This window comes from Fontibacillus forbon (assembly GCF_046559655.1).
Classification (GTDB): domain Bacteria; phylum Bacillota; class Bacilli; order Paenibacillales; family Paenibacillaceae; genus Fontibacillus.
On record NZ_JBKGFV010000003.1, the window covers coordinates 229,327 to 286,997 of the forward strand.

Sequence of the window (57,671 nt, forward strand, 5' to 3'; positions counted from 1 at the left end):
CCATTTCCTCGTGACCCAGCCGTGCTTCGAACAAACCGCTCGCGGTTGTGCCGCTCAAGTATTTTCCGATGAGGGGATACATAGCTGTCATGGAAAACGCTTTTTGAGCCAGCACGATCTTGGCACCCGTACGCTGCATGACGCCGTTCAGGATGTTCAGGTTCTTTTCGATGAGTGCTTCATCGACTACAAAGCAGGGCGTCGGCAATTCCTGAAACCGCATCTTAGCGAACGAGCTCCGGCTTTTTAGCTTCCTCAGGCAAGGCGTCAACCAGAACAGGATTAAAGTCTTCTACCCAAGGAAGTCCCCATTTGTTCAGTTCTTCCATGAATGGATCCGGATCGAACTCTTCGATATTGAATACGCCCGGTTTATTCCATTTGCCGGTCATGACCATAGCGGCGCCGATCATGGCAGGAACGCCCGTCGTATAGGAGATAGCCTGGGAGCCTACTTCCTTATAGCATTCTTGGTGGTCGCAGACATTGTAAACATAGTAAGTCTTGTCTTGGCCGTCTTTTTTCCCTTTGAAGATACAGCCGATGTTTGTCTTACCCACCGTACGAGGTCCAAGGGATGCCGGATCCGGGAGTACGGCTTTCAGGAATTGCAGCGGAATGATTTGTTTTCCTTCGTATTCGATCGGTTCGATGGAAGTCATTCCTACGTTCTCCAGAGCCTTCAGGTGCATGAGGTAGCTTTGGCCGAAGGTCATGAAGAAACGGATGCGCTTCAGTCCAGGCATGTTTTGCGCAAGGGATTCGAGCTCTTCATGGTAAAGCAGGTACATATCCTTTTGGCCGACTTCGGCGAAGTTATATTCGCGTTTGATTTCCATCGGTTTCGTTTCGATCCATTCCCCGTTTTCCCAGTAGCGGCCGTTAGCGGACACTTCACGGATGTTGATTTCCGGGTTGAAGTTGGTTGCGAAAGGATAGCCGTGATCGCCGCCGTTGCAATCCAGAATGTCGATATATTCGATTTCGTCAAAATAGTGCTTCAGCGCATAAGCGGAGAATACGCCGGTTACGCCCGGGTCGAAGCCGCTGCCCAAAAGTGCCGTGATTCCAGCCTTTTCAAAGCGCTCGCGGTATTCCCATTGCCATTTGTATTCGAACTTAGCCGTATCTTCCGGCTCATAGTTTGCGGTATCCATATAATGCGTTTTTGTCGCAAGGCAAGCATCCATAATCGTCAAGTCTTGGTAAGGCAGAGCCAGGTTCATGACGATATCCGGTTTGACTTCGTTGATCAGAGCGATCAGCTCATCGACATTGTTGGCATCGACCTGTGCGGTCGTGATTTTGGTTTTGCCGCCGTCCAATTTGGTTTTGAGTTCGTCGCATTTCGATTTGGTACGGCTCGCGATGCAGATTTCTTCGAAAACTTCGCTGTTTTGAACGCATTTATGAATTGCTACTGCTGCTACGCCGCCGGCGCCGATGATAAGTGCTTTTCCCATTGTTGTTCAATCCCCTAACTCAATTAAATTTTTTTCACTGTAAAAACGGCAACAAAAAAAGCAAGCGAAACACGCATTCCATGCGCATCACACTTGCTTTGATATAGTCGGATATTAAGACAGTCCCAATAAGGCATGACTGGAGGACAAACTTCTTGCACGTCGTCAGTCAGCCATAAAACTTAAAGTTTCATGGAAAGGCCCTTAATATTCAGATATATCATGTTAGGATCAGAGTCTATATAGCAAATAATCACTTTTACCACTCTTATTGACCGTTTCACAAGTTGATGTGCATATGCACTGGTTGTAAAGTAACCAACTTATAAAATTTGAGCTTTTAACTCAATCAATAAGGCAACGAAAGTTGCCAATCGGCATTTGACCCGGCTGTCCGTATGGCCTTAACTTCTTTAGGGAAGTGGTCAAAAATTATCTGCTTGGAAAGATCCTAAATACATTGAATATTAGCTTTCCAAATTTAATGCTACTTCATAATAGCAGGATCGGGATTATTGAGCAAGAAGAATTTTTAAACTAACGCATATTTTTTTCGGCATTGAAAAGTCGTAAACCGAATGAGATAGCAACATTACAAATTTCACCTTGTGCTATAACTGTATTCAAATTCAGCATAAGGAGATGAAACGATGAGCAGATTGGCAGGTAAAATCGCTTTGGTTACCGGTGCGAGCCGGGGAATCGGCCGCAGCATCGCATTACGGTTGGCGAAAGAGGGCGCTTTTGTCGTCGTGCACTATGGAAAAAGAAAAAGTGAAGCCGAGGACGTTGTTCACCGGATCGAACATAACGGAGGGAAAGCGTGCGCGATCGGCGCCGATCTGGGGACGCTCGGGGGCGTTCAGGATCTATTTGCGGGACTGGACGATGTCTTACGGACCCATACGGGGAATCAACGATTCGACATTCTTGTCAATAATGCCGGAATCGGCCAAATCATCGGCCTGGAAGAGACGACGGAAGAATCCTTCGACGAGGTGATGAAGATTAACGTAAAGGGACCGGTTTTCGTTACGCAGCAAGCTTTGCCGCGCCTGAATGACGGGGGACGCATTATCAATATTTCCTCTTTCGTGACGCGGGCGGCTTCTCCGAGCGTCTTCGCCTACAGCATGACGAAAGGGGCCATCGATACGTTTACGCGCCTTTTGGCCAAACAGCTGGGAACCCGCAATATTACGGTAAACGCCATCCAGCCGGGGATCATTAACACGGAAATGAACGCAGGGACGTTGCAAGATCCGCAAGGACAACAATATGCTGCCGGTCTTTCCGTCTTTAACAGATGGGGAGAACCCGAAGACGTCGCGGACATTGCCGCTTTTCTCGCCTCGCCGGACAGCCGTTGGGTAACCGGCCAATGCGTGGATGCCAGCGGGGGCTCCCAGCTGTAAGCGAAATAATTGGTCCGGTCTATGTCAGGTTTAATTATGCTTACGGGCGCGAAGCGGCTATCTTCTATGAACAGGACGCCGATGCCGGACAAGCGTTTGCCGAACTTGGGCAATGGATGTTATCGAACGGCTGCAAGGTCGTTTAAAAATACTAGAATAGAGTTAAAGTTGAGAGAATCCGGTTTTGCTTGAAATAAGGCTGTTGAGAAGGGCTTTCAGGGCCGGACCGCGAATGTAGAATAGGAATCCGCAGAATAAAGGGGGAGTGGCCTTTGGACAATAAGCATCCTGAAATCGATGGGATCCTGGAAAGGATGCAGACGGTTTTGGCGGCGTTGCGCGAACGGGATCCGGAATTTTACGCCAAGTACCCCATGCATCTTGGAACGGAAGCCGAAGAACAAGCGATACGCTCCGTTTCCGACACATGGCGCCTGCCTGAACAATATTTGTACTTCTTACGGCACTACGTCCCCGAATCCGTCGGTTGGAGCACGGACGAATATATCAATCTGGATATTTACGGTGCGAAAGATTTGCCGAAGGGGCAATGGGGATATAACTATAATCCCGTTACGAAGGAACCTATTTCAGATTGGCCGGACCACTATCTTGTCATTGCTACGGATGAGGGCGACCCTTACTGTATCGATTTATCCAGAGGGGACACCGTCATTTACACGGCGGAGCATGGAACGGGCCGCTGGGATTTTGAAATTGCTTATGACAATCTGGCGGAGTTTCTTCGCAGCGTCTTGTTGCCGCGAGGCCACGAGGATATTGATCTTGGCGATGACGTTTCATACGATTACTGCAAGGTATTTATTACAGGGGAAGGCAGGGACAAGCTCAAAACTCTGCTGTTCATCAAAAAAGCGTTTTCCTGCGACGTTTCGCAGGCAAGATCCTACTTGGGAGCGGTGCCTTTGCTAGTGTACAAAGGGATTGAACCGGGTGCCGCTAATGTCGAAGCTCAATTGAAAAGCATCGGTGCGGATTATGAAAAGCGTGAAATCGGGTTGGCCGAGTTTTTGTCATAATCGAGTGAGGCAGTTGAAAATACTTAGGAAAAGTGGGGTTAACATGACCATTCGGCAGTGGAAGGAACAAAGTGACCGGTCTTTTCGAATCTGTGCATTCGGTTCAAGCAATACGGAATTGTCGTTGGAGAATCGGGGACGGCATAACTGGGTGGACTGGTTCTATATCAACGTGAGAAAAGAAATCGGGAATCATGTCAGCGTCACGAATCTGGGGATTGGCGGAGAGACCGCCATGGATCTGCTCGGCCGGATCGAGCGGGATGTTAAGCCCCTCCAACCTTCGCTTGTGATCGTGACGATCGGGGGTAACGATGCGGGAACTGAAGTACCTACCACGTTATATGCCGAGCGGTTAAAATCCATCTGTTCCACGATTCGCGAATATGGTGCCATTCCGGTGCTTCAAACTTATTATTGTCCGCTCTACCACCAGAGTCCGCCTGGTTTCCGGTCCCGCTTCGAGGCCAATATGCAAGTAAACAGGGATTTATCGCGCGAATGGGATATACCGCTAGTGGACCAGTATTGTTATTTCGAACCGCTATATCGGAATGATCCGGAAACTTATGAGAAGCTGATGCGGGATTGGCTACATGTCAATCCTTTGGGAAATCTGATGATGGGACAGTATATTTCAGCCAGTTTCGGGCTCCCCCCGATTCCCGTACCCGAGGACATGCAGCAAGAGTTCAACCCGCTATATGAAAAAATGAACGCGCTGGCAATCCGATAAGGCGATTGCCGGTCCAATGAATAGACGAGGAGGCTACAACATGATCAACGATAACGATTTGAAGCATCTGCGCCGCTGCATTGAGCTTGCGGAGGCTGCGCTGGAGAAGGGCGATGAGCCGTTCGGCTCGATTCTGGTCACTGCGAGCGGCGAGGTGCTTGCGGAAGACCACAACCATGTGGCCGGGGGCGATCATACCCAGCACCCGGAATTTGCGCTGGCGCGCTGGGCGGCCCAGAACATGACCCTCGAAGATCGGGCGAAGGCGACGGTATATACCTCGGGCGAACATTGCCCGATGTGCGCCGCGGCCCACGGCTGGGTCGGTTTAGGCCGGATCGTTTATGCGAGCTCCTCCGCGCAATTGGCGCAATGGCTGGGCGAAATGGGGGTCCCCGCATCGCGCGTCCGGAATCTGCCGATCCAGGACGTCATTCGGGACACCGCCATCGACGGTCCCGTGCCGGAACTCGCCGAACAAGTCCGGGAGCTGCATCGCCGGCTTCATGAGACAAAGCGGTAACCGACCGGTTTTGCGGCAACAAAAAATGGCCCGGCGTCAAGAAACGACGCCCGGGCCATTTGCGATTTTTACTCATTCCCCATCTTCACGCAAAGGCTTGTCCTGAACGATAAACGACACCGTGGTTCCTTCATCGGGCTTGATGATGGACAGGCCCTGACTCCTTCTTTTCAAGGCTCCCGTCGTACCAGTAGACAAAAAGGCCATCCGTCATGGATGGCCTTTCCAAGCTTGCCTTTCTCAAGGTATATAGGCGCCTACGACCTCAAATTTTTGCTCATTACCTATCGTCTTGTATCTTACCTCCACGACTTTGCCCTTTTGAAACGCGGGGATGTTCACGATCTGAATAACAGTCCTTACCACGGTATGGACGACTTCGCCATCCGGCTTCGTGACGGTCAGTTCGAGCAGTACCTCCGGCTGATCGTCTAATTGCGCATTCGTTTGTTGAATCGAATTAATCACAGCTTGCGCGGGCGTACCCTCCGCGAGAATTTCCTTGCGTTCGGAGAAACGTTTTTTTTGGGTACCGATGGTTTTGACGACCAGAATAATCGTTACCGACGTTGTGAGTAGAGAGAAAATGCCGATGATCCAAATCAATGTATTCAACGGTATACACCTCACTGTCCACCCCTTGCGGGAATGGTAAAATGTCCCTGAGTACTTATATCAAATTTTAAATTAGTGAATAAGAGAAGTCTATGCATTTCATAAAAAAATTGCGGATTGGCGGCTGCAACCGGCCTTTCGTTCTCATGGCGGGTGGCGGATAAGCAGGTGACATAACGGGAGCAGCCTCCCAAGTAGCCCACGGCCTTCGCGGCCCAAGAAAACTCTTGAAGTTGTCGCAGCGTCAACTGCTACAATAAACCTAGAGCTCGGAAAGGAGACCAAAATGAACGGATCTGTTGCCATAAACAAGCTATCGGAGCAATTGGGGCTGACGAGCCGCACCTTGCGCCACTGGGAATCCGAAGGATTATTCAAGAGTGAACGGGATGCTTCCTCCGGATGGAGAATATATGACGAGCATGCGCTATCATGCATCCGAATTACGGCGTTATTGCGGAAAATGGACATTCCGATCAGGGATATAAAATCCGTGATTGCTAGCCAATCGCTGACACAATTAGGCAGGGCCATTGAAAGTAAAATCGCCGAACTGCAGCGGCAAAATGACGAATCCTTGCTTTTTCAACAGCAACTAGGCCAGATCCTGAAATTTCTTCAACAGCAGCCAGCGGATTGTTTTTCAAATATGGACCTGATCCTAACCGAGACGGAGGACTTATTTATGAGCAGTTTACAAGAAAGCAGGTTGATCAAAATGATTACCCTTCCTCCTATGAGGGTAGTCTACAATATTGCCATCGGCGTCTCCCCGGAAGATGAGGCGATGGGCCCCGTGCTGGAATGGATAAAGTCGTCAAATTTGCTTAGTACGGCACGCTTTTTCGGAGGAAACGTAAAACCGATGCCAACCCGCTCCGGTACTCCATACGGATATGGAATGTGCGCAACGATCCCGGATGGAATTCCCGTTCCGAATCATCTGAAAGAAATGGTGCTGCCCGGAGGTGTTTTTGCACGGCTGGAGAGCAGTGAGGATGTAAGCTTCTCTTGGAAAACACTTATGAGAGAGTTGGCCAGGAACGGGAAGTACAAATCCGATCGGTCAAGACTCTGCCTGGAAGAACATCTTCGTAATGACAAACCGGATGGATGCGGTAACGAATATGATTTGATTTTGTTGGAACCGGTGAAGGCGGTATAAGCTTGTGGAACTAATGAAATAGGCAAAGTGAAAAGTTTGCTTGCGAGAAGGCCATCCTGTTAAGGACGGCCTTTTTTTGCCGCCTCAATTGAAAATTTTCATTGGAGAAACCTGCAATAAATGTGTCCAAATCATGAAAATTGATGTGATTACAGGGCCAAAAATGGTTGACTTTCAGAAATTTTTTTTGATAAAGTTACAAACAGACCGGTTGGTATGGAAGAGAGGCGCTACAGAAATGGATACAAAATCGATGATCATCGACAAGGCAACGGCGTTATTTCAGCAAAAAGGATATATAGGCGTTGGTTTAACCGAAATCTTGAAAGCATGCAATATTTCTAAGGGTGCGCTTTATCATCACTTTCCCAATGGCAAAGAAGAATTGCTGATCGCTTGCCTCCAAGCTTTGAACGAAGAGATTACGAGGGATATGGAGGACATTTTCGGACGGTATCCCACCACGCGGGAAGCAACGAACGCTATGGTTGAAAAGCTGACCCACCATTTTGAAACGGAAGGCACCCTTAAGGGTTATACCTTTAGCAGCATCGTTAGCGAAATGGCCGCATTAAGCGATCCGGTCCGAATCGCTTGCGCCCAGTTATATCAAAGAATGCAGGACATTTATTATAAAAAGCTGGTTGCGGACGGTTATCCCGAAGATAAGGCCCGTTCTTTCGCGCTGATGATGACGGCGTCGATCGAAGGCGGGATGATGCTTTGCTTAACCCAAAAAGCGACCGAACCCCTCAAGGTGATTTCTCAAGTATTAGCAGACAGCATAAAAGGAGTCTAACAACAAGTGTATAAATCAATCAAAACGGGCCCGATCATGGCCGCTCTTTTAGTAGCCGGCTTTGTCGGACTTTTTAGTGAAACGGCATTAAATATCGCATTAGGCGATTTAAGCCGGTTATTCAATGTGAATGCCACAACGATTCAATGGCTGGCAACAGGTTACTTTTTAACCCTGGGTATTTTAGTGCCGGTAACCGGGATTTTGATGCAAAAATTCACCACGCGTCAAATGTTCATTACTTCGATTGTGTTATCGATCATCGGCACGATTTTGGCGGCATCCGCACCCGTGTTCGGCCTTTTGTTGGCAGGACGCGTCATTCAGGCGGCAGGTCTTGCGATCAATTTGCCTTTGACGCAAAATGTTATCTTTACTATCTTTCCACCCCATAAACGCGGCGCTGCCATGGGGATTATGGGCTTGGTCATGTTAGCCGGGCCCGCATTCGGCCCGACTTTAGCGGGACTTATATTGGATACCTTATCCTGGCATTGGATTTTCTGGGTTACCGTACCGTTCTTGCTGTTTTCCTTCATTTTCGGGCTTGTTTATCTGCCGAATGTGAATGAAACGCGTAAGGTTTCAATCGATAGCCTGTCCGTTGTTCTCTCGACGATCGGATTCGGCGGCCTGGTATACGGAGTAAGCATCGGGGGCGAACAAGGCTGGGGAAGTACGACCGTCATCGGTTCCATCGTCGTCGGATTGCTGGCTATCCTTCTTTTTGTGATTCGGCAATTGAAAATGGAAACCCCTATGCTGAATCTAAAAGCATTTAAATATCCGCTTTTCGTTCTCGGCGTCTTCATGAGTTTTATTACCTTCTTCAATATGCTGTCCATGCTCGTTGTTCTGCCGATGTATATGCAAATGGCTATATTAATAGCTTCCTTTACGGCCGGGCTTATCCTTCTGCCGGGCAGTTTGCTGAACTGTATATTGGCTCCAACGATTGGCCGGTTATTCGATAAATATGGACCGAGAGCGGTGATTACGCCGGGTACGGTCTTGGTAGTCATCGGGTACTTCATTTACTCGCAAATGGGTACGAATACGGCTTTATGGATAGTTGTAGTTACCCATATTATCATGATGTTAGGCGTTGGGATGGTACTTGCTTCCGTCCAAACGAACACGCTGAATTCGCTTCCGAAACAGTACTATCCGGATGGCATCGCATTAACTCAGACGATCCAGCAAGTAGCCGGGGCGATTGGTATTGCGGTTATGATCTCCATATTTTCCGCAAAACAAAGCACCTATTTAGGAACGGTTGCGAATGATGCGACAGAAGCGGCGTCTTCAGGCTCGTCGCTAGTATTTATGGTCGGCTTAATCTTTGCGGTGATTAATCTCGTATTATCCTTATTCCTGAAAAAGCCGCATGACGTGAAGTTAAAAGCTTAAATAATAAAGCGCTCAGAATAATCGCATTCTGGGCGCTTTAACTTTAATGGCTAACAATAAGGTAATTATCCGAAATGGTATATACTGCATTCTCATGGATATCCGGGGGGAAGCCGCTATAAACTTCGATTAGCGTATCCAGCATGGCCGACTCATCAATGGGCTCATCAAAACGGACAAACAGTTTCGGGTTTCCTTGCCGAATGGATTCGGTGAGCTTGTCATGAAATTGTTCCATCGAGTCCATTTGCAGCCCGTGGCTTACGTAATAATCATGCGAATTGGTTTTCCCTGCGAATTGCTTCATATCATAGTCGATCCAATACTTGTCGTTGATTATGAACTGCATATCCTGGGCGGTCTCGTCATTACTGTCGTATAGCCTGTAAGGGATGCCTGAATTGGTTTCATTGTTGGTAGGATCCACATTGAGCCATTCATTGTTGATTTTCACTTTATTCCAGGTATGCGGCACATTGTCGAGCGTTCCCGTAATGACTATGCTTTCCAGCCCGGCCAAATCGCTCAACAATTTATAGGCTGAGGCATAACTGGCGCAAACCCCTATTTTTTTAACCAAAATGCCATACGTATTGAAGGAATCGTTAAAGCGGGCGTCAAACTTCTTAAACCCGTACTGCTCGACATTCTCCAGCGCTGCGTCATCATACCGGGTGTGATCGTTCAAATAATCATAAATGGCTTTTCGCTTATCGTCTTCGCTGGCTCCGTCTTTAATGATCGACTTCACCAATCGGGTCGCTTCCGCGATAATTTCATCTTGTTTCTTTTTGATATTGCTTTTGGAATCGGTGTAATCGATGTATAGCGTCAAAGAACGATAGTCATAGCCGTAACTTTTAACGTCCAGGATTAAGGGGTTTTGATAGATGACCTTATCCACGGTGTCGTATAAAACCTCGAAATTTTGAGCTTCGGGAAAAGCCCTTAATGAGATTCTGTCGCTGGCCGCCATGAGATGGAGGGCCAAGTATTCCTCGACGGCCGAGTCGGCATGAACAGGTACCGGATTGGCAGGATCGGGTTGCGGAACGGATTCCCGGTTTCCTTTTTCCACATATTGATTCGTATTTCTCCGCTGGGCATTTATGAGTTCATCTTCGTCAATCTTGGTGCGAAAGAATGAGTTGCGGATAATCGTAGGAACTTCAGGGCCCGGTCCGTGGGCGGAGTAATTTTCAATCTGGATAAACCCTTCTTTGCTGCTTTGCGGATTGCCATTCGCTTGGTTACCCTGCCGCAGTTCCTCTAAATCCTTCTTATCCAAAGACAACACCATCGCCTTTCCGGACAAAAGGGTCCCCTCAACCTTGAAGGGAATGAGTGCATAACCTTCTTTCTCCTCGATATGATCCGGGTCATAAAGGATAGAGCGGGTCAGAATCGTTTCGTCAATGGTATATACTTGTGTTGTTTTTGGTAGGTCCTTCACCGTTTTGTAGTCCATATAATAAATTTCGTTATTAACAAGGAAGGTAGGCAAAGATTTTGATAATTCCATCGCGCTGACCGGAGGACCGAAATTGGATTCGGCTCCGTCTTTTACGGCCGTAACATAATATTGGCCATTGACGATAAAATTTTGGGCCGTGACTGCTTCTTGACCGTCATATTGGAGACCGTCGTTTCCGTCCAAATAGAAGTCTTGAAATTCCGTATTCGTGACCGTTCCGACCAGTCCGGGAAAAGCATGCCTGTAACCTTGTTCGGCCCCGGGGAGAGGCTCCTTGTTTCCGGAAGAATAGACATTATATACGTTATATTTTTCTGCCCCTTTAACTTCATCCCATACCAATTTAAAACGGCCGTCCGCATCGATTTCATATCTGACGTGGGGAGCTTGGAGCTCGGATTTTATAGTAAACGGAATAATGATCGGCTTTTCTAGTTCGGTACGCTCGCTCGCATCCAAATCGTAATTGACGCGAAGGTAGTAAATGGGAGCATAACCCCAGGATGTCTCAAAATCCCTTCCCGTTTCCTCCGAAGTCAGGACGGCAAAACTCGGTTCTACGACCAGTACGCTTTTGTCCGCCTTGTAATCCTCCAAATAATTAAAGGTGCCGATCTTGCTTTCGGGCAACGCCCTTTGATCGGTATGGACCGTGACCACGTTATCGTAGAAAAACAAGTCCGCCATGTTGCAGTTAAAGCGGAATTTGAATTTTTTGTCGTGCTCGACATTGTACAGCGGCATGAGGGTGGTCCGCTTCGGGCTATCATATTTCTTCTTGATGTCCAACACCGTTAAAGGAGGGATCAAACTTTCATAATTACTGTCCGCGTTTAAAGAATCCGGCTTGCTCTCGGCGTTTTGTTGCGATAATTCACGGTTGAAGTTATTGCCGGAATTGCTGGCGGAGTAACTGCCCAAATCACACCCGGATAACATGAAAACCAGGATTAATATAGAAAACAGCATTTTTTTCAATAGGAACACCTCGAGGGTTGTGGGATTCTGTTAAAGTCCAATATTTACTAGTTTAATTCAGATTCCTGTTTTTGGGAACGTTTCCTAAATACTGATTTATCTCTTTCCCATATTGGTATATATTCAAAATAGAGATGGCACATCGGACCCGTCGCTTAAAGGCGACTACGCAGCGAAAGCAAGACCGTTATAAAAATATAAGGATGGAGGAACCGCCCATGCCCACCAAGCTGCGGTATTTTGGAATTTGCGCGCTGGCTCTCGCAGCAGTCACACTATCAGGATGCGCGCCGAAGCAAACGGAAGTCCTCGTCAAGCCTTTAACCGAGTACACCCCTAAGGATGAAGTTGCCCTCATCGAGAAGCTCCGCAAAAACAAAGATCCCAACAAGGAGTTGCACGAGGTTTATCGCGATCTCACAGTCATCGATATACATAACCACGACGCACCTAACCCGGTTGCCATTGAGAACTGGAGAAAGGTTGGAATCGACCGAATCGTTTTATTCGGAAGCATTTCGGAACCTAGTGCCAAGTATACGGACCAATTAGCCTGGGAGGAATATCAAAAATCACCCGGGAACGTGTATCCCTCCTTTGCGGGATTTCCGATTTATGAGGAGGAGGGTGTAGAAATCGTCAGGAACAATCTGGAGAAGGGCTATTTGAACATCGGAGAGGTGGCCGCCGCTTCGACGTTTTCGGAATCCGTGTCCAGATTGCCCTGGAAGGCCGAGCACCCCAATGACGGAAACTTTCCGAAAATCTATGATCTTGCGGCCAAGTATCAAGTGCCGATTCTTCTGCATATCGACCCGCCTAACGGTAAGCCTGTCGCGAAATTGGAGGAAGCCCTGGATGCGCATCCCGAGGCGATCCTCATTTTCGGGCACGCCAACGCCCATAACACTCCGGAAAATATCGAACCGCTCTTAAGCAAACATCCCAACTTATACATCGATTTCTTTGCCGGGTTTACGGCTTACAGTCCGAGCAGCATCAACAAATTGGAAGATTACGTGCCGTTGATGGAAAAGTACCCGGATCGTTTCATGCTGTCCACCGATTCGGGATTCGGCCTGTCAAGGGACCAAGCAGCGAATGGCATCTATGAAATGATCGACCTGCTCTCCCCGGAAACCGCGCTGAAGGTCGCCTATCAGAACTACGAGGGATTGATCGAGCGTCAGCCTCCGACCGAAACGCAGATCGAGACGATCAAGAAGCTGTCTGCCGAAGCCGGGAAATTTAAAACGTATGAGTTGAATAAGCGGATGGCGAATGAATTGATATTTGAGTTGGAGGGGGGGTCCTCATGAGGTTAGGCACTTGGCAAAGTAGCCTGGATTAAAATATCTGTAACCCACGGATGAAGAACACCGGGAATCCGTATGATGGAAAACCTCTAATAAGGTATGATGATGAGGGGCTGGTAACTCAGCCCTTTATACTAGAATCCTTGTTTTTTACGAACATAAGAGGATATTTTTGGTATACTTGGTGGTAGTAACTGAGATTAGAACATCATTTTGATTAATAGCATTGCATAAAACTCAGACAATCTATATTTACTTGAGGAGCACCTGTAGATAAGTCAATGATGTGTCTTGTTACGATAAGTCAATTGATAAATCCTTCCGGCGTATCAAGGATAGGATACTACATATACATTTTTATAAATAAGGTTTAATTCTCTGATACTATAGGGTGGAATTTATAAAAGTTCTGATAGTATTTATTTATCGCTAGTGCATTTTGATATTTAACAATAAATTTCTGTGAGGAGCATATGGAGGTTATGTTTTGGATAATATAGGAAAAGAAAAAAGTATTAGAACAATAACTAAGAACATGATTGAAGATTTTTCAAAAGTCTCAAAAGGATTGTTGGAAGTTACAAATAATGAAATGTATGTTGTAAATGCAGAAAAGGCGGTATATGGGAAGGTTTATGGGAAACCAAGTATTCGTCTATCGACTCTATTAAGTATTGATAGAGAGGTTTTGATACTGTTTTCTGGCTATTCCAGACAACAAATAAGAACCATTAATACTGTCGGTACTATTATTAAAAGTTCAAATGGAAGACTTGAACCAACTGTAGCAATTGTGGTCCATTGTGACATTCAAGGAAACTCTAAACTGAAGAAATGGGGAAGAGAACACGGCATTTCGGTTCTACCTATTTATTACCACAAAGATAAATTTCCGAAAACTCATGAAGAGTTCGAGAATACTCTCTGTAGAGAACTATTTTCGTTTGACTCATTCGATATTGTTGGTCCTGTATCAGATGACGAGCATTTTTATGGACGTCGGACGGAAGCACAAGATTTGGCAAGACAACTTCAAATGGGGCAAATTAAATGTTGCCTAGGAATAAGGAAAGTTGGAAAAACCTCAATTGTTAATAGAATCGTGGATGTGTGTAGAGAGCATCATGATTGTTACCTTGTAGTTGTAGATTGTTCCAATGATAGTGTATGGTCTATGAGATCACATCATTTAATGCTTTCGCTTGGAAAAACGCTAAAGGAAATCAAAGGAACCCAGGAAGGTTATTCTACATTAATTACCTGTTATGAAGATACAAGTATTGTAAACGCTGCCCGATTCCTTGCAACAGAAATAGCTGATTCAGATAAGCCAATTGTTTTTGTATTCGATGAGATTGACTATATTACTCCCAGCAGTCCAACCACTAAGCTATGGGTTAATGATTTTAACGAATTTTGGAGAAATTTTAGAGTTCTTTATCAGGAATCGGCCAGAATAAATAAGCGATTCTCAATATTAATTAGTGGTGTTTCTAGTAAATGGTTTCGTGTTGAGTCGATTGATGGAGTCGAAAATGCAGCCTTGGCTTTTGTACCAGAGGAATATCTCCTACCACTTCCTCGAGGGGCAAGTATTGCTATGATTCGTGACTTGGCTAGGGTATCTGGATTACAGTTTGATGAAATTAATGGTGAACCTATAGCTTCGTCTTGTTGTGATATACCCTATTGGATACGAAAAGCGTGCTCATTTATCCATCGCAGAATTGATATTCAAATGCGGCCAATAAAGCCGGATGTGCAAACAATAAACATACACTTGGAAGAGTTTATTGAGGCGGAGGGCTCAATTATTGCTCAGGCAGCATTAACACATCTATTCCGGGTATACCCAGATTTAAAGAATCATGCTATGGAATGTTATAATGGAAAGATTGATTTGGTCCCCAAGTCGTATTTAAATATTTTAACAAAATATGGTCTTCTAAAAAAGCAAGGGGACATATATAAACTTGCAGGTGAAATGTTTCAGGAAGGATTAGCATTAATTTATGATGAAGATAAAATGCTAGAAGAGAAGATGGAATCAAATCAAGTACTAGTTTCAGAAACATTTACTGAAGAATACTCACACAGCATGAATTTATTAGAAGAATGGTCTGACGAACTTGCGCTTATTGGAAAGCGGAGAAATATTATAGAGAAGAAATTAAGAGGGATAGTGTTAAATTTCTTAAGATATGATTCGTTAATTGATAAGCAAAAGCCTCCGGTTAATGAAAGAATATTAAAAAGGATTGAAGAAAAAAAGAGGAAAATATTTGCTTCAATTCCACCAGATGAGTTTATGGAAAAGCTACTCTGGACTGAATTAGTAACAATAATTGATAAAGAGTGGTCTGTTTTTGAACGGCTTTTTTCAGATAAAACGCAATTTAATCTGAACTCTTCTATAATAAATGATCGTTTTGATGCCCATGCGAAAGATGCTGATGCAGCAGACCTAGCTCTTTATCGACGTTCACTAACTTGGTACGAAGATAAAATTAGAGGTGCATAAAGAGAGACTTGGTGGCATATTGAGGTTTTAACAGGCACGGCTCGCCGCTTCAAACACCTGTTCAAACTATGAGGACGCCCAAATAGGTTGTCCTTCATTTTGATCTATACATCATACATCCATATTATAACCATAGAAATTTTAACCTTCATAATACCCAAACGCCCTGCAATCCTTCTCTCCCAGATTTGTCACCCAAACCATCAACCTTCTCTTTGAAGGGAGATGGTTTTCTTTTTTACCTGCAGCCATCTCCAGAAATCCACGAATAGCTCCAATGGTCATGAGATCAATATGTTTTACAAATAAATTGATATGAATTTGTTCTGCTGCCTGCTTCAATAGGAATTTCTGCATAGCCTCATTAGTGTTGCGATATAGTCTTTTGTAGTTATTAGTAAGAGGAGGGCTAATTAACGTATACTGCACGGTCAGAATCTCTCCATAAAAATAAACTTCGTGGGTATGATCCAAAGGCTCCAAGGAAACATTGAGATACTTCATATCTTTCCCTTCCTCAAATGAATTGTAACTCTTTTTAATTTTAGTGCATATAAGCACTATTTTCAAATAAAAAAAGAATATAATGATCTGTTTGTGGGCACAATGCTTCTCTAATCTGGTAGAGAGGTGGTAAATTGTGCTACTGCAATTAATCGGTGAACGGATCAAACAATTACGAAAAGAACAGGGGCTTACACAAGAAGAGCTTGCAGAAAAAGCTGGAGTAAATGCCTCCTACATAGGAACCGTAGAACGCGGGGAACGAAACATTTCATTGGAAACGCTTGAGAAAATCATTCAAGGTCTGGATGTGCCGATGGAAGTAATGTTTCAATTTCATGAGTTTGAGGATATGGATTCAAGAACGGATAAAGCCGAAGTGCTTACGGCTATCAGTTCTTTGATGCATTCTCGTTCATTAGAGGAAAGTAAGCTCATCTTCCGCGTGATTAAAGATATTTTGAATACGATGGACGCTTAGAGTGAACTGAACCAGAGGGGGAACCCCCTCTCTTTTTATTTACGGAGAAAAGGGATCAACTCAAACGGGAACGAACTTTTAAGAACATAAAAAAATTTATTGTCCGGCCCGTTGACTTTGACGCCGTGTCGCACCTTAAGCTGTTGTGAAAGGAGGATCCTATGGAACTTCAGACCATCAGTCAGGTAACGAAAAACTATAATATCACCACAAGAATGCTTCGGTACTATGAGCAAATCGGGTTACTTCCAAGCTTGAAAAAAGAGGGGTACGCCTATCGGACCTATGATGAGGATGCCCTGACGAGACTGGAACAGATTTTGATCTTAAGAAAGCTGAGGATTCCTCTCAAAGAAATTCAAAGAATTTTGCTTAGCGATGAGTCCAGGACGACCGTGGAAATTTTTCGGGCGAAGATTCGGGAGCTCTCAACCGAAATTACGGCGCTATATACGATCAAAGCTGTTTTGGATACTTTCGTAAGTCGTCTGACAGAAAGCGTAGATGTCAAAATGGACCCCGCATTACTGGCTGACGAGTCCATACTTCGTGCCATCCGATCTCTCCCGGGAATGAAACACAACCTTAAGGAGGAGCCAAGAATGAATGATTTGAATGCGGCCGACAAAAATTTATCCAAGCTGAGCGACGTACGCATTGTTTACTTGCCCCCTGCCACTGTAGCCACTATACAATCGGTGGGCGGAGCGCCCGAATCCGACACAGGGAAAGAGCTTCAAAAATTCATGACCGAAACGAATCTCGCGACCGTTAAGCCTGACCTTCGGTACTATGGCTTTAACCATCCTGTCGGCAGCGAGCACGGGTACGAGCGATGGGTAACCATCCCCGACGATCTGGAGGTACCGGAGCCTTTGACGAAAAAGAAATTTCCCGGGGGTCTATATGCCGCGCATATGATCCCTATGGGGGATTTTGAAGAGTGGGGCTGGCTCATTGAATGGGTCGAGAACAGCGGCGAGTATGAAGCGAACTGGGGCGACTCCGAATCCATGCATGGCTGCCTGGAAGAACATTTGAATTACATTAATTTGTATCCATTGACCAATGAAGATGTGGATAAAAGGATGCAACTAGACCTGCTGGTGCCGATTAAACCGGAGTCGGAGTAAGAGCGAGTCCGTGCCGAGCCGCGTCGCACCGCGCGCAACTCCCAGCACGGGGTACGGCTCGCTTGGCGACAGGCGTGGACCGCTGTCGTGGACTTATGTAGAGATCCTTGCGAGCGATCGCCCGGATTTCGAGAAACTCTGCTAGGGTTACCCCGTCTCCCGCAAGCGATTTAGCTGGATCGCCATCACCTTCATGTTCAGCACGGCTGCGGTCATCCGTGCTTGCCATGGACATTATGCAGTCCCCGTAACCGGCAAATTTGCTATGCCGGATTGCAAATAACGACCTTTTGGGACCTTATTCCCCCAAAAAGGCAAGACATTAGAGAATAGCGTCCTTTTAGGGCGCTATTTTAATACAAATCGGCTAAAAGATCTCCAATGGGTCATTTTCTTCGAAATAAGGTCCCCAAAGTACGCTATTTCTTGCCAAGTATCCAAAAAACGCAGAATAGCGACCCAAAAGGCCGCTATTCCAGCAGAGCGGATGAGAGTACCTTACCTGTGAATTGGCAGGTGCCCTTGATATCTCCCTGGAATCCCTAAGAGTCCGGGTTATCTCCCGGAGAATCCCGAGAATCCCAGCATCCCAGCATCCCAGCATCCAGCAATCCTCGACAATCCCGGCAACCCCGGCAACCCCGGCAATCCCCGGCAACCCTGGCATCCCAGCATCCCAGCATCCCAGCAATCCCGGGCACCACCGGGCAACCCCGGGCATTCCCGGCAATCCCAGCATCCCAGCATCCCAGCAATCCTCGACAATCCCGGCAATCCCCGGCAACCCTGGTAGATCACCCCATGCTGCCCCCTTGCCGTTCCTCGCCTCTTTCCAAGAAAGCCTACCCTCAAGGGTAACTCTTTTTTGTGCGAATCCCTTTAGCTCGCGAAAAAATCCCCCTCCACCGTTTCGGCGGGAGGGGGATTGCTTTAGAACTTGATCCGATCGCTTAGGAATTGCTTCAGATCGGCGATCGGCATCCGCACTTGCGTCATGGAGTCGCGTTCGCGCACGGTAACCTGGCCATCGGTCTCGGATTCGAAGTCGTAGGTGATGCAATACGGCGTACCGATCTCGTCATGGCGGCGGTACCGTTTACCGATGGAGCCGGTATCGTCATAGTCGACCATGAAGTCGGAAGTCAATTCCGTAAACACGCGCTGTGCTCCTTCGTTGAGCTTCTTCGACAGCGGGAAGATGGCCGCTTTGAACGGCGCGAGCGCCGGGTGAAGACGGAGCACGGTCCGGCTGTCGTCGCCTTCCAGCTGCTGCTCTTCATAGGCATCGACGAGGAAGGCCAACGTTACGCGGTCGGCTCCGAGCGACGGCTCGATGCAGTAAGGAACATAGCGCTCGTTCGATTCCTGGTCGATGTAGTTGAAATCTTCGCCGGAATGTTCCATATGCTGCTTCAGGTCATAATCGGTCCGGTCGGCGATGCCCCACAGCTCGCCCCAGCCGAACGGGAAGCGATACTCGATGTCGGTCGTAGCGTTGCTATAGTGGGACAGCTCGTCTTCCGAGTGATCCCGCAGGCGCATGTTTTCTTCGTTCATGCCGAGCGACAAGAGCCAATCGCGGCAGAAGCCGCGCCAGAATTCGAACCACTTGAGATCTTCGCCGGGTTTGCAGAAGAATTCCAGTTCCATTTGCTCGAATTCGCGCGTACGGAACGTAAAGTTGCCCGGGGTAATCTCATTCCGGAAGCTCTTGCCGATTTGGCCGATGCCGAACGGCATTTTCTTCCGCATGGTGCGCTGTACGTTTTTAAAGTTGACGAAGATACCCTGTGCCGTTTCCGGACGCAGATAAATCTCGTTGGTGCTGGACTCCGTAACCCCTTGGAACGTTTTGAACATGAGGTTGAATTGGCGGATATCCGTGAAGTCGCGGCTTCCGCAATCCGGGCAGACGATTTGGTGCTCGTCGATCAGGGCTTTCATCTGGTCGAACGACAAACCGTCGACGATCAGTTCGATGCCCTTCGCGTCCAGGGCGTTCTCGATGATTTTGTCCGCGCGGTGGCGCGCTTTGCACTGCTTGCAATCGATCATCGGATCGTTGAAGTTGCCGACGTGGCCCGAAGCGACCCAAGCCCGCGGATTCATCAAAATCGCCGCGTCCAGACCGACGTTGTAAGGGGACTCCTGAATGAACTTTTTCCACCAGGCGCGTTTGATGTTGTTCTTCAGCTCGACGCCGAGCGGGCCGTAATCCCAAGTGTTCGCCAGACCGCCGTAAATTTCCGATCCCGGAAAAATAAATCCGCGATGCTTGGCCAGCGCGACGACTTGATCCATTGTTTTGGTACTGCTCATGATTGATCTCTCCTTCGATTATTGAATTGCTTCAGATGCCCGCTAACCGGAAACGATAAAAAAGCCCCCGTCACAAAGGCATCCAACCGATGCCTAGGGACGAGAGCTGTATGCACCCGCGGTTCCACCCTAGTTGACGCTCCCTGTGGGATCGCCCTCTTTTTCCGAGTCTCCGGCTCCGGACTGCCTTTTCCTTGATGCTTCCTCCGGGCTTTCACCGTCCCCGAATCGCTGAATGTGCAAGACAATCAAGTACTATTGGTCCATCATAGCCAGTATCCTTCTTTGCAGTAATATTATCTCAAAGTGAAGCAATACTCAAGCGGCAAAATAATTTTTCAGCCTAAGCATATTGGCCCAGAGCCAAAGTCTCAGTTACAGGCAAAAACCCGTTGTGATAAACTATTTAAAATTGTTAATGTTAAAAATCTTCATAATGGGGGTGTTTCTATGAAAAAAGGAATACGTTTATGGTTTGGCGTCCCGTTCATGCTGCTATTGTCGTTTGCGCTTGCGGCATGCGGTTCCTCGGGACCATCGCAGGCGGACTACGACAACTTGAACGAAAAGGTAGCCGGGTTGGAGGAACAGGTGGCCGAGCTGGGAAAAGACTTGGAGGGCATGAAATCGAACGCGGTCACCGCGAGTGTCGATGTCCCGGAAGGCGAGGCCGCTACGCTCGTTCCGGTTGACAATGGACCTTCCGACCAAGGCGATGGCGTTCGGATTACCCTGGAGCAGTATGAAAAAACGGAAGTAGGCATGACCCATAAAGAAGTATCCGAGATCCTAGGCGGAGACGGAGAGGCGGTCAGCGAAGCGGAGGATATGGTGGTTTACTCCTACCAGGGCGCCGGAGATCTTGGAGCCAATGCGGTGTTCTCGTTCCATAAGGGAAAACTGTTGACCAAAGCGCAAGCGGGGCTTGAATAAGAAAAGTTAAGCAGAGACCCGTACTCAGTCGTAAACCTCCACCCGAATCGGAGTAGAGTGGTATCCGTTGCCGGCGCTTTGCTCATTGGGACATGCTGAAATGGCGATGATCAGGTCCATCTCGGCAAGCAGTTCCACATAATCTCCCGGGGAAGACAACGCCGTCCTTACCTCGATTGCATGATCCGGGGTAACTACGGTATTCATAAAGACATTGAAGGGACAGTGCTGGCTCGGCGCCGGAATCTCAAAGGCGGAAAGGGCCTGATTCAAATTATCGTAGCAGTTTTTGACCGGCATTTCTTTGTTGTAAAGCAAGGAATACATTTCGGGCCGGCAAGCGGGAGACAGCAAATCGTGTTTTCCTACCGTATCTTTCAGCAGCTTGAGCATAGGCCTGTACTTATTGGAGTATAAGGAGTCGCCCGCTTTGATATCCATGGACTGCAAGGCATCTCTTGTCGCAACCGAATCAAGTCTTTCCTCCGTTTGATCGGCAGAATAGGCCACCAAGTCGGCTATTTGCTGACCCTCCGAATCAATGACTCTAATCCGTTGCCCCTGATTTACCTTGAAGGCATATCCTGTCTTGCCCGGGATGACATATGGTTTCACGAAAGGCCCCCCTTCCGGCGTTTTAGTTTGGCGGTTCGTTGAATCAGAGAAAAGCTGGATTAAGATCGTATCGTTCTTAAATCCAGCTCAAAAATGTTAATGGGGCATGCTTCCGTTTAGAGGAGCTTTTGCATAGCTGTTCAGCATCACGTTCATATCCTGTTCCTTCAACTGCGGCACTTGATAATATCCGTGCTTGTTCTGGTAAAGGAAGATTTCATAACTGAGCTCGATCAGGTTCGGCACGCTGTCCGCAACGACGCGGCGGAGTACGGGGTTCGTGATTTCCAGGGCCGCCATCGCAAACATGGAGGACAGCGACTTGGTGTTTCCCAACATAAACCCGGAAATGTTCTGATCGGAAATTTCCTGTGCGGATTGAGCGGGCTTTTTCGGTTGGCCCGGCGTGAGCCCGTATACGACGTCATTGTTTTGCGTCATCCGGTATTGCTGGGTTGGAACCGCAGGATCTTGTCCGGTCTGAAAGCAATCGACGATCGTATTGTACATTTGGGTAGCGAACGAAGATTGTCGTTGAAGAATGGACTTCAACTCGGGATCTTTCACATGCTGATCGTACATTTGGTATTGATCCAGCATGCAAATGACACTGGAGATGACCTCGTGAGCATCGAAAAATTCATGACCGCCATGGTTTTTCCCCATCGATGGATTCATGGACAGGTTTGGCGTTTGCGGATATCCCGCTTGATTCATGTTTTGCAACCTGATTCCCTCCTGTGTACATTAGTTACACAGATATAGTTGCCCGGCACTCATTTTTTCATTCTAGGAAAAGGATATGGAGAATGGACGTGAATCGTCACAAACAAAGGCTCCCTTCACCGGTAAGGTGAAAGGAGCCTTTTTAAACACTAAGAAGTCCGTTATGGATTACTGTCCGTCATTGCCTTGTGTCTTCAACCCTCTTTTCATTCTTACAAAAGCGACAAACTCTATCATTTCATCGGCCAACAAAGGCTCTCCGTCTATCGAGATTCCGGGATCGGGGCGGGAGATAAGCTCCGTTAATTCGGCGACGTATCGCTCCTCGTCACTTCTACCCAAAATATAATCCACGGTAGTTTCGAATAAATCGGCCATTTGCAACAAAGATTGGAGAGAAGGCTCACGGTACCCGGTTTCGTACCCCGCATAGGTGCTTTTGGCGATGCCGAGTTGATCGGCGGTTTCCTGCAAGGACCATTTTCGATTTTTTCTTAACTCTGATAAATGTTCCAGCATACTCTCAAACTCCATGTTTATAATTTTGACTTCATTATCATAGCATAGGAAGATGGACTAGACTAGAAAAAGTACGCGAATCGAGAACATAATCTTGATTTCCTAAAATATAAATCTATAATTACTATTAGAAATACGCGTTTTGCGGAAAAATGATAATTATCCCGCTATGGAGATGTTGCTAATGAAAAATATATTGTTGCTTGCGACCGGGGGGACGATTGCTTCGGTGGAGGGGAATGAGGGATTGGTTCCCGGATTGTCCGTCGAAGAGTTGCTTCAATACTTGCAAGAGCCGTCCAACGGCCTGAAGATTGACGGTAAAATCTTAATGAACCAGGATAGCACCAACTTGCAGCCCGAGGATTGGGTGACCATCGCCGAAGCGGTTTATAAATATTATGACGACTACGACGGATTTGTTATTACGCATGGAACGGATACGCTGGCTTACACCTCATCCGCACTTTCTTATATGCTTCAAGGGTTGGATAAACCGGTCGTGCTCACCGGCTCCCAGGTACCGATCAGCTTTCAGAAAACCGATGCCCGGAAAAACGTTGCCGACGCTCTCAGGTTTGCTTGCGAACCGATCGGAGGCGTGTATATCGTGTTCGACGGCAGGGTCATTCTCGGTACCCGGGCGGTGAAGATGCGGACCAAAAGCTACGATGCGTTCGAAAGCATCAATCATCCGTATGTGGCTTATGTGAATAAGGACGAGGTGAAGTATCAATGGAAGCCTGCGCCGGCCGCGGCACCTCTTTCGCTGAATACGAAGCTCTGCACCGATGTATTTCTGATGAAATTATACCCGGGCATGAAGCCGGAAATCTTCGATTACTTGAAGGGGTTATACAAGGGAATCATCATTGAAAGTTTCGGAAACGGCGGCCTGCCTTTCGAAGGGAGAAACTTGCTTCCGAAAATCCGGGAGCTTACCGAGGCGGGGATCGCGGTCGTTATTACGACGCAATGCCTGGAAGAAGGGGAAGACCTGCTTCTGTACGAGGTCGGACGCAAGGTGGCGCAGTATAACGTGATCTTATCCGGCGATATGAACACGGAGGCCATGGTGGCCAAATTGATGTGGGCGCTCGGACAAGGCGACTCGTTGGATCAGGTCAAAGAGATCATTGAGACGCCGATTGCGGGCGACTTATCGGTCCATTCGGATCAGGGAGAATAGAGGCAGCATCCGTCCATAAACGATAATGGGGCACCCGAGCGGGTGTCTCGTTTTTGTTATGTATGAATACTCATAGCTATCCCCTCCAAACGAAGTCATATTAACTGTAACGCATTTGTATAAGAGAGGCGGAGAGGATCTTGGGGATGAACGTTAGGGAAGCACGGATTGAAGATTACGAAAATGTAGCAAAACTGCATCTGCAGCTTCATGAGCTGCATGTGACGAACAGACCGGATTTATTTAAACCTACCGATAATGATTCCCTCGATTTTGCCTATTTCAAGTCTTTGTTGGATAACGATACCTTCAAAGTGTTTATTGTAGAAGATGAGCCGTCGGGAGTGATTGCTTATACCCTACTTAAAGTGGAGGAAGCGCCGGCCATTCCGGTTTTCGTTGCGAGAAGGTTTTTGTACATGAATGATATTTGCGTCGATACAAGATTCCGAGGAAAGGGCGTAGGGAAACGGTTGTTTGAAAAAGCCATAGCATACGCCAAAGAGGCAGGCGCAGAAAGCCTTGAATTAGGCGTTTCCTTCTTTAATGAATCGGCCATTGATTTCTATAAGGCCTTGGGGATGAAGGCCAAAAGTGTAAGGATGGAATTGGCTATCGAAAAATAAGTAGTCCTTTATAGGGGGATGTCGAATGGAACCTAGTTTTGAACTAAAAAGTCTCGATGGTGAGGAATTAACGATCGCCGAATTACAGCAAGCAATGGAGCTCGGGGAGGTTTCCTCAAGGGAACTCGTCATGTATTACATGCATCGAATCGCAAAATATGACCAGAGCGGTGTGGGCATAAACTCCATGATGGAAATCAATCCGGATGTTATTTTTATTGCGGAGGCTATGGACCGGGAAAGAAAAAGAAGCGGCGCAAGAGGACCGCTCCATGGCATCCCCGTCTTGTTGAAAGAAAATATTGAAACCAAGGACAAGATGAGAACCAGCGCAGGGGCTTTGGCTTTAGAGAATCACGCAAGCACGAAGGACGCTTTTCTTGTTAGAAAATTAAGGGAGGCGGGAGCCGTCATACTTGGGAAGACCAACTTGACGGAATGGGCTAACGGGGTTTCTTCCGAGATGTGGGCCGGTTACAGTTCCAAAGGCGGACAGGTAAAGAATCCTTATGGGGACTTTTTTGTGGGCGGTTCGAGTTCCGGTTCTGCAGCAGCGGTGGCTTCTAATTTTACAAGCGTAGCTGTGGGAACGGAGACCTCGGCATCCATTTTAAGTCCGGCAATACAAAATTCGATTGTAGGCATTAAGCCGACAGTCGGTTTGGTAAGCCGTACGGGAGTGGTTCCCTATTCTTATTCTCAGGATACGGCCGGACCCATGGCAAGAACCGTCACGGATGCATCTGTTTTGCTTAGCGTACTTGCCGGGAGAGATGACGATGATCCTGCAACTTGGAGAAATGCCCCTGGAGTGATCGATTATACGACATGCTTGGATCTTGATGGACTACGGAATGCAACCATTGGAGTTTACAGGAACGTTACCCCGGGGCAATTTCGTGACGCGGACGAATATGACGAAACCCTATTTAATCAGGCTGTAGCCGAACTTAAAAATGCAGGAGCTAATATCATCGAAGATATAGAAATTCCGTCCTTCCATAGAACATGGGAGTGGAATAAGTTAAACAATGAATTTAAGCATGGCATTGAACATTTTCTTCAGAGTCTCCCGTCTGGATCGCCCGTTCACACGCTTAGCGAATTGGTAGAATGGAACGAAGAAAGACCGGATCAGGCTATGAAATATGGACAGGATTTATTAAAGTATCGGGCACGGTTGGAACATCCCTTGAAGAACCCCGGCTACATATTGGAATCCATAACCGATTTATACTATGCTCAAAATGAAGGCATAGATTTCGCCGTAGAGAAGTACGGGCTGGATGCCATTCTGTTTCCGGCTTATGTCGGGGCAGAGATCTGCGCTAGGGCAGGGTATCCATCCATATCCGTTCCTGTTGGATATAGGGAGAACGGCAGACCTCTAGGTATTACATTTGCCGGGCCGGCATTCAGTGAACCGACATTGATCCGGATCGCATATGCATTTGAACAACGGACGAAGCATAGAAGAAAACCGGTATTCAGTTAGTCATCTTAACAATTCTATGTTTATAATATAGCAAACAACGATAGAAACGGAGCGGTGTCGATGGATGAAGCGAGAAAAGACGAAGTCGGGCGAAAGTTTCTGTTAAGCCAACATATATCCTTGGAAGAATGCGGCGAGTTAGAGATTCAAGAACTGATTTTTCTGATCCATTCGGCCAAATTTTTTAAAGAGAAAGAATCTTTTCCCCAGGAGCATTTGGATGAGAGGATTAAACTGTTCTTCGGTGTGTTGAAGGACAAACTGAAAGATTCCGAATCGTTATTTATCGCCTATGAAAAGAGAACGGGCTATCCTTACGTCGATGCCGATGACCGGATCTGGATGTTTTCGAAGGAAGCGTATGCGGCAAGTGCCGCGGATTATTTTATGCAGCAGTTTCTGATGCTTGAAATGAAGAAGGTCGGCAGGGATGAGATGAATAAGGCGTTAGGCGAGCTGCATATTCTGGGGCTGCGAAAAATCCTCCTCGATAACGGGCAGTATCATGCCGAGGTGGACAGGGATGAACTTTTGCCGCCGCCGGACTGGAGCGGCACGCCCGAGATCAGCATCCCCGTAAGCAATCCGGATTTGCAGCATGCGATGATTACGTTTTTTCAGGCGATGAGTGGCGGGCAAAGCCGGGCGGCGGACCGGCAACTGCTTGAGGGAATGGAAAACCGTATGCTCGACGAAGTCATCCGCGGGAAATATTTGCTGCCCATGCAATTAAAGGAGCAGGCAGCGTCGGTGCCCGACGAGCAAGGCATGAAGACTTTGAAGGAAGGCACCGTCATTCAGTTCGCCGTCTTGGGCGGCGAAGGGGATTCGACCTGGTTGCCGGTATTCACGGACTGGCTCGAATTCGAGAAGGCTTACGATAAGCAGGTATGGAGCAGCAATGTCGTGACTTACGATGACATGTTGGCTTTGTCGGAAACGATGGAGGGCATTGTGATCAACTATCGGGGCATTCCGCTCCAGCTTGATGCCAAGAACAAGCAGCGGATCGAAGAGTACCGGCGGGAACGAAGCGAAGACGGTTTGGCCTGATCTAGCGTGCGAGAAAGCCGGAGTTGCTCCGGCTTTTTTGTTTTAAAGAGTGGAATCCTGGGAAGGAATAGATGCTATAACTTGATTCAGGAGGAAGCGGCCATCGGATTAAACCAATTCCAAAAGCCGGTCGACCCGGATGACCGGATTGAACAGGAAGGGAAATGGCGGCAAGCCGGCGAGCAAGCCATCAGCCGAATCAGGGAATATTTCCATAAGAAATTTTGAGGAGTTTATGTCTCCTCAATTTTTTTTGTTTACAGCCCTTTTGCCGCTAATGCATTAGAATATAGATAACAATTAGCGAATAGCGGCAGAGGAGGCCAAGAAAGATCATGCAAGAGAATAGAAACCTTAAGCAGCAGGCATTATCAGACATCGAACATATAAAAGTTCACGGTAGAACCACGGGTAATCTTTCTCCCCTAACCTTGTTTTGGACGGGAAGCGCCGTGGAGTTTAACGCCAGGGGATCCGAGCTTTGGCTTGAGTTCGAGGTGGACTATGAGGTGTATGAACCCTGGATCGGCATCGTGATCAATGGCGCAGTTGTAAGCAGGCAAATGCTTGTAGCGGGAAGATACTGGGTTTGCGTATTCAGGGGCATGAATCCCGCTGCCGTGAAAAACGTCCGAATCGTAAAAGAAGTACAGGCCATGAGCGGAGATCCCGGTTGCTCCTTGCAAATCCACGCGTTGAAGTTTGACGGACAATTTCTCCCCGTAGAAGACAAGCCTTACAAACTGGAGTTTATAGGTGATAGCATTACTTCCGGGGAAGGGACTGTAGGGGCTAAAACGGAGGAAGACTGGATTCCGATGTGGTTTAGTGCCTTGAGCAACTATACGGCTATGACGGCCGACGCTTTGAATGCCGAATATCGGGTTCTTTCCCAAAGCGGGTGGGGCGTGCTTACCGCCTGGGATAACAATCCGTACTGTAATCTTCCCGGTCATTATGAACAGGTCTGCGGCCTGCTTTCCGGACCGAAGAATGAGGCTTTGGGAGCCTTTCAAGCCTATGATTTTGAGGCCTGGCAGCCCGATGTCGTGATCGTTAATCTGGGAACCAATGACGGGTCGGCTTTCCATTCCCCGGAATGGAGTGATGCGGCAACGGGAGAGACCCGAAAGCAGCGATTGAACAAAGACGGCTCCTTTCTTGAAGAGGATCTGAAAGTGTTTGAAGAGGCCGTCCGCAGCTTTCTTGCGAAGCTTAGAAAAAACAATAAAAAGGCACACCTGGTTTGGGCCTATGGAATGTTGGGGATTCCGATGCTGCCGGCGATCTACCGGGCCGTAGATGCTTATGTAAGCGAAACAGGGGATAAGCGGGTATCAGTCTTTCAGCTTCCCAATATGACGGAGGAAACCGCAGGTTCCCGAAGCCATCCCGGTGCAGCGGCCCATGAAAAAGCGGCCAAGGAACTGTCCGGTTACCTCCGGGAGATTTTGCGGCAGGGTTGACAAAGCTGCAAGATGGATATAATGTTACAATATAAACAATTAGAAACCTAACAATTAAAGATATAAGAGAGGAGGAGGCCGTCGTGAGAGGACGGGATGATACTCCCTATTCGGATTTATTTCAGACGATCGGGCTCAAATTGAAGCGAAAAGCGGATGAGAAAATCAATGAGCTCGGGTTGAACGCGCAGCAAGGCCGGGTGATCAGTTATATCCATGAGCATCAGGACAAAGGATTGATTCAGAACGACTTGGCCGAAGCCTTCAACCGCCGCGGAGCCAGCATTACCAGCATGCTTCAGGGCTTGGAGAAGAAGGGATATATCGAGCGGAAGATTCCGGCGGACAATGAGCGGCAAAAGAATATCTACGTACTCCCAAAAGGGGCGGAGTTAATCGAAGCCTTCGAACAAGCTTTTGGAGCGGTGGAGAAGGAAATTAAGAATTCTCTGACGGAAGAGGAACAGCAAACCTTGAAGGAACTTTTGATCAAGGTCAACCGTAATTTGTGACTTAGTACAGTAGCCAGGGCTACTGTCGGGCAAATTGTTAGAATTCTAACTTTAAGAAGACTATGTTTATCCGAAACCTTAGAACGCTAACAGTTAAGCATCAATCTATTTTGAGGAGGAAATACCTATGAAAGAAGCAGCATCCAATGTTTATTATTTAGAAAAAGCGCCCATAAAAAAGGCTATCGCCCATTTATCCATTCCGATGATGATCGGCATGTCCGCCGGAACGATTTATAATCTGATCAATGCTTATTTCATCGGACTGGTGCACGATACGGCGATGCTCAGCGCCATTACGCTCTGCTTGCCTGTTTTTGCGATTCTGATGGCGCTCGGGAATATGTTCGGCGTCGGCGGAGGAACGTTCATTACAAGACTGATCGCGACAGGAGAGAGGGAGAAAGCTCGGAAGGTCGCGGGTTACTCTTTTTACGGAAGCTTAATTGCAGGCGTGGTTATGGCGGGAATCGCAGGGGTGGCCATGACGCCTCTTGTTCATTTGCTTGGTGCGGATGCGTTAACGTTTGATTACACGAGACAGTACACCCTTGCCATGTTCTTGGGCGGGTTCGTTATTATGGGCAATTTTGCGCTGGAACAACTGGTCCGGGCCGAAGGCGCTTCGAAAGAATCCATGTACGGCATGTTCGTCAGCATTGTTTTGAACATCCTGTTCGACATTCTGTTTATCCTGGTTTTGAACTGGCATGTCATCGGCGCCGCTTTGTCGGTCGTTTTAGCCAATATCGGGTCAGCGATCTATTATGTCTGGTATTTGGAGACCAAAAGCGGGAATCTGAAAGGATTTTTACGGCATTTCAAACTAAAGGCCAAAGATCAAGGGGAAATTTATAAAATCGGCGTTTCCGAGTTGATCCAAACCTCATTCCTGATCGTGACCACGTTATTGCTTAACAATTATTCCATGCAATATGGGGATACCGTAGTAGCGAGCTTTGGCATTGCGCTGAGGATCGTGCAGGTTCCGGAGTTTTTGTCCATGGGACTGTTCTTCGGCATCATTCCGCTCATCGCCTATAACTTCTCGAATAAAAATTACTCCCGGTTGAAGGCCGGAATTAAACAAGCAGCTCTTTATATCGCCGCCATATCGGGGATTTTCGCCGGCATCGTTTTTCTGTTCAAAAGGCAGGTGCTCCATCTTTTCTCCAATGATCCTTCGGTTCTTTCGATAGGGGGATATATTCTGGCCGCGATGTTGCTATCGGCTCTCTTTAACGGATTCACGGGGCTGTTTACGGGGATTTTCCAAGCCTCCGGCCAAGGCGTGCCCAGTACGGTCATGGCGGTGGCGCAAGGGGTTCTGTTTATCCCGGTCGTCATTGTTTTGCACCTTGTTTTCGGGCTGCATGGCGTCGTCTGGTCCATGACGATTACGGAAGTCATAACCTGCCTCTTGGGGATGATATTGTTTGTATTCTACACCAAGAAAATTAACATAGAAGATGGATTGAAGAAGGAGATGTAGGCAAGGGAGTAAAATGATTCCGAAAGAAATTGAAAAATGGTAGAATGGAGTAGATGAAGCGATAAAGATCTGATAAGGAGTACGATATGGCGGAATTCGTCTATAAGCAAATTATCGATGACCTCAAGGCTAAAATTTTTGCCGGTCAGTTTGACAACATGAGATTGCCGGATGAGCGGAGCCTTAGCGAGACCTATCAAGTTAGCCGCAGCTCCATTAAACGTGCTTTGACGAAGATGGAGCATGAAGGGATTATTTTTAAAAAACAAGGGTCGGGAACCTTTATTAATCCTTTATATATAAAGAATGAATCGATCTTTAACTATGAAGGCTCCAATCTGGGCGTTACCGATAATTTTCACATGCACGGCATCAAGCCGAAGACGAAAGTGCTGAGTTTCGAGGTCATTCCTCCGACGGAAGAATTGCAGCGCGATTTGTTCCTGGAGCCGCATGATTTCGTGTACAGAATCGTACGCCTGCGGTTGTTTGAAGACGAACCTTTCATGATCGAAACCGGGTATATCCCGATTAAGATCGTCCAAAATCTCAACCAGACCATCATCGAAGGGTCCATTTTCAATTATCTGGAGGATGCGCACAACCTGGCCGTGACCAAGTCGTTTTTGTCCATTTTTGCCGAGCCGTCCAACCCGAATGACCGGGAACTGCTGCAGCTGGAGGAAAATGAGCCGGTAGGCATCATGGAAGGCATTTTCTTCCTCGATAACGGAACTCCTTTTGAGTTTTCCCATATGCGGTTTCACTACAAATACATGAAATTCAATACCTTTGTATCGGTACAATGATAAGACTAAAGACTGAAGAAAGCTTCAGTCTTATTTTTTTGTCTTCAAATTTTCAATATATTTTAATTTCTTCCTTTATAAGGCGAAAAAACAAATTGATAACCTCCAATATTCATACTATGTTCAATATTTCACAAAATTGGACCGTATCATTTTCCTGAAAAAGTCGTTATGATAGATACAGATAGATAGTGAATTGTTTCACAATTGAACGTACAAAGATAAAGGTATGGGAGTGGAGAACATGGTACTGTCAGCTACGCAAGTCGATTATTCTTCTAAAACTTATTTAGCCAAGCTGGATGCTTATTGGCGCGCAACCAATTACATTTCGGTAGGCCAGCTTTATTTGAGAGACAACCCTTTGTTGCAAGAACCCTTAAAGGACTCGGACGTCAAGGTAAAGCCGATCGGACACTGGGGCACGATTCCGGGACAAAACTTTATCTATGCACATCTGAATCGCGTAATCAACAAATATGATTTGAACATGTTTTACATTGAGGGCCCTGGACACGGCGGTCAGGTCATGGTTTCGAACTCTTATCTGGACGGAAGCTATACGGAAATCTATCCGCAAATCACGCAGGATATCCCTGGCATGAAGAAGCTGTTCAAGCAATTTTCCTTTCCGGGCGGCGTCGCATCCCATGCGGCTCCCGAAACCCCGGGCTCCATTCATGAAGGCGGCGAGTTAGGCTACTCGCTGTCCCATGGCGTTGGGGCGATTTTGGATTACCCGGATTTGATCTCCGCGGTCGTCGTTGGAGATGGCGAAGCCGAAACCGGACCACTTGCGGCATCGTGGTTCTCCAACCGGTTCATTAACCCGGTCACGGACGGCGCCGTTCTGCCGATCCTCCATCTTAACGGATTCAAGATCAGTAACCCGACAATTCTATCCCGCCAAAGCAATGAGGAAATCACCGCTTATTTCAAAGGTATGGGCTGGGAACCGTTCTTCGTGGAAGGCTCGGACCCTGAGCAAATGCATCCGGAAATGGCGAAAGTACTGGATACCATTATCGAAAAAATCACAGCCATTCAAAAGAACGCCCGCGAAAACAACGATCTTACCCGTCCGGTATGGCCGATGCTCGTCTTCCGTTCTCCGAAAGGCTGGACCGGTCCGAAGGAATGGGATGGCGTGCCGAACGAGAACTCGTTCCGTGCCCACCAGGTTCCGATTCCGGTGGACCAAAAGAATATGCAGCATGCCCCTGCATTGATCGAATGGCTGAAAAGCTACAGACCGGAAGAGTGCTTCGACGGCAACGGCCGCCTGAAACCTGAAATCGCCGAAATCCTGCCTAAAGGCGACAGACGCATGGGGATGAATCCGGTGACCAATGCCGGGAACCTGATCAAAAACTTGGCTTTGCCGGATTTCCGCGATTATGCTCTGGATAACTCTGTTCCGGGCAAAGTCGTGGCGCAAGACATGTCCGTTCTCGGCAAATACGTAAGAGACGTAGTAACCCTGAATGAAGACAACAAAAACTTCAGAATCTTCGGACCGGACGAAACGATGTCCAACCGTTTGGCGCCCGTGTTTGAAGTAACGAAACGCCAATGGATGGACCGGATTATCGAGCCGAACGACGAGTTCTTGTCTTCCTATGGCCGCGTCATCGATTCGCAATTGTCCGAGCATCAAGCGGAAGGCTTGCTCGAAGGATACGTATTAACCGGGCGCCATGGATTCTTCGCAAGCTATGAAGCCTTCTTGCGGGTGGTCGACTCGATGATCACGCAGCACTTCAAGTGGCTGCGCAAAGCAACGGACCAAGGCTGGCGCGCGGATATTCCTTCGTTGAACATCGTGGCAACATCGACGGTGTTCCAGCAGGACCATAACGGCTACACTCACCAAGACCCGGGTCTGCTCGGCCACTTGGCGGACAAGAAGCCGGAATTCATCCGTGAGTATTTACCGGCGGATGCCAACTCCTTGCTGGCCGTGTTCGACACGATCTTGAACGACCGCCAAAAGATCAACCTGATCGTTTCGTCGAAACATCCGCGTCCGCAATGGTTTACGGCGGACGAAGCCAAGGAATTGGTCGACAAAGGCTTGAAGATCATCGACTGGGCGAGCACGGACCATGGCGGAGAGCCCGATATCGTCTTTGCTTCCGCCGGGACGGAACCGACGATGGAAAGCTTGGCGGCGATCTCCATTCTGCACGAAAAATTGCCGCAGCTGAAAATCCGTTACATCAACGTGGTCGACTTGTTGAAGCTAAGAAGCCAAAAGCTGGATCCGCGCGGTTTGTCCGACGAGGAATTTGACGGCTTCTTCACCAAAGACAAACCGGTTGTTTTCGCCTTCCACGGTTATGAAGGCCTGATCAAGGACTTGTTCTTTGAGCGTCATAATCATAACCTGCATGTGCACGGATACCGCGAGAACGGCGACATCACGACCCCGTTCGATATGCGGGTATTGAACCAAATGGACCGTTTCGACCTGGTGAAGGAAGCGGTGCTGAACCTGCCCGAAGCAGACAAGTACGCAGCCATCGCGGATGAAATGGATCAAATGGTAAAGAAGCATCATGAATACATTCGCGAAGAAGGCTTCGATTTGCCGGAAGTGGAAAACTGGGTTTGGAAGGAACTGAAATAATAGGGCCGCTGCCCTCAACACATTTACTAATGAATCCCATTCATCCTTGATGAGTGGGATTTTTTTAATAATCAATGTGAACCTTAAATAGTGCCCTATTTAGCCCTTATTTTCCTAAAATGAGCGAGGCATTTGAGAATAGCGTCCATTTGGGCCGTTATTTTAATCCAATCCGGCCAATAGGGCTCAATGCGTCATTGCCCTTCGAAATAAGGGCCTAGAAGTCCGCTATTTCTGGCTAGGTGCCCCAAAAGCTTGAAATAGCGACCCAAAAAGGCGCTATTTCAGCGGAGCGAATAAATGGCAACCGCTCCCCTCGTTCAATGGAACGGTCTGCTGTCCATTACGCCGCCGATCGCAGATCCTTTTTCAAAACGTCCGAACCACGCGAAGGAGTGACATTAGGAAACCTGTCATAGAAATGGTAAAGTATTAATTAGTAGAATAGTTAGGATGTTGTATCCGGGAGGCGTTAGCAATGACAAGAGAAGAACTGATTACGCAACTGAATGATTGGCATGAAGCCGACGAATACCAACAAATCGTGGATCGGATCAATGAAGTTCCCACTCCGCTGATCGACGATGAGTTGGCCGTTCATTTGGGGAGAGCCCTGAATAACCTGGGACGTTATAAAGATGCGCTCAAATGGTTCATGAAGATTGACGAAGAGGGCCGGAATAATGCGCTTTGGCATTTCCGCGTAGGGTATGCCCATTATTATCTGGATCAGAATGAGGAAGCGGTAAAAGAATTCGAAATCGCGCATCAAATGGATCCGGAGGACGAAGATACGATCGAGTTTCTGGAATGGAGCCGGAAAGAGTTGGCCCAAGCCCAAAACGCCGACGACGAGGACGAAGACGAGGAAGACCAATAAGGCGAGCCGTGTATCGTCCAATAAGAGGATTGAAAATACATACAGCCGGAGGTTTGTCATGCACACGAAGTTATCCTTGATGAAGCAACTAGAGGATGCGGGGATCCGTCGTCAAGGCACCTTGCTTATGCATTCGTCAATGAAGAAGATCGGGGAAGTGGATGGAGGAGCAGACACTGTATTGGATGCGCTTTTGGAGTATATGAAAGACGGATTACTGGTATTGCCCACCCATACCTGGTCCACTATTAATGCCGATAATCCCAAATTTTACGTCGAGACGTCCGAAGTCTGCGTCGGCATTCTTCCGGAGCTGTTCCGCAAGCGTCCGGGCGTGATTCGCTCGCTTCACCCGACCCACTCGGTAGCTGCGCTCGGCAAGGACGCGGCTGAGTTTACGACCGGGGATGAACGCTGGGATACGCCTTGTTACCGTCAGTCCGCTTGGGGAAAACTGCTCGACAGGCAGGCTACCATTATACTCGTAGGTGTCGACCTGCGCAGAAATACGTTCATCCACGGCATCGAGGAATGGGTGGACATCCCGGGAAGAATGACGGATGAACATGAACAGCTATATACCGTGCTGGGAGACGGAACTGAAATTTCAGTGCCTTCGCGGCGCCACTCTGGACTGCCCTGGTCGGAGCATTTTTGGAAAGTCGAGAGCGTGCTAGAAGAGCAAGGCGCGCTAAGCCGTGCCCGTTTGGGGGATGCGGAAGTACTGGTATGCGATACGGTCAAGACTACGGAGATCCTTAGCGATATGCTGCGGGCCAATCCGGATTTATTCTCGGATAATGAGCCGCTCCAACAATGAAAAAAGGGGCGTCCCTGGTCATCAACGCATGACCTTGGGACAGCCCCTTTTTTTAATTAAACTGATTATGCTTTCGTATATTTCTCAATCAACACCTCAAGCTCGCTCCAATGCTCGCAGTTTTCCCAGCGGAACGATTCAGGCAGCTTGGACATTTCCTCCCACGAACGTTTTTGCAGGTACGGCTTCAGGTTCTGCTCCACGCAAATGACCTGCATGATCGTTCTCATGCGGAATTGCAGCGGATAGCGCTCCTCCTTGGAGATCGGCTTGAAATAGGTTTCCGCCATGTAATCCACCAAGGCTTCGCCCTTCTCCTGCTCCTTGTGCTGGTTCCAGACCGTCTTGATTTCTTCCGTCAATTGACGCCAAGGCGTTTCTTCCTTCGGATAGACAATCCCCATCACATTAGCGTCCTTGTAGAGCCACAGTGCCCAAGACACGTCGTTTTGCTCGCACAAATCAAGCATATCCTCAATGATGGTCATCTGGAAATCGATATCTTCCTTCTCATACACCAATCCAAGCTCGCCGCACCAGAGCGGACGCTTATATTTCTCGCGGATTTCCAGAAGGCGATGGAATTCCTCCGCAAAAATTTCCTTGCGGCGCTCCCGGCTCATCTCATGCGTCAGCACGGCTGGCTCTTTTACGAACGGATAGAAGTGGAACTCATAGGCGATTTGCGGGTCATCCATCGGATCGAGCATGGAGAAATCCGTCGTAAAGGCATTGCCTTCAATGAAAATAATATGCTTCGGATCGTATTTGCGGATTTCCGCAACCACTTTGCGATAGAAGTCATTGAATGCATCCGCGTTGGTCACCAAGGAAGGCTCGTTTACGATATCGTAAGCGGCGATCCATGGCTGATCCTTGTAATATTGCGCAATGTGGCCCCAGAGGCCGATGACCGTATCGCGCAGGGCGCCGTATTCCCAGAACAGCGGAAGACCCGAGTAAGTGTCGCAGTGCCAATCCGGGTTTTGTCCGCCGGGAACGGAGTGAAGCTCCAGAATCGCGTATATCTCGTACTTTTCACACAAGTTAATAATATGATCTAGGTATTTGAAGCCGTCATTCTTGTAGACGCCCGGATTTTGATCGTCGATGAAGTATTTATAGTTGAAAGGAAGCCGCAGATGGTTGACGCCGATCTTTTTCAAAAATTCAAAGTCTTTCTCCCCCATATACTCCATCAGGAAGCGGTCGAAGAAGTCTTCGCTGCGCTCCTTGCCGTACACCTCGTCAAACGCCTTCTTGATCATCGTATCCGTGCCCGGAAGACCGATCAGAAAGTGCTCCAGATTCATCCAGGTGCCTAAGTTGAAGCCGCGGAACAGGATTTTCTCGCCGTTTACCGTAAAGTTCTCCCCTGTAACTTGAACAAAATGATTTGCAGTTGTAGTCATATTTCAACACCTCGGTTAAGTTATTAGTTTTTCATGCCTGTCGTAGCGACGCTTTGAATAAAGAATCGTTCGCCCGCGAGGAACACCGCTACCATCGGAATGGTGGCAAGCACGGTTCCGGCCATCAGCAAGCCGTAGTCCATCGTATGCTCGGTTTGGAATCCCTTCAGGCCCAGCTGCAACGTTTTTAACGCGTCGTCATTGAGATAAATGAGCGGAGCGAGATAGTCATTCCACATAAAGGTGAACGTAAAGATCGTTAAGGTAGACAAGCTCGCCGCAGATAACGGCATCATGATTCTCCAGAAGATTTTCCATTCGTTGTACCCGTCAACCCGGGCCGCTTCATTAAGCTCATTAGGCAGGCTCATGAAGAATTGCCGCATCAGGAAGATACCGAATCCACTGAATAATTGGATCAAAACATAGCCGGTATGACTGTTGTACAATCCCAGTTGGCTGACTACGGAAAATTGCGGCACCATGATGGAATGCCAAGGCATCATCAGGTTGGTCATAAATAAAATGAAGATGGTGTTTTTAAACGGAATTTTCAGTTTGGCAAAAGCGTACGCGGCCATGGAGCAAATCGCGACTTGCAGCACGGTAATGATCACGGACAGCTTCACGGTATTCAAGAAATATTTAGCGAAAGGAATGGCTTTCCAGACTTCCTTGTAATTGTCCAAATATAAGGTTTGCGGAATCCAGTTCATCGGATTCTTAAACAGATCGACGTCCGTCCGCAAGGAAGCCGAAATCATCCATAGGAACGGAAAAAGAGTGGCGAGCGAAAAGATGACCAAGGCCAGCAGCAGTAAAATATAAGGCAGCTTGGATCTTTTCGTTGTATTGATGGCGGTCAGCATAGGTAGCTCTCTCCTTTCCTAGTAAGTGACCCATTTTTTCTCGAGCCTGAATTGAATCAAGGATATGACCATAATGATCAGGAACAGGACGGTCGACATGGCTGCGGCGTATCCCATCCGGTAATTCACGAAGGCCTCCTGATAAATTCTAAAGACCAGCACGTTGGTCGAGCGGCCCGGTCCGCCGTCCGTCATGACGGAGACTAAATCGAAGACTTGGAAAGAGTTGATGATCGTGAGCACCAGCACCATAAATAGAGTCGGCGACAAGCTAGGCAAAGTCACATAGAGAAACTGCTGAAACTTGTTGGCGCCATCCAGCTCGGCGGCCTCATACAGATGCTCGGGAATGCCTTGAATGCCGGCCAGGAGAATGATCATGTAGTAACCGAAGCTTTTCCATACGGCTACTAGAATGATAGCTAATAGCGCCCACTGTGAGGACATGAGCCATTCCGGAGGATTTGCGATCCCGATGGCCTTCAAAATATAATTGATCGGTCCGGAAACCGGGTTAAACAGAAGTCCCCAAGCAATGGCGATCGAAACCATGGACGTAATGTACGGAAAATAAAAGGCCATGCGCAAATATTTACGCAGATGCAGTACATGATTCAAAGCGATGGCTGCAAGCAAGGCCAGCAGCATGGTCAACGGAACGAACAGCAGGGTATAAATAAAATTGTTTTTAAGAGAAATCATGAAATAATCGTCTTGCAGCAGCTTGCTGTAGTTATCCAAGCCGATAAAGTTGGGTGCCACGTTAAAACCGCCGTAATCGGTAAAGCTCATATAGAACCCGTAAACTAGCGGCACAAAAATAAATATGGCAAACAAGACGAACGCCGGAAGAATGAATAACGTCCCCGGCACGTAGGACTTGTAGTTGCGCAGACGGTGATGGGTCATCAAGGCAACCTCCTTTTGATGATGGGCCATAAAAGCAAGTTCGGCTTCCGTCGCAAATGAAGCGGAAGCGGAAGCCGAATGCCTGGCTATGAATTAGCGATTAAGGACGGATTGACGATTCTTCTCGAAGTTTTGAATGGCTTTCGCAGCGTCCTGTTCCTGGAACAAGAAGAGGTCCCGCTGCTCGCTATAAACGCGATTCACTTCATCAATTTGCGGTACAGGTTGATTTTCTACCACGGTGTTGGTTTCAAAGAAGTAGCCGCTGCCTTGAATGCCAGTCGCGTTCAGGAAGGCTTCCTTCGTCTTGTCGCTGGAGTAAGCCGGCAACACGCTGGATTCGGCGATCAATGCCCCGCCTTGTTCGCCCGTAACGAATTGAACGAATTTGAAGGCTGCGTCGGTTTGCTCGCTTTTCGGGTTAATCCCGATAAAGGTACTCACGCCGCCGACCGTAATCGGATCCTTCGTTCCTTCCGGCAACGGAAGAGGAGCCATATCAAAGTCGATATCGGTCTTGCCGTCGGCAATATCCGCTTTCAGCATGTTGAGCGTCCATTCTCCGTTAATCAGCATGGCTACATTGCCGCTTTCGAATTGCTTGATCCAGTCGACGCTCTGCGCCTTCATTTGCTTATAGCTCATATGGGAACCGTCTTTGTAGTACAGGCGATCCAGATAATCGAACCAGTTGCCTACCGGATCCAGGTTGTCGTCAAGAATGGTGGTTCCTTCTTGAAGCGCGCCCAGCGGTGCAGTCAGCCAGTCGGCATAATATCCGCCCCATTGTTTGTCTGCCCCTTCGCCTTTGGTCAGGCTTTTGGCAAGCTCGGCGTACTGATCCCAAGTCATTTGCGCAGGGACCTCAATGCTGGCCTGATTAAACAGGGCCTTGTTGTAGAACAATGCATATTGGGAAGTCCGGTAAGGAAGCGCGTAATATTTTCCATCCGTCAGCACTTCCGTAATATCCTGGAAGCTCGGTCCGTAGGCGCCGACATCCATATTCGCCGCTTTAATCCGGTCACCCAGATCCACCAGCTGGTTTTTGGAGGAATACAAGCCAAGGCTGCTTGTTCCGTTCATGCTGTAGACATCCATTTTCGAGCCGCCGGAGAGATTGTTCATGATTTTGGTGTTGTATTCGTCGGCATCGTTGCTGATCGTGGTCATATGCACTTCAACGTCGCTGTTTTGGGCATTGAAGGCGTCAACCACCTTTTTCATATAGGTTTCTTCATCGGTCCAGGTGTAATATTCCAATACGGTCTTCTTGGTACCGGTGTCGTTGCTAGCGCTCTCATTATTGCTCGAACCGCAACCGGCCAAGACTAGTCCGAATGCAGCAAGTAACATGAAACTGACGTAGCCTTTCTTTCTATTCATTAAGAACCCCTCCAGTATCTGTGGTATGCTTTTAGTTTAAGAGTTTGCGCTTATTTGGATAAGGTTGAACTTTTATCCCCGCCAAGGGGACGAAAACCCGGGAAAATGGGCATTTAGAGCTATTCCAGTCTGATTAGGGTGTAAGAAATTTCAACCTTTACAGAGAGGGACGAACTATATAAGTTGAACTAAAGAATGCGAGGCCGGCAAAGGTGTAAAATGACTCTGAAATAAGAAGGGAGGGGTTGCCGCTATGTTTATTTTCCTGGTTTTCATATTGTTCATAGCCATATCCACCTTCTTCCTGGTCCAAAAGAAATATACCAAGGCCACGCTTTTTATGCTGTTGATGGGCTTTTCCTATTTGATCGTGGTGTCCTGTATCATTATCTACATGTCCAAGGATGCTTATTATTACTATAATCTTGGGAAATACTTCGGCATTAAACAAGGCTTGCAAAATCAGCTCATGTTCTTGCCCGTTTCCCGGATGAACCTGATCCGCCTAATGAATCTGTTTACGATGGTTTTCTTGTATACGGGGCTTTGTTCGGCGATTTATTTTGCATTCCATGTCCAATTGAAGCGGAAGCTACTGCTGTTGGTGTCCTTGGCGATCCCGGGTATCCTTCAGGTGATTGTCTATGACCCGTCTTTTTACGCTTACTTGTATTTCAATCTTTACCCGGATGTCGTAAGCTCGCAGGCGTTTATTTCGGCCTATGAGACACTGCATTCGATTACGTTTGTCCTGAATTCCTTATATATTGCGGCAGGCTGCATTTTGCTGATTTACGCGCTGTATGACGCCCCTAAGGTTCGTCAGATCCGAAGCAATATTATCATGATTCTGATTTCCTATATTTCCGTGCAAGTCACGTATTACTATATCAATTACTGGGCGCCGGACGTTCTGGTGAAAGTCTCGAAAGCGGCTCATTTCATAAGGTATAAGCCCATCAATTTGGTGGGGAACCCGTCCATCTATATCTTGCTTCCTTACATCGCAGGCTTTTGTTTGTTGGTGAGCCTATACAGCATTTATAAATACACGCGAATCCAGAACAGCATCAAAAACCAGGAATCCGTCATTTCCAAAAATATCGATTCCGCTCTTCTGACGTCGCGTGTGTTCAGCCATTATATGAAAAACGAGTTGTTAGCCATTATGGCGCAAAGCGAATTCATTGAGAGCATGTGCGAGCAATCGCCGGAGGTGGTCGAAGAAATCCGGGTCATCGAGCAGCGGTGCCGCAAGGTGTACGATCGTTTGGATGCGGTCCATCAAAAAACGCTGAAATCGAAAATCGAGCTGGAGCCCGTTGTGCTGAATGAGCTTTTGGAGAAGCTGCTCAGTGACATGGAATTGGAGCTGAAGCACACCCAGGTCCAATATACGCCGCCAAACCGGCAGCTTGTGATCATGGCCGATCCTTATTATTTTTCCCAAGCGATAGAGAACCTGATTTCCAACGCTATGGACGCGCTTGAATTCGTGCCCGAGAAATCCAGATTAATATCGTTGGAGATCATCGTAAAAAATAAATGGGTGGAGCTGGTCATCCGGGATAACGGAGCGGGGATTGCGGAGGAACACGTAAACCAAATTTTTCAGCCGTTCTACTCTTCGAAACCTACGGCAACCAACTGGGGAATGGGCTTGTCCATATGCCTTACCATTATTTCAGCGCACGGTGGTAAAATAAATGCAGAGAGTATACTAGGAGAGGGAAGCTCTTTTCATATCATTATGCCGTTACTTTCCATGGCAAAGAATTAAAGGAGATGACAGCAGCATGAGTACGCCGAAGATCAAGGTGCTTATCGTAGAGGATGATCCTTTAATCAGCAAACGTTATCAGATGATATTGTCCAAGGATGAACAAATCGAGTGCGTCGGCAGCGCCTCCAGCGGATATGAGGGAACGATGCTGGCCGCGCTCAATAAGCCGGATATTATTTTGATGGATGTTGAATTGGAAGATAAGGAAGCCGGACTCCGGGCTACTTCGGAAATTTTGAACTACATGCCCGAGGTGAAGATCGTGATGCTGACCGTATGCGAAACCGATGATACCGTTTTTCGGGCGTTTGAGCTTGGAGCCTCGAATTACCTGTTAAAAAATATGCCTGCGGACGCCATTCTGGATGCGGTGAAGGATGCTTATCACGACCGCTCCTCCTTGCATTCCAATATTGCGGGTAAAATTACGCGCGAATTTAAAAGAATTAAGACGACCGAGGACAGCCTGCTGCACAATTTTTATATTTTTACTCAACTAACGCCGACAGAGCTCGAGGTGTTGGACCTGCTCATGAAGGATTATAGCCGGCAAGAAATCTGTGCGCTGCGCCATGTCGAACCTTCCACCTTAAAATCGCAAATTAACAGCATCTTGAAGAAGTTCGGCAAAAACAGCGTTCAGGAGGTTCTGCCCGTATTGCGGGAGCTGCACATTCCGGAAATCCTGTCGCAGAGGAAAGGGAAGTAGTCCTTGAGTATAGTGACCGCTTTGGATACAATGTTACAATAATAACGACAATAAGCGCGAATGACCGCTATATAACCGGAAAATGGGTGATTGTTATATGGGTAAAGAACCTATGAATAGTCTTCTCGGGAATTGGCTATCTTTAACTCAGATGCAAATGGGCATTACCAACAAGCTGGAAGCCGCCTTGCAAGAGAAGCACCAGTTACCGCTCAACGAATTTTATTTGTTGTTGTTTCTTTCGGAGTCCCCGGAGAAAAAGTTGAAGCTGCAACAATTGGAGGATATGGTAGGCTTGAGCCAAAGCGCGGTATCCAGACTGGTGAGCCGCTTTGAAGCCAAAGGCTGCGGAGCTCTGCAAAGAACGATTTGCGAAGAGGACCGCAGGGCCGTGTACACTTCGATAACACCTATAGGGGAAGCCAAGCTGGAGAAGGCATTGCCTACTTTTCAGGCGGTACTTGCCGAAGAGTTGTCCGGTGCGAAGTTTCAAAACTTGCTGCAGCAAATCATGATTAAACCCTGATGCTTGACGTCGAGACTCAGGCATGCTAATTTATATGCATGCGCATGCATTTTAATATTGGAGGAGATATTACGATGAACCAGCTGTTTAGCCCCTACAGTTTGAAGGGATTAGAATTAAAGAATCGCGTCGTTATGCCCCCGATGTGTCAATACTCCGTAACCGAAAAAGACGGAATCGCCAACGACTGGCACTATAATCATTATGTGAGCCGGGCCATTGGCGGCACGGGTCTTATCATCATAGAAATGACGGACGTGGAGCCCGACGGGCGCATTTCCGACTACGACTTGGGCTTGTGGTCCGATGAGCAAGTTCCGGCTTTGGCCCGCATTGTGGATGCTGTTCATCAGCACGGAGCAAAAGTAGGCATTCAAATCGCCCATGCCGGACGTAAAGCGGAGGATGCCGCCGTTCCGGTTGCGCCTTCGGCCATTCCTTTTGACGAGAAGTCCAAGACGCCTAGAGTTCTTTCCACGGATGAAGTGAAGCAGATGGTGGAGAAATTCCGCCTGGCCGTCAGACGTGCCGTTCAAGCCGGGTTTGATACGATTGAGCTGCATGGCGCCCACGGCTACCTGATTCATCAGTTCCATTCGCCGCTGACGAACCAAAGAACCGATGAATACGGGAAGGACCTGACCTTGTTCGGAAGAGAAGTCATTCAGGCCGTGAAGAGCGAGATGCCTGCCGATATGCCGCTCATTATGCGGATTTCCGCGCAAGAATACGTGGAAGGCGGATATGGCATTCAAGAGAGCATCGCCCTTTCGAAGGCCTATCAAGAGGCCGGCGTAGACATGTTCCATATCAGCGCAGGGGGAGAAGGCCCGATCGCTGCTTGGGGCAGACCGGGTACCCATGCTGCGTACCAAGTTCCGCTGGCTAGAGACATCAAGCGGGCGCTGGATGTGCCGGTGATTGCCGTCGGCAGATTGGATGAGCCGGTACTGGCCAATGCCGTCATCGGGAACGATGATGCGGATTTGGTTGCCGTGGGAAGAGGCATGCTGAGAAATCCGTTCTGGACATTGGAGGCTTCCGTGAAGCTTGGACAAGGCGATCTGATCCCTCGGCAGCTCGTTACCGGATTTCCTAGGGCATAATGAATCGGATTTACTGAAATACAAATAGAGATTTTAAGAAGCCTGCTTCCGTGAGAGATGGACGCAGGCTTTTTTGCGGTCTCCATACCGTTGGAGGTTGAGAATAAACAATAATCATACCGTAGGGTTAATTTTGCGGACAGTTGTTTAATATAACGGTGAAGACGGTTCACCAAACTAGCTAAATGGAGTGAAGACACATGTCCAATGCTCAAACGGCAAACCAGGAAGCGATTGAAAAGGTCAGGGATTTGATCAAAGGAATCGATACCGCCATGCTGACAACCGTGACGGGAGAAGGGTTGGTTTCTCGTCCGATGAAGACCCAGGAGGTTGAGTTCGACGGTGACCTTTGGTTCCTGACCAAGAAAGATACGAACAAATACAGGGAGATTCTTCAGAATCCGACGGTCAATGTGGCTTACGTGGATAAATCTTACGTGTCGATCCGGGGAGAAGCCGAGTTGGTGCAGAGTCCGGACAAGGTCAGGGAGTTCTGGAATGTAGCCTATGAGAAGCTACTGGAGACCTCCAGCGACGACCCGAACCTGGTTTTGATCAAGGTCAAAGCCGATACGGCCGAATATTGGGAAACCGGCAATCCGGTTAAAATGGTGATGCGGCTATTTTCCAAGCTGACGGGAGCCGGCAAGAATGATCCTAATTTAAATAAGACCGTCGATTTTGAATAGAAGATGAAATAACCCCAGGATCAGAAATCCTTTGACAATCCCCAGTGAATAGCTTATATTTAAAATTAATTAAAAGAAAACTAAATAGTCTTCCTAAAAGGGGAGTAGCTTTTACAACAAAGTCGTCATTTCGGAGGCAGTAATCTCCCGGCTTTGTTGGCGACGAATTTCGTTGTTAGCAAGACCTTTGCCTGTTACTGGGCAAAGGTCTTTTCTAGTTTAAGAAACCTTTGCCGATTTCGGTGAAGGTTTTTGTTTTTTTAGACTGTTTATAAGAAGGGGAGAGGAGCATCCGGAATCTGGGCTTTTTTTGAAATTGGATTTTAGAGTTTAGGGAATGATATCAAAATAACAGACATTAAAAGGAGTGTGGGAACTTTATGGATCTTTCGATTTTATTCGAGTACGGATGGGTATTGTTATTATTAGTTGCACTGGAAGGATTGCTTGCTGCCGACAATGCTTTGGTCCTTGCGATCATGGTGAAGCATCTTCCTGAAAGTGACCGGAAAAAGGCGCTATTTTACGGACTGTTGGGAGCTTTCGTATTTCGCTTGGCCTCATTGTTTATTATTTCGTTTCTGGTCGATGTATGGCAAATTCAAGCCATCGGCGCGCTGTACTTATTGTTCATTTCGATTAACCACATTGTAAGGAAAGTGGTGTTCAAGAACAAAATTTCCGAGAAGCAAAAGAAAGAAAAGAAAAAATCCGGTTTCTGGACCACCGTGCTCAAAGTGGAATTGGCGGATATCGCTTTTGCGGTCGACTCCATTTTGGCTGCCGTGGCGTTGGCCATGACGCTTCCGAACACCACGCTTCCCGCGATCGGCGGCATGGACGGGGGGAAATTCATCGTCGTATTCCTTGGCGGATTAATCGGGCTGATTATTATGCGGTTTGCCGCGAATCTGTTCGTCAAGCTGCTGCATTCCAGACCCGGTCTTGAAATCGCCGCCTTCGCCATTGTGGGCTGGGTCGGCGTAAAGCTCGCCGTCCTGACGCTAGGACATGAGGATGTGGGAATCATTCCTTACGAATTTGCTCATTCTACGCTGTGGAAGTTGATTTTCTATATCGTGCTGGTCGTCATCGGCGTTGCCGGATGGTTCTTGACTAAAGAACAGGCAGAAAACCGGTCTTCGGCAGAACACTAATGCATTTCAATCTATATTATTTGGAGGGCTATTGATTGGGTACCGAAATCTTGATTTTGGTCGTACTCATTTTCGTAAATGCATTTTTTGCGGCGTCCGAGATGGCGCTTGTGTCCTTGAACGATAATAAAATCAAGCTGATGGCGGGTGAAGGCAACAAAAAAGCCAAGCTGGTTCAAACCTTGCTGGAGCAGCCGGGCAACTTTCTGGCGACGATTCAGATCGGGATCACGCTGGCGGGGTTTCTGGCGAGTGCCTTTGCCGCCGACAGCTTCTCCGGAAGATTGGCGGAGAGCCTCACGCAGTGGGGGGTACCGCTGGATATCAACTTGCTCGAAACGATATCTACCGTGGTCATCACCCTGATTTTGTCTTATTTTACGCTGGTGCTGGGTGAGCTTGTGCCGAAGCGGCTGGCCTTGCAGAAGGCGGAAACCATCGCCTTCTTTGCCGCAGCCCCGTTAACCTGGTTGTCCAAATTGACCTCCCCCTTCGTCAAGCTGTTGAATGTCTCGACGAATGTGATCGTTCGTTTGTTCGGGGTCGACCCCAATGCGGAAGACGAGCATGTAACGGAAGAAGAAATCCGCATGATGGTGGATGTCGGGAAGGAAAAGGGAACGATTCAGGAATTGGAAAAAGTACTGATCAACAACATTTTCATGTTCAATAACAAGACCGTTTCGGACATCATGACCCACCGGACGAACATCGCGGGAATTTCGGCCGACGCCAGCCTGAGAGAAACGGTGCATATCATCAATGTCGAAAAGTACACGAGATTTCCCGTGTACGAAGGCAATATCGATACCATTATCGGTGTATTGCACGTCAAGGATCTGATCCGGTTTATCGAGCATGGCGACCGGGATCATTTTAACTTGCGCAATTTGGTCCGGCAGCCGTTCTATGCTCTGGCCTCGCTTCGAACCGATCAATTGTTTCAGGATATGCAGAAGAATAAAGTTCATCTGGCGGTCGTCATCGATGAATACGGCGGGACCGACGGGATGATCACGATCGAGGATTTGATCGAAGAGATCGTGGGGAACATTTATGATGAGCATGATGAACCCGATACGATCCTGGCCGAAGTGAAAAAGATCGACGATAACCAGTATTGGATGGCGGGAACGCTGTCGCTTTATGAGGTCGAGGAGATCTTAAAGGTAGATCTTTCCCTTTCCGAATACGATACGTTGAGCGGGTTTTTGATCGGTCAGCTCGGCCGTATTCCGGGTGCTAATGAGCTTCCTGTAATCACCTACCAGAACATCACTTTCGAGGTTCAGGAAATGGTTGACCGGAGAATTGCCGGAGTAAAGGTCATGCTTGAAAATGGATAGAGGATGGCCGTGGCGGGCGCGAGCCACCCGGCTATAGTAGAAAAGGCACCCAAGGGGGTGCCTTTCTATTGTTACAGGTGAAAATAGCTTAGGTACATACGAAGTTTTAACGTGAACGTGGATTCACTTTCACCTGTGAGCCTTTGCCGCTTGACTGAATGCCGGTTTCTTTCGCGCCAACGTCCTTCAGATCGGTCAGCAGACGCTCCAGGACCGCCTTCGCGGCGACGGCTTCCTTTGCGCCGGAAGCTTTGACGACGCATTGAACCGGCTTGCCGGAGCGCAACAGTTTATCCGCTTGGCGCAGCTTCGTATCATAATCATGTTCCTCGATATGGGCGGTGAAGCGGAGCTCCTTGACTTTTTCCTTGCTGCCGCGGCCCGGCGCCCGGCCGGTTTCCGCCTTGTGTGCGGCATTTTCCTTTTGAGCGGCCGCTTTGGCTTTGCCTTTCGCCATCAGGCTGCAGGGTGGCGGGCTGCTCATTAAGGAGGTGCAGACCAGGTCCGCTCCGGCGGAACGGGCCATAGCCAGCGCCTCCGCTCTGGAGACGATGCCGAGTTTTTCACCCCTCAACCCGGTAAGTACCACTTCGGATGCTTTTATTTGTTCGTTGATGAGTACGGCCACTTTTGTAAATCCTCCTATAACTTCATCTTGCTGTTTCCGTTCTACATGAGACCGGATTTCGTTAGCAGGCGTTCTATAATTAGTGCGACTTCGGCTCTGGACACATTAGCCTTCGGTACAAGCTTCTCCTCGTTTCTTCCGGAAACAATGCCGGCCGAGACGCTGGCCGCGATGCCGCTACGCGCCCAAGGCGCTGTTTCGTCGGCATCTCTGAATCGGATCAGCGTTTGCTCCGCCACTGCCGGTTCGGAGAGCCTGGAATCCAGGCCGGTAAGCTTCATAGCTTCGGCTACAATGACCATGGCCTGCTCGCGGGTGATTTGGTCGTCCGGACGGAACGTACCGTCTTCAAAACCGCCAATCAGCCGGTAAGCGACGGCGGTGCTGATGTCGTTATTATACCAGCTGCCCGGCTTCATGTCCGAAAATTCCGGGTAGCTATGGCTCGGCTCAAGCCCCAAGGCGCGGACAAGAATCGCCGTAAACTCGGCGCGGGTGACTGCCTCGTTTGGACCGAACCCTCCTATATCGTTCCCCTTAAGGATAAGTTTGGAGCCTAAACGATGAATGGCCTCATTGGCCCAATGATTGGCCACGTCATTAAATTGAGCCTGATGCGAGATCAATAAGTAATTTCCGCTGCCCCTGCTGTGGAGTCTGGCGTAATTTTTGCCGTCAGCCTGAATGAAGGTGGTCGGAACGTGGCGGACAATGCCGTCGGAACCGACGGATACGCCGGTCGTAATTCCGCCCGGCTGCACGCCATCCGGTATTGGAATGTCCCGCTCTACGTAAGCACCTAACTCCGGGATGTCGATGACCCTACTCCCCAGCACGCCTCTGACCGCAAAATCGGTTGGCTGCGTTATCAGCTTAAAAGCATTGCCGATCGCCGCTTCTTCTGCGGATTGGATTATGGCGGATTTGGCTCTGGAAATTTCGATTTGCACTTTGGCGTTCTGCGGATTTTCGTCCTTTTCTATCTGCTGTATGAATGAGTCAAGATTTAACTGCCGGACGGGTAGCGTGAACACCCCTTGTTTGGTATCCAGCACGAGCAGGGCTTGCTTCTCCTTCATGAAGGCGGCCAGCGGCTCGTTCATTTCGACGATAACCGCATCCGGGTTGGAGGTCACGCCAATCGTCACTTTAGCTTGATCCACGGCTGCAAGGTTGTCACGAAGCTTATCGGTAGCGAGCGATATTTTAGCAACCTTCTGACCGCTTGCTTCCGTAAATGATACGGCTCCGATATCTACCGGTTTTCCGTTGATCATGAAGGTGATGTCCGCTTGACTTTCCGACTGCTTTTGAGGTTTCGGCGGGGTCTGCGTTGATGAGTCGGCAGGAGTTGGATTGTTATTGTTATTGCCCGGCGGTTGAACAGCCTGAATCCTTATTTTTGCGGCGTTACTTGTCGCCGTAGCCGTCTTGCTGCCTGTCGCGCCGTTGTTCGTGTTGGTTACCGTGACATAATAATAAGTCGTGCCCGCGGATGCTGTCGGAGGAGAATAGGATGGGCCGGTTGCTCCGTCGATCACCGTGCCTCCGGTGACTTCGTTCTTGTCGTTCCGGTACCATTGGTAACTTAGCGTTCCGCCGTCATTCACGGTTGCCGCGACGCTTAAAGGCGAGACGTTGCCGCCTGCGTTCAATGTTTGGTCCAGCGGCTGCAAGCTTATTACCGGGGTTTCCGCGTTAACAAGCGGAGCTTCTGTCGTGACGCTTACGATGTTGGAAGTACCTTCGTTGGCGCCACCGGTGACGACAAGCCGGAAATCGTAAGCCGTCGCGGCAGTCAACCCTGTAGCGGTAGCCGTAGTTGCATTTGCGGCAATGGGTTCCGCCGTTACCGCCGTCGCCCAGTTGTTCTCGCCCGCCGGGGATTGTTCCATTCCGATCCGGGTAGTATTACTTGCCTCCGGCCAGTTTAGCGTGACGGTCGTATCCGTTTTCCCTGCGAGAGTTAAGCCGGTAATCGGCGCGGGGGCCGCGCGGTTTACGGTGATTGTATAAGTAAATGAGTTTTCACTATTCGTGGGTGATGTCACGCTAACCGCGATTACATTATCTCCCACGATTAACGGCACGTCCGCCTCGGTTCCGCTGATATCGTTGATTTTTACCGGAGCCGTTTCATCCGCAGCCTCAGCCGAAACCCGGATGGAGTTTGTTTCGTTAGTCACGCTAGCGCTGTATTCCTGAATCGTGGGATCGAATTCGGGGGACAAAGTTCCGTGATTAATAGCCAGGCTATTCAGCACCGGATTGCGCAGCCTTAGCACCAAATGCAGCGTAGACTCCGCTTGAATGTTATAGTCCGCCAACGTGCGGTGGTCCTCCAGCTGCTTTCCGGCATAGATGAGCCTTTGCTGGTCAATGGGAATGCCCTCTTTATCGGTTATTTTCTGCTTTACCTGCTCAATGGTCTCTTGGCTATCCGCTTCAATCGTGATAGTTTTGCCGGTTAATACTTTGACGAAGATAGGCATCGCATGCACCTCTTGTTGAAAGAGCAATGCGATAAACAGCATACAGATCAATGAAGCGCTCAGCTTCTTCACATGCAATCCATCCTTCCAAATTAACAATAATTAGCAATCTGTGAATAATTATAATTCCAATATAACAATAAATGTATATAAGGTGAACTAAAGAATAGCTATAGGTAACCGAATGAGAAATAAAGGACATTCAGGTCGCTATTTATGTGATTACTATTCACGGAAGGAAAATAGTGGATTTTTGGAGTCTTATCTTTGCGGAGGGATGCCCAAAAGGCCAATATAAGCGAAAGCGATGCAAATAAGGCCCCAAAACGGCCCTATTTTCGAGTGTATATCCAAATTGAGACAAATAAGGCCCAAAAAGTCCCTAATGGCTCGCGGTAGCTCGCAGCGGTGGAGGAACTTATTCTTTTAGGAACAAAAAGAGAGAGGACGCGTACCCGCGCCCCCTCTCCCTAAGGTTAATTCTCAGCCCAATTGCACATAAAAGCTCGTTTTCTCCATCGGAACGCTCTTCACATAAATTTTTCCCTTATGCTGCTCCACGATCGACTTGGCGATCGCAAGACCGAGCCCGTAGCCGCCGTGTCTGCGGGAACGGGAAGTGTCGGCCCGGTAGAAGCGGTCAAAAATTTTGCCTAGATGCTCGGGAGCGATGCCTTCGCCCGTATTGCTCACCTTTAGCAGCAAATGGTTGTGTTGCATTTTCAGCGACAGTTGGATGGATCCCTTCGGGTTCGTATATTTGATGGCATTATCCAGCAGGATCATGACCACTTGCTTGATCTGCTCGCTATTGCCCGTTAACATCTGGCCGGGTTCAATCTCGTAGTCAAGGTAGATTTCCTTCTCGAAAATGACGGCTTCCATCGTAAGAATGATGCTCTCGACGGCTTCGCTCACGTTAAACGGGACATGAATCGGTTGTTCGCGGGCGTCGTCCATTTGCGTCAGGTACAGCAGGTCGTTCGTCAGCGTCTTCATGCGTTCGGTTTCCGATTTGATATGGTGCAGCCACTTGGACTGTTCCGCTATCGTATCTTCGCTATTGGCCAGCAGTACGTCGGCATTGGTGTTAATGACCGCAAGCGGCGTTTTCAGCTCATGCGAAGCATCGGCGATAAACCGCTTTTGTTTGTTGAAGGCTTCTTTGACGGGCGCAATCGAACGGTTGGCAAAATAACGGCTGGTCACGTAAATCACCACCAGCATAATCAAAGCGACTACGGAAAACGTGTAAATCAGATTGGTGAGGATTTTGAGTTGGGCGGTCACATCCAGATAGACGACGGAATATCCGTCCTTGCCCTGCTGCACGGTGTATGCCCATTGCTTCCCGTCGAGGGTAAACCGGCCGTTTTGGACCGGATGGAGATCGGCCTTCTCCTTGGCAATTTCATAAAATTCATCGTCCATATCGAAGCGGGAATTGACCGACAACAGGTTCCAGTCCCGGTCCGTTTGCAGCGCGAACGAGACGGACAGCTCGGGAGGAGGATTTTGCCCCCGCGACGAGCGGCGGGCCCGGTCCCCCTCCATCGGCTGGAGGCCATTGCCGACCTTATCGGAGAAGGCGTCCCCCATTCCATCGGACATGCCGCCACCCATGCCGTCCTTATCGAGATTTCCGCCGGGTTTCCGGTAGAACTCCGAAACCTGCCGGAGCTCGATCCCGATATCCCGGCGTACATCTTGATAAGTGATCGTGTAGATGGCCGTAAAGGCGACTAGCATGATAATTGAAATGATGACCATATTCATGAGCAGGAACCGGTTGCGCAGTTTCTTGAACATCAGGAGGTCGCCTCCAGTACGTAACCTACGCCCCGGATCGTATGGATCTTGACGGAGGCGTTCAGAAAGGCCAGCTTTTTGCGCAGAAACGAAATATACACTTCCACGTTGTTATATTCCGCCTCGGAGTCGAATCCCCACAGTTTCTCGATGATCTGCTCTTTGGACGTTACCGCCTGTTTTCTCGTCATCAGCAGCTCCAGCAGCTCGCTTTCCTTCAAAATCAGCTTCAGCTCTTTTCCATTGCAGCTCAGTTTCAGTGTCGAGGTATTCAATTCAATATCTCCGAACTTCAGACTATCGTCCGGGACGACCTCGCCTTTGCGCCTTAAGGCCGCCCGGATGCGGGCCAGCAGCTCGCCCGTCGAGAACGGCTTGGCGACGTAGTCGTCGGCGCCGTAATCCAGGCCGGAGATTTTGTCCGAAATTTCGCCCTTTGCGGTGAGCATGATGACCGGTGTGGCGATTCCCTCGGAGCGGATCGTCTTCAGCAAAGTGATTCCGTCCATCTCGGGGAGCATGATGTCCAGCAGCAGCAAATCATAGATTCCGCTGAGGGCATTATCCAGCCCGGACCGGCCGTCATGAACGGTGTCGACGGAGTAATTGTTTTTTTTCAATATTTGAGTCAGTGCCTCGGCAAGATGCACTTCATCTTCGACGATTAAGATGCGCATGGGATGTAGTTCTCCTTCGTTCCTTCAATTTATGACGCTATGTACGTTCATTATAGGAAGGAAACCTTTAATCAATCTTAATGAAGTTGTCCAAAAGTCACTCAAAAAGCGAACTTTTGAACATGTACTTAATGATAGCATCAACCGGCCGGGGCCCGGCAATTTTTTTGCATGATCGGCTTCGTCGCGGAAAGATGACTTTTTGAACAACCTTTTTAAGTTTCGTTAAAGGTTGGGGTTGTAAGATACAGACATGAAGCAAGCGAGAGCCAAAGCGAAGGAAAGGAGCATGAAGAATGGCGATTGAAGTATTCAACCGTTATGAGAACAAATATCTGATGGATACCAAGGCATTCTACAACATCTACAATGACCTGATGGAATATATGGAACCGGATGAGAACAACAAGGACGACAAGTTCTACACGATCAGCAATTTATATTATGACTCGGAGCATCACTCCCTCATCCGCACCAGCCTGGCCAAGCCCAAATACCGGGAAAAGCTGCGGATCCGTTCTTACGGGGTGCCGGGGAGCGAAGACAAGGTCTATCTGGAGCTGAAGAAAAAGGTGTTCGGCCTGGTCAACAAAAGAAGAACGGCGCTGAAGCTGAACGAGGCTTACGAATTTGTCCGGACGGGCCAGGCGCCCGCTTATCGGAAAGGCATGAACCGGCAGGTCATGCAGGAGATCGAGTATTTCCTGAGCCGGTACGAGCTGCAGCCGATGGTTTACCTGGCGTACGACCGGATCGCGCTCTTTTGCAAGGGGAACCGGGATCTGCGGATAACGTTCGACACGAACATCCGGTCAAGGCGTCATGACCTTAAGCTGGAGGCCGGGGATTACGGAGAGCCGTTGCTGGAACGGGGCCGATGGCTGATGGAGGTCAAGGCCGAGAAGACCATTCCCGTGTGGTTGTCCAGGATGCTGTCACAGCATCAAATGTACCGTACAAGCTTCTCGAAATATGGCAATGAGTATAAAAAATCGATACGCAATGCACCTGTCGCAGAAAGGGAGAGAATTGTTTTATGATCGAGTCCATTTTTAGTTCAACCGCTGCTACCGATACAACCCTGTCTTTATCGCATGCCCTGATCACCTTGGCGATTGCCATCGTACTGGGGGCCATCATCAGCTTTACCTATATGAAAACCCAGCCGGCCTATTCCCAAAGCTTCACGTTGACCATGATGATTCTTCCCGCTATTGTGGCGATCATCATCATGCTGATCGGCAGCAATATTGCAAGAGCGTTCAGCTTGGCGGGCGCCTTTTCCATCATCCGGTTCCGCAGTGCGCCGGGCGATTCCAAGGATATTTCTTACGTCCTGTTCTCCATGGCGGCCGGATTGTCCGCCGGCGTAGGCACTTTTGGTTACGCAGTTCTGTTCACGATCGTTCTGTGCGTCCTTATGTATGTTCTTAAGGTGATCAAATTCGGCATGAGAAAAGATTCGCAAAAAACTTTGAAAGTAACCATCCCGGAAAATCTGGGGTACGAGGAAGCCTTCGACGAGGTATTCCGCAAGCATAGCGTCGCTTATGAGCTGAAGAAAGTCAAAACCACCGAGCTGGGCAGTTTGTATGAACTCGTGTACTCCGTCAACCTGGGTCCCGCCACGAATCAGAAAGAATTTCTGGATGCCATCCGGACCCGCAACGGTAATCTGGATATCACGCTTACGATGAATCCTGCAGTGCAGGAATATTAATGAGAAGAGAAAAGAGGTTAAAACCATGAAAAATTCCTATAACGTTAAAGCCGCCGCATTTCTGCTCCTGTCCGCCCTGCTGGCGTCGGGATGCAGTACGACCACGCTTGCAGGCTCTACTGCTGATTCAGCCGGATCTTCCATCGATGTAAATACCATGACGACAGGCACGGAAAATGCTGCAAACGTACAGTTGGCCAGCCTCAAGCTGGATGATCTGGTGAAATACGATGAGCACGATACGAATGCCGATTGGAGCACGGACAATGCGACGTCCATTACAATGAGCGGTTCAGCCGCAACGGTGAGCGGTTCGGGCGCCAAGGCACAAGGCGGGACCGTTACGATCTCTGCGGCCGGTACTTATGTGCTGAGCGGCAAGCTGGACGAAGGGAGCATCGTGGTCGATGCCGGAGACGGGGATATCGTGCACCTGGTGTTGAACGGTGCGCAAATCCACAATTCCGGCAGCTCCGCGATCGTTGTGAAGAGTGCGGACAAGACGATTCTTACGCTGGCCGAAGGAACGGACAATGAAGTCTCCGACGGCAAGACCTATGCAGTTTCGGAAGAAGAGCTGACGGCAGCCATTTACAGCAAAGACGATTTAACGATCAATGGCACGGGCAAGCTAAGCGTTCAAGGAAATTACAAGGATGGCATCGCAAGTAAAGACGATCTGAAAATCGTCAGCGGCACGCTTGAAGTTACGGCTGCCGACGACGGCATCCTCGGACGCGACGTGGCCGCTATCAAGGAAGGCGGCATCACCATTAAAGCCGGCGGAGACGGTATTAAGACGACGAATGACACGGAGACCGACAAGGGCAACCTCGTCATTGAAGGCGGCACGTTCAACATCGAATCCGGCAATGACGGGCTCCAGTCGGCGGCCTCGATGCTGATCGAAGGCGGTAACTTCAGTGTGGTAACCGGAGGAGGGAGCGCCAACGCGGCGCCACATCAGGAGAAGCAGATGCAACGTCCCGGTTTTGGTGCCGGGGGCCAAGCGGAGTCCGGTTCTTCCGAGACAGCAACCGCAAACACGGACACGGCCCAATCGGATACTGCTACTGTAGTGGAAAGCGAATCGACCAGTGCTAAGGGACTCAAAGCGACGGCGGCCATATCCATCAATAATGGCACATTGAGTATCGATTCCGCGGATGATGCCGTTCACAGCAACGGCAGCCTCGACATCGCCGGAGGGGATTTGAGGCTGGCGACCGGCGATGACGCCCTGCACGCCGATGCTTCCATTGCGATTTCCGGCGGCACGGTGGATATCACGGAGAGTTACGAAGGGATAGAGGGCGCGGATATCGCCGTTTCGGGCGGCGAGATTCATGTGGTGGCCAGCGATGACGGCGTGAATGCCACCGAGGGAAGCGACACGACCTCGACGGAAGCGGGAGGCCGAGGCCCAGGGGTCGCAGGCAACGCCAAGCTTGCCATCAGCGGCGGATTTATCACCGTCAACGCGGCGGGCGACGGGCTCGACTCGAACGGTGCCATTACGATGTCCGGCGGGACCGCGATCGTGAACGGGCCGACTAATAGCGGCAACGGAAGCCTCGATTACGACGGCACATTCGAACAGACCGGCGGCGTACTTGTAGCCGCGGGCAGCTCGGGCATGGCGCAGGCTCCGTCCGAGTCCTCTTCCCAGCGTTCCGTCCTGATGACTTTCCCGGGTACCCTGGAAGCCGGCACTTTGGTAACGCTGGCGGATAGCAAAGGCGTGCCGATGCTGAGCTTCACTCCGGAGAAATCGATGCAGAGCATCGTGATCTCGGCTCCGGAACTGAAGTCCGGCGAGACGTATGCCATTTACACAGGCGGTACGTCGACGGGACAGGCGAAGAATGGCCTTGTTGAAGGAGGCAAGCTGGAAGGAGGCACGAAGATCGTCAGCTTCACGCTGGGCGAAGCCGTCACTTACGTCAATGAGTCGGGCGTTACCACCGGCGGTGGCGGATTTGGCGGAAGTGGAGGCGGGCGCGGTCAGGGCGGCGGCGGTCCAAGAGGCGGCCAAGGCATGAAGGCGCCGTCCGGTAACGAGGCGCCAGGCCAGAGCGGCACAACCGGTCAAAGCGATGCGACCGGCCAGAATGAAGCGACCTCAAGTATGGCAAGTACAGAAACGGGCTCGTCGATCTGAGCTTCCGGCAAATGAGGGTTATAATTTAAACAAGAGGTGCTGCCATACGCAAGCACTTCTTGTTGTAGTTTTAGCAAAGTGGTTAGCGGAGCCGCGCTAAAGGGTATGTAGTTTTTAAAATGGGGGATTGTAACAGGAGTAGAACGGAATAATGCAAAAAGGAGAACCCTCATGAATTTTAAAAATATCACAGTTGCCGGAAGCGGCTCTTGGTTCCTTTGCTCGACGCGGCTCAGAAGCTCTTGATCCGGGAAATTTCCGACGTCGAGACCATCGATAAAACTTGGACGGTAGGGACGGGGGCACCGCTGGGGCCTTTTGCGATTCTGGACGTTGTCGGAATCAATGCCGCCTATAACATCGGGCATGCCAAGGCCGAAGCCATGGGCGATCCGGAGTTGGAAAAGATAGCCGGGCTTTTGAAATCGGAGTATATTGATAAAGGAAAACTCGGAAGAGCTTCGGGCGAAGGGTCTACAAATACCCTGATCCCATTTTTGCGGAACCTGACTTTTAAAGAGCTGAGGTATTGCCGGAACCGCGTTTTGCTTGCCCCAAGGGCGAGCCGGTCTTATCTTCACATTATAAGCAATAGCCTAAAGGAGAACCTATGATACGGAAAAAAACGATATC

Annotated in this window: 54 protein-coding genes and 1 pseudogene (2 of these 55 only partly in view); 36 read left to right on the forward strand and 19 right to left on the reverse strand. The window is 48.7% G+C overall.

Translation table 11 applies throughout. From position 1 onward, the window contains the following. Together nspC and ACLB09_RS13170 are read right to left on the reverse strand one after the other, a co-directional pair. Positions 1–223, reverse strand: the start of a protein-coding gene (nspC, locus tag ACLB09_RS13165; RefSeq protein ID WP_410770292.1) for a carboxynorspermidine decarboxylase. It extends 905 nt beyond the left edge of the window; only the first 223 of its 1,128 coding nucleotides appear in the window; it begins with the start codon at positions 221–223; the stop codon falls past the left edge of the window. A 1-nt stretch (position 224) separates the two neighbouring features. Beyond that, positions 225–1,463, reverse strand: a complete 1,239-nt coding sequence (locus tag ACLB09_RS13170) for a saccharopine dehydrogenase family protein (protein ID WP_410770293.1) — start codon at positions 1,461–1,463, stop codon at positions 225–227. Positions 1,464–2,113: 650 nt separating this feature from the next. On the opposite strand from ACLB09_RS13170, the gene ACLB09_RS13175 reads away from it, so the two are divergent. The 4 genes from ACLB09_RS13175 (at position 2,114) to ACLB09_RS13190 (ending at position 5,177) form a co-directional block, all read left to right on the forward strand. Beyond that, on the forward strand, positions 2,114–2,878 hold the full coding sequence (locus ACLB09_RS13175) for an SDR family oxidoreductase (protein ID WP_410770294.1): 765 nt from the start codon (positions 2,114–2,116) through the stop codon (positions 2,876–2,878). A 272-nt stretch (positions 2,879–3,150) separates the two neighbouring features. Continuing rightward, positions 3,151–3,918, forward strand: coding sequence for an SMI1/KNR4 family protein (locus ACLB09_RS13180; protein ID WP_410770295.1), 768 nt, complete (start codon positions 3,151–3,153; stop codon positions 3,916–3,918). Positions 3,919–3,961: 43 nt separating this feature from the next. Further along, the gene (locus tag ACLB09_RS13185; protein ID WP_410770296.1) at positions 3,962–4,654 is read left to right on the forward strand and encodes an SGNH/GDSL hydrolase family protein; all 693 of its coding nucleotides are present in this window, start codon (positions 3,962–3,964) and stop codon (positions 4,652–4,654) included. 40 nt (positions 4,655–4,694) lie between these two features. After that, a complete protein-coding gene (locus ACLB09_RS13190; protein WP_410770297.1) occupies positions 4,695–5,177 on the forward strand; it encodes a nucleoside deaminase in 483 nt (160 codons plus the stop codon). Between the two features lie 72 nt (positions 5,178–5,249). Here the strand turns inward: ACLB09_RS13190 and ACLB09_RS13195 are convergent, their stop codons facing one another. Both ACLB09_RS13195 and ACLB09_RS13200 read right to left on the reverse strand, forming a co-directional pair. Beyond that, a complete protein-coding gene (locus tag ACLB09_RS13195) occupies positions 5,250–5,375 on the reverse strand; it encodes a hypothetical protein (RefSeq protein ID WP_410770298.1) in 126 nt (41 codons plus the stop codon). 42 nt (positions 5,376–5,417) lie between these two features. Beyond that, on the reverse strand, positions 5,418–5,792 hold the full coding sequence (locus ACLB09_RS13200; protein ID WP_410770299.1) for a hypothetical protein: 375 nt from the start codon (positions 5,790–5,792) through the stop codon (positions 5,418–5,420). Positions 5,793–6,078: 286 nt separating this feature from the next. On the opposite strand from ACLB09_RS13200, the gene ACLB09_RS13205 reads away from it, so the two are divergent. The 3 genes from ACLB09_RS13205 to ACLB09_RS13215 all read left to right on the forward strand — a co-directional run bounded on the left by ACLB09_RS13205 (position 6,079) and on the right by ACLB09_RS13215 (position 9,166). Then, positions 6,079–6,957, forward strand: a complete 879-nt coding sequence (locus tag ACLB09_RS13205) for a MerR family transcriptional regulator (RefSeq protein ID WP_410770300.1) — start codon at positions 6,079–6,081, stop codon at positions 6,955–6,957. A gap of 133 nt (positions 6,958–7,090) precedes the next feature. Beyond that, a complete protein-coding gene (locus tag ACLB09_RS13210) occupies positions 7,091–7,756 on the forward strand; it encodes a TetR/AcrR family transcriptional regulator (protein ID WP_410770301.1) in 666 nt (221 codons plus the stop codon). A gap of 36 nt (positions 7,757–7,792) precedes the next feature. Beyond that, positions 7,793–9,166, forward strand: a complete 1,374-nt coding sequence (locus ACLB09_RS13215; RefSeq protein ID WP_410770766.1) for a DHA2 family efflux MFS transporter permease subunit — start codon at positions 7,793–7,795, stop codon at positions 9,164–9,166. 43 nt (positions 9,167–9,209) lie between these two features. On the opposite strand, the gene ACLB09_RS13220 is transcribed toward ACLB09_RS13215, so the two are convergent. After that, positions 9,210–11,609 (reverse strand): transglutaminase domain-containing protein, encoded by a 2,400-nt coding sequence (locus tag ACLB09_RS13220; protein ID WP_410770767.1) that lies wholly within the window; start codon positions 11,607–11,609, stop codon positions 9,210–9,212. Positions 11,610–11,836: 227 nt separating this feature from the next. Here ACLB09_RS13220 and ACLB09_RS13225 point away from each other — a divergent pair, with 227 nt between their 5' ends. Together ACLB09_RS13225 and ACLB09_RS13230 are read left to right on the forward strand one after the other, a co-directional pair. Beyond that, positions 11,837–12,937: an amidohydrolase family protein gene (locus tag ACLB09_RS13225; protein WP_410770302.1), complete on the forward strand. Its 1,101-nt coding sequence runs from the start codon at positions 11,837–11,839 to the stop codon at positions 12,935–12,937. Between the two features lie 484 nt (positions 12,938–13,421). Further along, a complete protein-coding gene (locus ACLB09_RS13230) occupies positions 13,422–15,455 on the forward strand; it encodes an ATP-binding protein (RefSeq protein ID WP_410770303.1) in 2,034 nt (677 codons plus the stop codon). 141 nt (positions 15,456–15,596) lie between these two features. Here ACLB09_RS13230 and ACLB09_RS13235 read toward each other — a convergent pair whose 3' ends face one another. Next, positions 15,597–15,959: a hypothetical protein gene (locus ACLB09_RS13235; RefSeq protein ID WP_410770304.1), complete on the reverse strand. Its 363-nt coding sequence runs from the start codon at positions 15,957–15,959 to the stop codon at positions 15,597–15,599. Between the two features lie 136 nt (positions 15,960–16,095). Here ACLB09_RS13235 and ACLB09_RS13240 point away from each other — a divergent pair, with 136 nt between their 5' ends. Continuing rightward, positions 16,096–16,440, forward strand: coding sequence for a helix-turn-helix domain-containing protein (locus ACLB09_RS13240; protein ID WP_410770305.1), 345 nt, complete (start codon positions 16,096–16,098; stop codon positions 16,438–16,440). A gap of 161 nt (positions 16,441–16,601) precedes the next feature. After that, the gene (locus ACLB09_RS13245; protein WP_410770306.1) at positions 16,602–17,573 is read left to right on the forward strand and encodes a MerR family transcriptional regulator; all 972 of its coding nucleotides are present in this window, start codon (positions 16,602–16,604) and stop codon (positions 17,571–17,573) included. Between the two features lie 555 nt (positions 17,574–18,128). On the opposite strand, the gene ACLB09_RS13250 is transcribed toward ACLB09_RS13245, so the two are convergent. Continuing rightward, on the reverse strand, positions 18,129–18,371 hold the full coding sequence (locus ACLB09_RS13250) for a hypothetical protein (protein ID WP_410770307.1): 243 nt from the start codon (positions 18,369–18,371) through the stop codon (positions 18,129–18,131). A gap of 132 nt (positions 18,372–18,503) precedes the next feature. Further along, positions 18,504–19,892 carry a glycine--tRNA ligase gene (locus ACLB09_RS13255; protein WP_410770308.1) on the reverse strand — a complete coding sequence of 463 codons (1,389 nt, stop codon included), beginning with the start codon at positions 19,890–19,892 and terminating at the stop codon, positions 18,504–18,506. A 450-nt stretch (positions 19,893–20,342) separates the two neighbouring features. Between ACLB09_RS13255 and ACLB09_RS13260 the strand changes: the two genes are divergently transcribed. Further along, on the forward strand, positions 20,343–20,825 hold the full coding sequence (locus ACLB09_RS13260) for a hypothetical protein (RefSeq protein ID WP_410770309.1): 483 nt from the start codon (positions 20,343–20,345) through the stop codon (positions 20,823–20,825). Positions 20,826–20,849: 24 nt separating this feature from the next. On the opposite strand, the gene ACLB09_RS13265 is transcribed toward ACLB09_RS13260, so the two are convergent. The 3 genes from ACLB09_RS13265 to ACLB09_RS13275 all read right to left on the reverse strand — a co-directional run bounded on the left by ACLB09_RS13265 (position 20,850) and on the right by ACLB09_RS13275 (position 22,685). Then, entirely contained in the window at positions 20,850–21,440 is a 591-nt protein-coding gene (locus ACLB09_RS13265; protein ID WP_410770310.1) for a DUF1989 domain-containing protein, read from the reverse strand. Positions 21,441–21,536: 96 nt separating this feature from the next. After that, positions 21,537–22,157, reverse strand: a complete 621-nt coding sequence (locus ACLB09_RS13270) for a spore coat protein (RefSeq protein ID WP_410770768.1) — start codon at positions 22,155–22,157, stop codon at positions 21,537–21,539. A 177-nt stretch (positions 22,158–22,334) separates the two neighbouring features. Next, positions 22,335–22,685, reverse strand: a complete 351-nt coding sequence (locus ACLB09_RS13275; protein ID WP_410770311.1) for a helix-turn-helix domain-containing protein — start codon at positions 22,683–22,685, stop codon at positions 22,335–22,337. Between the two features lie 184 nt (positions 22,686–22,869). On the opposite strand from ACLB09_RS13275, the gene ACLB09_RS13280 reads away from it, so the two are divergent. The 12 genes from ACLB09_RS13280 (at position 22,870) to ACLB09_RS13335 (ending at position 35,656) form a co-directional block, all read left to right on the forward strand. After that, on the forward strand, positions 22,870–23,874 hold the full coding sequence (locus ACLB09_RS13280) for an asparaginase (protein ID WP_410770312.1): 1,005 nt from the start codon (positions 22,870–22,872) through the stop codon (positions 23,872–23,874). A gap of 146 nt (positions 23,875–24,020) precedes the next feature. Then, on the forward strand, positions 24,021–24,500 hold the full coding sequence (locus ACLB09_RS13285; protein ID WP_410770313.1) for a GNAT family N-acetyltransferase: 480 nt from the start codon (positions 24,021–24,023) through the stop codon (positions 24,498–24,500). 25 nt (positions 24,501–24,525) lie between these two features. Continuing rightward, entirely contained in the window at positions 24,526–25,995 is a 1,470-nt protein-coding gene (locus ACLB09_RS13290) for an amidase family protein (RefSeq protein ID WP_410770314.1), read from the forward strand. Between the two features lie 60 nt (positions 25,996–26,055). Further along, positions 26,056–27,048 carry an SseB family protein gene (locus tag ACLB09_RS13295; RefSeq protein WP_410770315.1) on the forward strand — a complete coding sequence of 331 codons (993 nt, stop codon included), beginning with the start codon at positions 26,056–26,058 and terminating at the stop codon, positions 27,046–27,048. An 81-nt stretch (positions 27,049–27,129) separates the two neighbouring features. Then, the gene (locus ACLB09_RS13300) at positions 27,130–27,276 is read left to right on the forward strand and encodes a hypothetical protein (protein ID WP_410770316.1); all 147 of its coding nucleotides are present in this window, start codon (positions 27,130–27,132) and stop codon (positions 27,274–27,276) included. A gap of 107 nt (positions 27,277–27,383) precedes the next feature. Further along, positions 27,384–28,514 carry a GDSL-type esterase/lipase family protein gene (locus tag ACLB09_RS13305; RefSeq protein ID WP_410770317.1) on the forward strand — a complete coding sequence of 377 codons (1,131 nt, stop codon included), beginning with the start codon at positions 27,384–27,386 and terminating at the stop codon, positions 28,512–28,514. Between the two features lie 83 nt (positions 28,515–28,597). Beyond that, positions 28,598–29,026 carry a MarR family winged helix-turn-helix transcriptional regulator gene (locus ACLB09_RS13310; RefSeq protein ID WP_410770318.1) on the forward strand — a complete coding sequence of 143 codons (429 nt, stop codon included), beginning with the start codon at positions 28,598–28,600 and terminating at the stop codon, positions 29,024–29,026. 127 nt (positions 29,027–29,153) lie between these two features. Further along, the gene (locus ACLB09_RS13315; RefSeq protein WP_410770319.1) at positions 29,154–30,518 is read left to right on the forward strand and encodes an MATE family efflux transporter; all 1,365 of its coding nucleotides are present in this window, start codon (positions 29,154–29,156) and stop codon (positions 30,516–30,518) included. A gap of 86 nt (positions 30,519–30,604) precedes the next feature. Then, on the forward strand, positions 30,605–31,327 hold the full coding sequence (locus ACLB09_RS13320; RefSeq protein ID WP_410770320.1) for a GntR family transcriptional regulator: 723 nt from the start codon (positions 30,605–30,607) through the stop codon (positions 31,325–31,327). 244 nt (positions 31,328–31,571) lie between these two features. Continuing rightward, the gene (locus ACLB09_RS13325) at positions 31,572–33,956 is read left to right on the forward strand and encodes a phosphoketolase family protein (RefSeq protein ID WP_410770321.1); all 2,385 of its coding nucleotides are present in this window, start codon (positions 31,572–31,574) and stop codon (positions 33,954–33,956) included. A 478-nt stretch (positions 33,957–34,434) separates the two neighbouring features. After that, positions 34,435–34,836, forward strand: a complete 402-nt coding sequence (locus ACLB09_RS13330) for a tetratricopeptide repeat protein (protein ID WP_410770322.1) — start codon at positions 34,435–34,437, stop codon at positions 34,834–34,836. A gap of 58 nt (positions 34,837–34,894) precedes the next feature. Beyond that, entirely contained in the window at positions 34,895–35,656 is a 762-nt protein-coding gene (locus tag ACLB09_RS13335) for an AAC(3) family N-acetyltransferase (protein WP_410770323.1), read from the forward strand. Positions 35,657–35,721: 65 nt separating this feature from the next. Here ACLB09_RS13335 and ACLB09_RS13340 read toward each other — a convergent pair whose 3' ends face one another. The 4 genes from ACLB09_RS13340 to ACLB09_RS13355 all read right to left on the reverse strand — a co-directional run bounded on the left by ACLB09_RS13340 (position 35,722) and on the right by ACLB09_RS13355 (position 40,232). Next, positions 35,722–37,068 (reverse strand): glycoside hydrolase family 5 protein, encoded by a 1,347-nt coding sequence (locus ACLB09_RS13340; protein ID WP_410770324.1) that lies wholly within the window; start codon positions 37,066–37,068, stop codon positions 35,722–35,724. 23 nt (positions 37,069–37,091) lie between these two features. Continuing rightward, the gene (locus ACLB09_RS13345) at positions 37,092–37,937 is read right to left on the reverse strand and encodes a carbohydrate ABC transporter permease (RefSeq protein ID WP_410770325.1); all 846 of its coding nucleotides are present in this window, start codon (positions 37,935–37,937) and stop codon (positions 37,092–37,094) included. Positions 37,938–37,955: 18 nt separating this feature from the next. Then, positions 37,956–38,846 carry a carbohydrate ABC transporter permease gene (locus ACLB09_RS13350; RefSeq protein WP_410770326.1) on the reverse strand — a complete coding sequence of 297 codons (891 nt, stop codon included), beginning with the start codon at positions 38,844–38,846 and terminating at the stop codon, positions 37,956–37,958. Positions 38,847–38,939: 93 nt separating this feature from the next. Continuing rightward, the gene (locus ACLB09_RS13355) at positions 38,940–40,232 is read right to left on the reverse strand and encodes an ABC transporter substrate-binding protein (protein ID WP_410770327.1); all 1,293 of its coding nucleotides are present in this window, start codon (positions 40,230–40,232) and stop codon (positions 38,940–38,942) included. Positions 40,233–40,485: 253 nt separating this feature from the next. On the opposite strand from ACLB09_RS13355, the gene ACLB09_RS13360 reads away from it, so the two are divergent. The 7 genes from ACLB09_RS13360 (at position 40,486) to ACLB09_RS13390 (ending at position 47,551) form a co-directional block, all read left to right on the forward strand. After that, complete coding sequence (locus tag ACLB09_RS13360; protein ID WP_410770328.1) at positions 40,486–42,012, forward strand: sensor histidine kinase; 1,527 nt, start codon at positions 40,486–40,488, stop codon at positions 42,010–42,012. Between the two features lie 16 nt (positions 42,013–42,028). Next, complete coding sequence (locus ACLB09_RS13365) at positions 42,029–42,724, forward strand: response regulator (protein ID WP_410770329.1); 696 nt, start codon at positions 42,029–42,031, stop codon at positions 42,722–42,724. A 97-nt stretch (positions 42,725–42,821) separates the two neighbouring features. Continuing rightward, positions 42,822–43,250, forward strand: a complete 429-nt coding sequence (locus ACLB09_RS13370) for a MarR family winged helix-turn-helix transcriptional regulator (protein WP_410770330.1) — start codon at positions 42,822–42,824, stop codon at positions 43,248–43,250. A gap of 74 nt (positions 43,251–43,324) precedes the next feature. Further along, complete coding sequence (locus tag ACLB09_RS13375; protein ID WP_410770331.1) at positions 43,325–44,356, forward strand: NADH:flavin oxidoreductase/NADH oxidase; 1,032 nt, start codon at positions 43,325–43,327, stop codon at positions 44,354–44,356. A gap of 200 nt (positions 44,357–44,556) precedes the next feature. Next, on the forward strand, positions 44,557–45,048 hold the full coding sequence (locus ACLB09_RS13380) for a pyridoxamine 5'-phosphate oxidase family protein (RefSeq protein WP_410770332.1): 492 nt from the start codon (positions 44,557–44,559) through the stop codon (positions 45,046–45,048). A 380-nt stretch (positions 45,049–45,428) separates the two neighbouring features. Further along, entirely contained in the window at positions 45,429–46,205 is a 777-nt protein-coding gene (locus tag ACLB09_RS13385) for a TerC family protein (protein ID WP_410770333.1), read from the forward strand. A 35-nt stretch (positions 46,206–46,240) separates the two neighbouring features. Further along, positions 46,241–47,551, forward strand: coding sequence for a hemolysin family protein (locus tag ACLB09_RS13390; protein ID WP_410770334.1), 1,311 nt, complete (start codon positions 46,241–46,243; stop codon positions 47,549–47,551). Between the two features lie 106 nt (positions 47,552–47,657). On the opposite strand, the gene infC is transcribed toward ACLB09_RS13390, so the two are convergent. The 4 genes from infC to ACLB09_RS13410 form a co-directional block, all read right to left on the reverse strand. Next, positions 47,658–48,179 carry a translation initiation factor IF-3 gene (gene infC, locus ACLB09_RS13395; RefSeq protein ID WP_410770335.1) on the reverse strand — a complete coding sequence of 174 codons (522 nt, stop codon included), beginning with the start codon at positions 48,177–48,179 and terminating at the stop codon, positions 47,658–47,660. Between the two features lie 41 nt (positions 48,180–48,220). Then, the gene (locus tag ACLB09_RS13400) at positions 48,221–50,743 is read right to left on the reverse strand and encodes an S-layer homology domain-containing protein (protein WP_410770336.1); all 2,523 of its coding nucleotides are present in this window, start codon (positions 50,741–50,743) and stop codon (positions 48,221–48,223) included. 411 nt (positions 50,744–51,154) lie between these two features. Beyond that, positions 51,155–52,480, reverse strand: a complete 1,326-nt coding sequence (locus tag ACLB09_RS13405) for a sensor histidine kinase (RefSeq protein ID WP_410770337.1) — start codon at positions 52,478–52,480, stop codon at positions 51,155–51,157. Next, positions 52,480–53,157: a response regulator transcription factor gene (locus ACLB09_RS13410; RefSeq protein WP_410770338.1), complete on the reverse strand. Its 678-nt coding sequence runs from the start codon at positions 53,155–53,157 to the stop codon at positions 52,480–52,482. Before ACLB09_RS13410 ends, ACLB09_RS13405 begins: the two co-directional genes overlap by 1 nt. Positions 53,158–53,453: 296 nt before the next feature. On the opposite strand from ACLB09_RS13410, the gene ACLB09_RS13415 reads away from it, so the two are divergent. The 5 genes and pseudogenes from ACLB09_RS13415 to ACLB09_RS13435 all read left to right on the forward strand — a co-directional run. Continuing rightward, positions 53,454–54,197 carry a polyphosphate polymerase domain-containing protein gene (locus tag ACLB09_RS13415; protein ID WP_410770339.1) on the forward strand — a complete coding sequence of 248 codons (744 nt, stop codon included), beginning with the start codon at positions 53,454–53,456 and terminating at the stop codon, positions 54,195–54,197. Next, on the forward strand, positions 54,194–54,877 hold the full coding sequence (locus ACLB09_RS13420; RefSeq protein WP_410770340.1) for a DUF4956 domain-containing protein: 684 nt from the start codon (positions 54,194–54,196) through the stop codon (positions 54,875–54,877). Before ACLB09_RS13415 ends, ACLB09_RS13420 begins: the two co-directional genes overlap by 4 nt. 25 nt (positions 54,878–54,902) lie before the next feature. Beyond that, complete coding sequence (locus ACLB09_RS13425; RefSeq protein WP_410770341.1) at positions 54,903–57,038, forward strand: carbohydrate-binding domain-containing protein; 2,136 nt, start codon at positions 54,903–54,905, stop codon at positions 57,036–57,038. A 206-nt stretch (positions 57,039–57,244) separates the two neighbouring features. After that, a pseudogene (locus ACLB09_RS13430) lies at positions 57,245–57,555 on the forward strand (3-hydroxyacyl-CoA dehydrogenase family protein); the annotation flags it as partial. A gap of 93 nt (positions 57,556–57,648) precedes the next feature. After that, positions 57,649–57,671: the start of a protein adenylyltransferase SelO gene (locus ACLB09_RS13435; RefSeq protein ID WP_410770342.1), read on the forward strand. Its footprint extends 1,450 nt past the window's final position; only the first 23 of its 1,473 coding nucleotides appear in the window; its start codon is at positions 57,649–57,651; its stop codon lies beyond the right edge, outside the window.

What these genes read in the sequence shown, in the direction of transcription:
- ACLB09_RS13170 (WP_410770293.1), bottom strand. Translation starts at nt 1,463, where the DNA reads ATGGGAAAAGCACTTATCATCGGCGCCGGCGGCGTAGCAGCAGTAGCA.
- ACLB09_RS13175 (WP_410770294.1), top strand. Translation starts at nt 2,114, where the DNA reads ATGAGCAGATTGGCAGGTAAAATCGCTTTGGTTACCGGTGCGAGCCGG.
- ACLB09_RS13185 (WP_410770296.1), top strand. Translation starts at nt 3,962, where the DNA reads ATGACCATTCGGCAGTGGAAGGAACAAAGTGACCGGTCTTTTCGAATC.
- ACLB09_RS13190 (WP_410770297.1), top strand. Translation starts at nt 4,695, where the DNA reads ATGATCAACGATAACGATTTGAAGCATCTGCGCCGCTGCATTGAGCTT.
- ACLB09_RS13205 (WP_410770300.1), top strand. Translation starts at nt 6,079, where the DNA reads ATGAACGGATCTGTTGCCATAAACAAGCTATCGGAGCAATTGGGGCTG.
- ACLB09_RS13210 (WP_410770301.1), top strand. Translation starts at nt 7,091, where the DNA reads ATGAAAATTGATGTGATTACAGGGCCAAAAATGGTTGACTTTCAGAAA.
- ACLB09_RS13215 (WP_410770766.1), top strand. Translation starts at nt 7,793, where the DNA reads ATGGCCGCTCTTTTAGTAGCCGGCTTTGTCGGACTTTTTAGTGAAACG.
- ACLB09_RS13220 (WP_410770767.1), bottom strand. Translation starts at nt 11,609, where the DNA reads ATGCTGTTTTCTATATTAATCCTGGTTTTCATGTTATCCGGGTGTGAT.
- ACLB09_RS13225 (WP_410770302.1), top strand. Translation starts at nt 11,837, where the DNA reads ATGCCCACCAAGCTGCGGTATTTTGGAATTTGCGCGCTGGCTCTCGCA.
- ACLB09_RS13235 (WP_410770304.1), bottom strand. Translation starts at nt 15,959, where the DNA reads ATGAAGTATCTCAATGTTTCCTTGGAGCCTTTGGATCATACCCACGAA.
- ACLB09_RS13245 (WP_410770306.1), top strand. Translation starts at nt 16,602, where the DNA reads ATGGAACTTCAGACCATCAGTCAGGTAACGAAAAACTATAATATCACC.
- ACLB09_RS13255 (WP_410770308.1), bottom strand. Translation starts at nt 19,892, where the DNA reads ATGAGCAGTACCAAAACAATGGATCAAGTCGTCGCGCTGGCCAAGCAT.
- ACLB09_RS13260 (WP_410770309.1), top strand. Translation starts at nt 20,343, where the DNA reads ATGAAAAAAGGAATACGTTTATGGTTTGGCGTCCCGTTCATGCTGCTA.
- ACLB09_RS13270 (WP_410770768.1), bottom strand. Translation starts at nt 22,157, where the DNA reads ATGAATCAAGCGGGATATCCGCAAACGCCAAACCTGTCCATGAATCCA.
- ACLB09_RS13275 (WP_410770311.1), bottom strand. Translation starts at nt 22,685, where the DNA reads ATGCTGGAACATTTATCAGAGTTAAGAAAAAATCGAAAATGGTCCTTG.
- ACLB09_RS13280 (WP_410770312.1), top strand. Translation starts at nt 22,870, where the DNA reads ATGAAAAATATATTGTTGCTTGCGACCGGGGGGACGATTGCTTCGGTG.
- ACLB09_RS13285 (WP_410770313.1), top strand. Translation starts at nt 24,021, where the DNA reads ATGAACGTTAGGGAAGCACGGATTGAAGATTACGAAAATGTAGCAAAA.
- ACLB09_RS13290 (WP_410770314.1), top strand. Translation starts at nt 24,526, where the DNA reads ATGGAACCTAGTTTTGAACTAAAAAGTCTCGATGGTGAGGAATTAACG.
- ACLB09_RS13295 (WP_410770315.1), top strand. Translation starts at nt 26,056, where the DNA reads ATGGATGAAGCGAGAAAAGACGAAGTCGGGCGAAAGTTTCTGTTAAGC.
- ACLB09_RS13305 (WP_410770317.1), top strand. Translation starts at nt 27,384, where the DNA reads ATGCAAGAGAATAGAAACCTTAAGCAGCAGGCATTATCAGACATCGAA.
- ACLB09_RS13315 (WP_410770319.1), top strand. Translation starts at nt 29,154, where the DNA reads ATGAAAGAAGCAGCATCCAATGTTTATTATTTAGAAAAAGCGCCCATA.
- ACLB09_RS13320 (WP_410770320.1), top strand. Translation starts at nt 30,605, where the DNA reads ATGGCGGAATTCGTCTATAAGCAAATTATCGATGACCTCAAGGCTAAA.
- ACLB09_RS13325 (WP_410770321.1), top strand. Translation starts at nt 31,572, where the DNA reads ATGGTACTGTCAGCTACGCAAGTCGATTATTCTTCTAAAACTTATTTA.
- ACLB09_RS13330 (WP_410770322.1), top strand. Translation starts at nt 34,435, where the DNA reads ATGACAAGAGAAGAACTGATTACGCAACTGAATGATTGGCATGAAGCC.
- ACLB09_RS13335 (WP_410770323.1), top strand. Translation starts at nt 34,895, where the DNA reads ATGCACACGAAGTTATCCTTGATGAAGCAACTAGAGGATGCGGGGATC.
- ACLB09_RS13340 (WP_410770324.1), bottom strand. Translation starts at nt 37,068, where the DNA reads ATGACTACAACTGCAAATCATTTTGTTCAAGTTACAGGGGAGAACTTT.
- ACLB09_RS13345 (WP_410770325.1), bottom strand. Translation starts at nt 37,937, where the DNA reads ATGCTGACCGCCATCAATACAACGAAAAGATCCAAGCTGCCTTATATT.
- ACLB09_RS13350 (WP_410770326.1), bottom strand. Translation starts at nt 38,846, where the DNA reads ATGACCCATCACCGTCTGCGCAACTACAAGTCCTACGTGCCGGGGACG.
- ACLB09_RS13355 (WP_410770327.1), bottom strand. Translation starts at nt 40,232, where the DNA reads ATGAATAGAAAGAAAGGCTACGTCAGTTTCATGTTACTTGCTGCATTC.
- ACLB09_RS13360 (WP_410770328.1), top strand. Translation starts at nt 40,486, where the DNA reads ATGTTTATTTTCCTGGTTTTCATATTGTTCATAGCCATATCCACCTTC.
- ACLB09_RS13365 (WP_410770329.1), top strand. Translation starts at nt 42,029, where the DNA reads ATGAGTACGCCGAAGATCAAGGTGCTTATCGTAGAGGATGATCCTTTA.
- ACLB09_RS13370 (WP_410770330.1), top strand. Translation starts at nt 42,822, where the DNA reads ATGGGTAAAGAACCTATGAATAGTCTTCTCGGGAATTGGCTATCTTTA.
- ACLB09_RS13375 (WP_410770331.1), top strand. Translation starts at nt 43,325, where the DNA reads ATGAACCAGCTGTTTAGCCCCTACAGTTTGAAGGGATTAGAATTAAAG.
- ACLB09_RS13380 (WP_410770332.1), top strand. Translation starts at nt 44,557, where the DNA reads ATGTCCAATGCTCAAACGGCAAACCAGGAAGCGATTGAAAAGGTCAGG.
- ACLB09_RS13385 (WP_410770333.1), top strand. Translation starts at nt 45,429, where the DNA reads ATGGATCTTTCGATTTTATTCGAGTACGGATGGGTATTGTTATTATTA.
- ACLB09_RS13405 (WP_410770337.1), bottom strand. Translation starts at nt 52,480, where the DNA reads ATGTTCAAGAAACTGCGCAACCGGTTCCTGCTCATGAATATGGTCATC.
- ACLB09_RS13410 (WP_410770338.1), bottom strand. Translation starts at nt 53,157, where the DNA reads ATGCGCATCTTAATCGTCGAAGATGAAGTGCATCTTGCCGAGGCACTG.
- ACLB09_RS13415 (WP_410770339.1), top strand. Translation starts at nt 53,454, where the DNA reads ATGGCGATTGAAGTATTCAACCGTTATGAGAACAAATATCTGATGGAT.
- ACLB09_RS13420 (WP_410770340.1), top strand. Translation starts at nt 54,194, where the DNA reads ATGATCGAGTCCATTTTTAGTTCAACCGCTGCTACCGATACAACCCTG.
- ACLB09_RS13425 (WP_410770341.1), top strand. Translation starts at nt 54,903, where the DNA reads ATGAAAAATTCCTATAACGTTAAAGCCGCCGCATTTCTGCTCCTGTCC.